Annotated in this window: 52 protein-coding genes (2 of these 52 running past the window's edge); 27 read left to right on the top strand and 25 right to left on the bottom strand. The window is 71.3% G+C overall.

The genetic code is table 11. The features are described 5' to 3' along the window. Positions 1-92, bottom strand: the 5' end (the start) of a protein-coding gene (locus M1105_RS11035; RefSeq protein ID WP_249580418.1) for an NUDIX hydrolase. It extends 361 nt beyond the left edge of the window; only the first 92 of its 453 coding nucleotides appear in the window; it begins with the start codon at positions 90-92; its stop codon lies off the left edge, out of view. Between the two features lie 170 nt (positions 93-262). Here M1105_RS11035 and M1105_RS11030 point away from each other — a divergent pair, with 170 nt between their 5' ends. The 8 genes from M1105_RS11030 (at position 263) to M1105_RS10995 (ending at position 9,746) form a co-directional block, all read left to right on the top strand. Further along, positions 263-1,720 carry a cytochrome P450 gene (locus M1105_RS11030; protein ID WP_249580417.1) on the top strand — a complete coding sequence of 486 codons (1,458 nt, stop codon included), beginning with the start codon at positions 263-265 and terminating at the stop codon, positions 1,718-1,720. A 96-nt stretch (positions 1,721-1,816) separates the two neighbouring features. Then, a complete protein-coding gene (locus M1105_RS11025; RefSeq protein WP_249580416.1) occupies positions 1,817-2,563 on the top strand; it encodes a CDP-alcohol phosphatidyltransferase family protein in 747 nt (248 codons plus the stop codon). 109 nt (positions 2,564-2,672) lie between these two features. Next, entirely contained in the window at positions 2,673-3,776 is a 1,104-nt protein-coding gene (locus M1105_RS11020; protein WP_249580415.1) for an ABC transporter ATP-binding protein, read from the top strand. A 1-nt stretch (position 3,777) separates the two neighbouring features. Next, on the top strand, positions 3,778-4,749 hold the full coding sequence (locus M1105_RS11015; RefSeq protein WP_249580414.1) for an ABC transporter permease: 972 nt from the start codon (positions 3,778-3,780) through the stop codon (positions 4,747-4,749). Between the two features lie 25 nt (positions 4,750-4,774). Then, the gene (locus M1105_RS11010) at positions 4,775-5,548 is read left to right on the top strand and encodes an ABC transporter permease (RefSeq protein ID WP_249580487.1); all 774 of its coding nucleotides are present in this window, start codon (positions 4,775-4,777) and stop codon (positions 5,546-5,548) included. Between the two features lie 46 nt (positions 5,549-5,594). Next, positions 5,595-6,629, top strand: a complete 1,035-nt coding sequence (locus tag M1105_RS11005) for an extracellular solute-binding protein (RefSeq protein WP_249580413.1) — start codon at positions 5,595-5,597, stop codon at positions 6,627-6,629. Positions 6,630-6,773: 144 nt separating this feature from the next. Next, a complete protein-coding gene (locus tag M1105_RS11000; RefSeq protein ID WP_249580412.1) occupies positions 6,774-8,402 on the top strand; it encodes a Na/Pi cotransporter family protein in 1,629 nt (542 codons plus the stop codon). A gap of 174 nt (positions 8,403-8,576) precedes the next feature. Beyond that, the gene (locus tag M1105_RS10995; RefSeq protein ID WP_249580411.1) at positions 8,577-9,746 is read left to right on the top strand and encodes a serine hydrolase domain-containing protein; all 1,170 of its coding nucleotides are present in this window, start codon (positions 8,577-8,579) and stop codon (positions 9,744-9,746) included. A gap of 3 nt (positions 9,747-9,749) precedes the next feature. Here M1105_RS10995 and M1105_RS10990 read toward each other — a convergent pair whose 3' ends face one another. The 9 genes from M1105_RS10990 to M1105_RS10950 form a co-directional block, all read right to left on the bottom strand. Then, complete coding sequence (locus M1105_RS10990; protein WP_249580410.1) at positions 9,750-10,838, bottom strand: AbrB family transcriptional regulator; 1,089 nt, start codon at positions 10,836-10,838, stop codon at positions 9,750-9,752. A 198-nt stretch (positions 10,839-11,036) separates the two neighbouring features. Further along, a complete protein-coding gene (locus M1105_RS10985; RefSeq protein WP_249580409.1) occupies positions 11,037-11,618 on the bottom strand; it encodes a cell wall hydrolase in 582 nt (193 codons plus the stop codon). Beyond that, positions 11,615-12,742 carry an acyl-CoA dehydrogenase family protein gene (locus M1105_RS10980; RefSeq protein WP_249580408.1) on the bottom strand — a complete coding sequence of 376 codons (1,128 nt, stop codon included), beginning with the start codon at positions 12,740-12,742 and terminating at the stop codon, positions 11,615-11,617. Before M1105_RS10980 ends, M1105_RS10985 begins: the two co-directional genes overlap by 4 nt. 34 nt (positions 12,743-12,776) lie before the next feature. Beyond that, complete coding sequence (locus M1105_RS10975) at positions 12,777-13,178, bottom strand: DoxX family protein (protein ID WP_249580407.1); 402 nt, start codon at positions 13,176-13,178, stop codon at positions 12,777-12,779. A gap of 29 nt (positions 13,179-13,207) precedes the next feature. Then, positions 13,208-13,606, bottom strand: coding sequence for a rhodanese-like domain-containing protein (locus tag M1105_RS10970; protein ID WP_249580406.1), 399 nt, complete (start codon positions 13,604-13,606; stop codon positions 13,208-13,210). A 90-nt stretch (positions 13,607-13,696) separates the two neighbouring features. Further along, positions 13,697-14,350, bottom strand: a complete 654-nt coding sequence (locus M1105_RS10965) for a dimethylsulfonioproprionate lyase family protein (protein ID WP_249580405.1) — start codon at positions 14,348-14,350, stop codon at positions 13,697-13,699. 10 nt (positions 14,351-14,360) lie between these two features. Further along, on the bottom strand, positions 14,361-15,554 hold the full coding sequence (locus M1105_RS10960) for an acetyl-CoA C-acyltransferase (RefSeq protein ID WP_249580404.1): 1,194 nt from the start codon (positions 15,552-15,554) through the stop codon (positions 14,361-14,363). Positions 15,555-15,597: 43 nt separating this feature from the next. Beyond that, on the bottom strand, positions 15,598-16,494 hold the full coding sequence (locus M1105_RS10955; protein ID WP_249580403.1) for a heme-dependent oxidative N-demethylase family protein: 897 nt from the start codon (positions 16,492-16,494) through the stop codon (positions 15,598-15,600). Beyond that, positions 16,491-17,711, bottom strand: a complete 1,221-nt coding sequence (locus M1105_RS10950; protein WP_249580402.1) for a class I SAM-dependent methyltransferase — start codon at positions 17,709-17,711, stop codon at positions 16,491-16,493. Before M1105_RS10950 ends, M1105_RS10955 begins: the two co-directional genes overlap by 4 nt. 105 nt (positions 17,712-17,816) lie before the next feature. Here M1105_RS10950 and dddP point away from each other — a divergent pair, with 105 nt between their 5' ends. Together dddP and M1105_RS10940 are read left to right on the top strand one after the other, a co-directional pair. Further along, positions 17,817-19,154: a dimethylsulfonioproprionate lyase DddP gene (gene dddP, locus M1105_RS10945; protein ID WP_249580401.1), complete on the top strand. Its 1,338-nt coding sequence runs from the start codon at positions 17,817-17,819 to the stop codon at positions 19,152-19,154. Between the two features lie 121 nt (positions 19,155-19,275). Then, entirely contained in the window at positions 19,276-20,172 is an 897-nt protein-coding gene (locus tag M1105_RS10940; protein WP_249580400.1) for a hypothetical protein, read from the top strand. A 67-nt stretch (positions 20,173-20,239) separates the two neighbouring features. On the opposite strand, the gene M1105_RS20690 is transcribed toward M1105_RS10940, so the two are convergent. Further along, on the bottom strand, positions 20,240-20,365 hold the full coding sequence (locus tag M1105_RS20690) for a hypothetical protein (protein ID WP_264759586.1): 126 nt from the start codon (positions 20,363-20,365) through the stop codon (positions 20,240-20,242). Positions 20,366-20,463: 98 nt separating this feature from the next. On the opposite strand from M1105_RS20690, the gene M1105_RS10935 reads away from it, so the two are divergent. The 6 genes from M1105_RS10935 to M1105_RS10910 all read left to right on the top strand — a co-directional run bounded on the left by M1105_RS10935 (position 20,464) and on the right by M1105_RS10910 (position 27,076). Beyond that, complete coding sequence (locus M1105_RS10935; protein ID WP_249580399.1) at positions 20,464-21,693, top strand: bifunctional alpha/beta hydrolase/OsmC family protein; 1,230 nt, start codon at positions 20,464-20,466, stop codon at positions 21,691-21,693. After that, positions 21,693-23,003 (top strand): NAD(P)/FAD-dependent oxidoreductase, encoded by a 1,311-nt coding sequence (locus M1105_RS10930; RefSeq protein ID WP_249580398.1) that lies wholly within the window; start codon positions 21,693-21,695, stop codon positions 23,001-23,003. The genes M1105_RS10935 and M1105_RS10930 overlap by 1 nt, the downstream gene beginning before the upstream one ends. Positions 23,004-23,114: 111 nt before the next feature. Continuing rightward, the gene (parE, locus tag M1105_RS10925; RefSeq protein WP_249580397.1) at positions 23,115-25,091 is read left to right on the top strand and encodes a DNA topoisomerase IV subunit B; all 1,977 of its coding nucleotides are present in this window, start codon (positions 23,115-23,117) and stop codon (positions 25,089-25,091) included. An 86-nt stretch (positions 25,092-25,177) separates the two neighbouring features. Beyond that, on the top strand, positions 25,178-25,573 hold the full coding sequence (locus tag M1105_RS10920) for a RidA family protein (RefSeq protein ID WP_249580396.1): 396 nt from the start codon (positions 25,178-25,180) through the stop codon (positions 25,571-25,573). A gap of 82 nt (positions 25,574-25,655) precedes the next feature. Continuing rightward, the gene (locus M1105_RS10915) at positions 25,656-26,555 is read left to right on the top strand and encodes a DMT family transporter (protein ID WP_249580395.1); all 900 of its coding nucleotides are present in this window, start codon (positions 25,656-25,658) and stop codon (positions 26,553-26,555) included. Further along, positions 26,552-27,076: a hypothetical protein gene (locus M1105_RS10910; RefSeq protein ID WP_249580394.1), complete on the top strand. Its 525-nt coding sequence runs from the start codon at positions 26,552-26,554 to the stop codon at positions 27,074-27,076. Before M1105_RS10915 ends, M1105_RS10910 begins: the two co-directional genes overlap by 4 nt. Before the next feature lie 4 nt (positions 27,077-27,080). On the opposite strand, the gene M1105_RS10905 is transcribed toward M1105_RS10910, so the two are convergent. Then, a complete protein-coding gene (locus M1105_RS10905; protein ID WP_249580393.1) occupies positions 27,081-27,362 on the bottom strand; it encodes a hypothetical protein in 282 nt (93 codons plus the stop codon). Positions 27,363-27,374: 12 nt separating this feature from the next. Next, on the bottom strand, positions 27,375-29,192 hold the full coding sequence (locus M1105_RS10900) for an ABC-F family ATP-binding cassette domain-containing protein (RefSeq protein ID WP_249580392.1): 1,818 nt from the start codon (positions 29,190-29,192) through the stop codon (positions 27,375-27,377). Positions 29,193-29,305: 113 nt separating this feature from the next. Between M1105_RS10900 and M1105_RS10895 the strand changes: the two genes are divergently transcribed. The 3 genes from M1105_RS10895 (at position 29,306) to trpE (ending at position 34,090) form a co-directional block, all read left to right on the top strand. After that, a complete protein-coding gene (locus tag M1105_RS10895) occupies positions 29,306-30,493 on the top strand; it encodes an aminotransferase (RefSeq protein ID WP_249580391.1) in 1,188 nt (395 codons plus the stop codon). A gap of 140 nt (positions 30,494-30,633) precedes the next feature. Continuing rightward, positions 30,634-32,571 (top strand): peptidylprolyl isomerase, encoded by a 1,938-nt coding sequence (locus M1105_RS10890; protein WP_249580390.1) that lies wholly within the window; start codon positions 30,634-30,636, stop codon positions 32,569-32,571. Between the two features lie 16 nt (positions 32,572-32,587). Then, positions 32,588-34,090, top strand: coding sequence for an anthranilate synthase component I (gene trpE, locus M1105_RS10885; RefSeq protein WP_249580486.1), 1,503 nt, complete (start codon positions 32,588-32,590; stop codon positions 34,088-34,090). A 49-nt stretch (positions 34,091-34,139) separates the two neighbouring features. Here trpE and M1105_RS10880 read toward each other — a convergent pair whose 3' ends face one another. Next, complete coding sequence (locus tag M1105_RS10880) at positions 34,140-35,675, bottom strand: divergent polysaccharide deacetylase family protein (protein ID WP_249580389.1); 1,536 nt, start codon at positions 35,673-35,675, stop codon at positions 34,140-34,142. 156 nt (positions 35,676-35,831) lie between these two features. Here M1105_RS10880 and M1105_RS10875 point away from each other — a divergent pair, with 156 nt between their 5' ends. The 6 genes from M1105_RS10875 (at position 35,832) to lexA (ending at position 40,807) form a co-directional block, all read left to right on the top strand. Further along, entirely contained in the window at positions 35,832-36,428 is a 597-nt protein-coding gene (locus M1105_RS10875) for an anthranilate synthase component II (protein ID WP_249580388.1), read from the top strand. Next, complete coding sequence (trpD, locus tag M1105_RS10870) at positions 36,425-37,450, top strand: anthranilate phosphoribosyltransferase (protein ID WP_249580387.1); 1,026 nt, start codon at positions 36,425-36,427, stop codon at positions 37,448-37,450. The genes M1105_RS10875 and trpD overlap by 4 nt, the downstream gene beginning before the upstream one ends. After that, a complete protein-coding gene (gene trpC / locus M1105_RS10865) occupies positions 37,443-38,258 on the top strand; it encodes an indole-3-glycerol phosphate synthase TrpC (RefSeq protein ID WP_249580386.1) in 816 nt (271 codons plus the stop codon). The genes trpD and trpC overlap by 8 nt, the downstream gene beginning before the upstream one ends. After that, positions 38,255-38,728, top strand: coding sequence for a cyclic pyranopterin monophosphate synthase MoaC (gene moaC / locus M1105_RS10860; RefSeq protein ID WP_249580385.1), 474 nt, complete (start codon positions 38,255-38,257; stop codon positions 38,726-38,728). Before trpC ends, moaC begins: the two co-directional genes overlap by 4 nt. Positions 38,729-38,739: 11 nt before the next feature. After that, a complete protein-coding gene (locus tag M1105_RS10855) occupies positions 38,740-39,930 on the top strand; it encodes a molybdopterin molybdotransferase MoeA (RefSeq protein ID WP_249580384.1) in 1,191 nt (396 codons plus the stop codon). 142 nt (positions 39,931-40,072) lie between these two features. After that, positions 40,073-40,807 carry a transcriptional repressor LexA gene (gene lexA, locus M1105_RS10850; protein ID WP_249580383.1) on the top strand — a complete coding sequence of 245 codons (735 nt, stop codon included), beginning with the start codon at positions 40,073-40,075 and terminating at the stop codon, positions 40,805-40,807. Here the strand turns inward: lexA and M1105_RS10845 are convergent. Further along, the gene (locus tag M1105_RS10845; protein ID WP_249580382.1) at positions 40,761-43,340 is read right to left on the bottom strand and encodes a ComEC/Rec2 family competence protein; all 2,580 of its coding nucleotides are present in this window, start codon (positions 43,338-43,340) and stop codon (positions 40,761-40,763) included. The two genes, lexA and M1105_RS10845, sit on opposite strands and share 47 nt — an antisense overlap. Before the next feature lie 113 nt (positions 43,341-43,453). On the opposite strand from M1105_RS10845, the gene gltX reads away from it, so the two are divergent. Both gltX and gltA read left to right on the top strand, forming a co-directional pair. After that, a complete protein-coding gene (gltX, locus tag M1105_RS10840; RefSeq protein ID WP_249580381.1) occupies positions 43,454-44,881 on the top strand; it encodes a glutamate--tRNA ligase in 1,428 nt (475 codons plus the stop codon). Positions 44,882-44,967: 86 nt separating this feature from the next. Beyond that, positions 44,968-46,266: a citrate synthase gene (gene gltA, locus M1105_RS10835; protein WP_249580380.1), complete on the top strand. Its 1,299-nt coding sequence runs from the start codon at positions 44,968-44,970 to the stop codon at positions 46,264-46,266. A gap of 62 nt (positions 46,267-46,328) precedes the next feature. Here gltA and lpxB read toward each other — a convergent pair whose 3' ends face one another. The 10 genes from lpxB to M1105_RS10785 all read right to left on the bottom strand — a co-directional run. Further along, positions 46,329-47,507, bottom strand: a complete 1,179-nt coding sequence (gene lpxB / locus M1105_RS10830; RefSeq protein ID WP_249580379.1) for a lipid-A-disaccharide synthase — start codon at positions 47,505-47,507, stop codon at positions 46,329-46,331. Then, positions 47,504-48,397: an LpxI family protein gene (locus M1105_RS20840; RefSeq protein WP_249580378.1), complete on the bottom strand. Its 894-nt coding sequence runs from the start codon at positions 48,395-48,397 to the stop codon at positions 47,504-47,506. Before M1105_RS20840 ends, lpxB begins: the two co-directional genes overlap by 4 nt. A 1-nt stretch (position 48,398) precedes the next feature. Next, positions 48,399-49,187 carry an acyl-ACP--UDP-N-acetylglucosamine O-acyltransferase gene (gene lpxA, locus M1105_RS10820; RefSeq protein WP_249580377.1) on the bottom strand — a complete coding sequence of 263 codons (789 nt, stop codon included), beginning with the start codon at positions 49,185-49,187 and terminating at the stop codon, positions 48,399-48,401. Further along, a complete protein-coding gene (gene fabZ / locus M1105_RS10815) occupies positions 49,184-49,681 on the bottom strand; it encodes a 3-hydroxyacyl-ACP dehydratase FabZ (protein ID WP_249580376.1) in 498 nt (165 codons plus the stop codon). Before fabZ ends, lpxA begins: the two co-directional genes overlap by 4 nt. A 123-nt stretch (positions 49,682-49,804) precedes the next feature. Continuing rightward, positions 49,805-50,542: an OmpH family outer membrane protein gene (locus M1105_RS10810; protein WP_249580375.1), complete on the bottom strand. Its 738-nt coding sequence runs from the start codon at positions 50,540-50,542 to the stop codon at positions 49,805-49,807. A gap of 1 nt (position 50,543) precedes the next feature. After that, positions 50,544-52,883, bottom strand: a complete 2,340-nt coding sequence (bamA, locus tag M1105_RS10805; protein ID WP_249580374.1) for an outer membrane protein assembly factor BamA — start codon at positions 52,881-52,883, stop codon at positions 50,544-50,546. A 79-nt stretch (positions 52,884-52,962) separates the two neighbouring features. After that, positions 52,963-54,306 carry an RIP metalloprotease RseP gene (gene rseP / locus M1105_RS10800; protein ID WP_249580373.1) on the bottom strand — a complete coding sequence of 448 codons (1,344 nt, stop codon included), beginning with the start codon at positions 54,304-54,306 and terminating at the stop codon, positions 52,963-52,965. Between the two features lie 21 nt (positions 54,307-54,327). Next, positions 54,328-55,500, bottom strand: coding sequence for a 1-deoxy-D-xylulose-5-phosphate reductoisomerase (dxr, locus tag M1105_RS10795; protein ID WP_249580372.1), 1,173 nt, complete (start codon positions 55,498-55,500; stop codon positions 54,328-54,330). A 57-nt stretch (positions 55,501-55,557) separates the two neighbouring features. Beyond that, positions 55,558-56,403 (bottom strand): phosphatidate cytidylyltransferase, encoded by an 846-nt coding sequence (locus M1105_RS10790; protein ID WP_249580371.1) that lies wholly within the window; start codon positions 56,401-56,403, stop codon positions 55,558-55,560. A gap of 15 nt (positions 56,404-56,418) precedes the next feature. Further along, positions 56,419-56,446 carry the 3' portion of an isoprenyl transferase gene (locus M1105_RS10785; RefSeq protein ID WP_249580370.1) on the bottom strand. It continues 716 nt past the right edge of the window, so 28 of the gene's 744 nt are visible here — the last part of the coding sequence; its start codon lies beyond the right edge, outside the window; its stop codon occupies positions 56,419-56,421.

Raw genomic sequence — 56,446 nt, 5'->3', positions numbered from 1 at the left:
AGCACATAGGCGAGCCCTTCGGGGCGCTCGACATAGCCGAGCGCCGCAGATTGCGGCCGGGGCATTGCGCCATCGGTCTCATTCGCGCCCATCGGCGATCGCCTGCTCTGTGCCTCTCGGGGGCATTGCCCCGACGTCGTCCCCGCGGGATCTCCATGCCGGATAGGCCTTGCGCCCCGGCGGGTCAAGCGGCGCGAAGGGTTGCAAAGCCGTGCATCCCGCCATCTGGACAACGCCGGCCGGCGCGCACAGGCTTGTCGGCATGGACAGCAGCGCGACCCCGCCCGCCGCGGCCGCTCGCGGCGCCACGGCGCGCGCGGCGAGGGCCGCGGCGCTTCGCGTGGCGGAGGGCCCGGCGCAGCTCTATCGCCCGCCCGCGCCCTGGCCGGTGGGCCCGCAGCGCGCCCTTCTGCGGGCGCTCCTGTCGGGCGAGCGGGACCTGATCACGCTGCTGCCGGGCGCGGCCTATCGCAGCCTGACGGCGCCGCTGGGGGTTTCGCGCCGGGGGATCTTCCTCGTCTCGGACCCCGCCGACATCCGCGACGTGCTGGTGGGGCGCAGCGCGCTCTTTCCCAAGAACGACCTGATGGTGGGCGCGCTCGAACCACTCGTCGGACATGGCGTCTTCGTCGCCGACGGCGCCGACTGGGAGCGGCAGCGCCGGATGATCGACCCGGCCTTCGGCCACATGCACATCCACCGCGCCTTCGGCAAGATGGCGGAGGCGGTGAGCGGGGGCGAGGCCATGCTCGACGCCGCGAGCGCCGCCGGCCACCCCGTGCCGCTCGAGCAGACCATGAGCCGGATCACCGCCGACATAGTGTTTCGCACGATCTTCTCGCAGGACCTGGCGGGCGAGACCGCGCATCGCGTCTTCGACGCCTTCGCGCGCTTCCAGAAAACCGTGGCGAATGTGGAACTGCGCCGGCTGCTCTGGTCGCGCCCCTTCGCCCGGATCCCGCAGCCGCGTCCGGCGCTTGCCGCGGCGGGCGAGATCCGGGCGCTGCTGGCGGACATGATCGCCACGCACCGCGCCGCGGGCCGCTCGGGCGACATCGCCGCCGACCTGATCGCCGCGCGCGACCCCGAGACCGGCACAGGCTTTACCGACACGGAACTCGTCGACCAGATCGGCGTGTTCTTTCTCGCCGGGCACGAGACGACCGCGAGCGTGCTGACCTGGTGCTTCTTCATTCTCGGCGAGCAGCCCGAGGCCGTCGCCCGGATGCGGGCCGAGATCGAGGCGGTGACCTACGGGGGGCCGGTCGAGTTCGCGCATGTCAAGCGCCTCGGCTTCGTGCGGTCGGTGTTCCGCGAGGCGCTGCGGCTTTATCCGCCCATCACCTTCTATGCACGTGTCGCGCGCGAGGCGAGCCGGATCGGCCCCTGCGCCGTGCCGCGCGGCGCGATGATCCTGGTGTCGCCCTGGGTGATCCACCGGCACGAGCGACTGTGGCGCGACGCCGACCGCTTCGATCCCGACCGCTTCTCGGCCGAGCGCGAGGGCGAGATCCCGGCCGGCGCCTACCTCCCCTTCGGGATGGGGCCGCGGATCTGCTCGGGCGCGGCCTTCGCCACCGTCGAGAGCATCCTGATCCTTGCGCGGCTGACCCGGCGCTATGACATCCGGGCGCTCGAGCCGGGAACGGTGCGGCCCGTCGCGCGCCTGACCACCCGCCCGGCGTGCGAGATCGCCTGCCGCGTCGCGCGGCTGGCGTGACGCAAGGCCCCCCGCCGCCGCTCCCTCGCTCGCATAGGCCCTTGCGCTCGCCCCCCATGCTTGCAATCAAGGCACATGGGACGATACGACGAGAACATGACCCGCGACCCGAGGCTGGGCCCGAAGAAGGCCGAGGTGGCCGCCGCCTGGGCGGTCCATGCCTTCACGACGTCGGGCATCGTGCTGGGCTTCCTCGCGCTGCTCGCGATCCTCGAGGGCGACCGCATCGCGGTGTTCATCTGGCTGGGGCTCGCGCTGTTCGTGGACGGCATCGACGGCACGCTCGCGCGCCGGGTCAAGGTGACCGAGATGACGCCCAAATTCGACGGCGCGGTGCTCGACAACGTCATCGACTTCTTCAACTACGTCGCGGTCCCCGCGATGATGGTCTACTGGTTCGACTTCGTGCCGGAGGGATGGGCGACGGTCTCGGCCGCGGCCATCATGGCGGTGAGCTGCTACACCTTCGCCAATCTCGACCTCAAGACATCGGACTACTATTTCGCGGGCTTCCCGGCGGTGTGGAACGTGGTGGTGCTGTATTTCCACATCCTGCAGACCGATCCGTGGCTGAACCTTGCGGTGATCGCGCTTTGCTGCGTGCTGACCTTCGTGCCGTGGAAATATGTCCACCCCTTCCGGGTGCGGGACTGGCGCAACGTCACCGTGCCGATGACGGTCCTGTGGGCCGCGACCTCGTTCCGGCTGGTGCTGATCGACACCGAGGGGCAGAGCATCAGCGACGCCTCGCCGCTGGTGTTCTGGCTGTGGGTGGGGGCATCGCTCTATTTCGTCGCGCTGTCGGGCTGGCGCTCGATCCGGCCCGAGCCCGACGCCGACTGAGCGCGGGCGCCCGCGCGAAATCGGCCCGCCCTGCCCTGCAACCCCTTGCAAATCCGGACCTGACGCGCCGTAATCCCCCGATGGCGGGCGACCAGCGGGCGGGGGCCGAATGACCGAGAGCGAGATCGCGATCCGCGTGCGCGGGGTGACGAAGACCTTCGGCGAGGGTGCCTCGGCGTTCCACGCGCTCGACAACGTGTCGGTCGATATCCGCAAGAACGAGTTCTTCACCCTGCTTGGCCCCTCCGGCTGCGGCAAGACCACGCTCTTGCGGCTGATCGCGGGCTTCGACCAGCCGACAGCGGGGCGGATCGAGCTTGAGGGCCAGGACATCTCGCATCTCGCGCCCTTCCGCCGCCCGGTGAATACGGTGTTCCAGTCCTATGCACTGTTTCCGCACATGACGGTGGCACAGAACATAGGCTTCGGGCTCGAGATGCAGGACCGCCCGAAGGACGAGGTGCGCGAGACCGTGGCCCGGATGCTGCGCCTCGTGCGGATGGAGGCGCTTGCAGACCGGCGCACCGACCAGATCTCGGGCGGCCAGCAGCAGCGGGTGGCGCTGGCCCGCGCGCTCGCCCCCCATCCCAAGGTCCTGCTGCTGGACGAGCCGCTGTCGGCGCTCGACTACAAGCTGCGCAAGGACATGCAGATCGAGCTCAAGCGCCTGCAGGCCGAGACCGGCATCACCTTCGTCTTCGTCACCCACGACCAGGAGGAGGCGCTGACCATGTCCGACCGCGTCGCGGTGATGAACCAGGGCGCGATCCTGCAGGTCGGCAGCCCGCGCGAGATCTACGACCACCCGGTCGAGCGCTTCGTGGCGGATTTCATCGGCGACACCAATTTCATCGAGGCCGAATTGGTGGCAGACGAGAGCGACGGGGCCGGGACGGCGAGGCTGAGGCTTGCCACCGGCCACGAGATCGCGACAGCATTGCCCGAGGGCATGCGCGCGCCGCGGCACGTGACCGTCGCGGTGCGCCCCGAGCACGCGGCCTTCGCGGCACCGGGCGAGCCCGCGGCGCTTGCGGGCCGGGTCGAGAGCATCGTCTATTTCGGTACCGACACCCATTACCATGTCGAACTGTCCGGCGGCGGGCGCTTCGTGCTGCGCCGGCAGAACAGCCGCGACGCGGCCGAGATTCTGGCGACGGGTGTCGACGTCGCGATCCGCCTGCCCCGCGGATCGGTACAGGTGCTGAGGGACTGACATGCAGGGACAGGGCGACAGCGCGGCAGCACCGGCGCGCGCGATCACGGCGCGCGAGGGAAAGGGAGCGCTCGTCTCGGCCGCTCGGCGGCGCGAGGTTCGTGTCTCGTGGCTGCTGTCGGCGCCAGCGCTCCTGGTCCTGCTGTGCGCGGCCTCGGGGCCGCTGCTGATCGTCCTCGTCTATTCCTTCCTCACGGCGGGGGATTACGGCGGCATCGTGTGGTCCTTCTCGGGCGAGGGCTGGTTCAAGGTGTTCCTTGCGCGGGACATCTTCGACGACACCGTCAGCATCGCGGATGCGCATCTGACGATCTTCTGGCGCTCAGTCAGGCTGTCGCTGCTTACGACCCTGATCTGCATCGCTCTGGGTTTTCCCACCGCATGGTTCATCGCGACCCGCAGCCGCGAGAGCCGGAACATCTGGCTCTTTCTCATCACCATTCCTTTTTGGACGAACCTCCTCATCCGTACCTTCGCGATCATGGAGGTGATCCGCAGCGAGGGGATCGTGAACTCGGTACTGTTGGCGGCGGGGGTGATCCGGCAGCCGATCCAGATCATGTACACCGACTTCGCGATCCTGCTGGGGATGGCCTATGTCTATCTGCCACTGATGGTCCTGCCGCTATACGCGGCGATGGAGCGGCTCGACTTCCGGCTGATCGAGGCGGCCTACGACCTCTACGCCAGCCGCCGGCGGGTGCTGCGCCGCATCGTCGTGCCGCTGGTCAGGCCCGGGCTGATCGCGGGCTCCATCCTGGTCTTCATCCCGTCGCTTGGCGCCTATGTCACGCCGCGCGTGCTGGGCGGGGGCAAGAACATGATGCTGGGCAACCTGATCGAGCTGCAGTTCGGCCAGGGCCGGAACTGGCCGTTGGGTGCCGCGCTGTCGCTCACGCTCCTGCTGATCGTGATGGTCGCGCTGATCTTCTATGTCCGCATCGTCCAGAAGGAGGCGGCCAGTCGTGAGTGAGCGCGCGAGCTTCGATGTCCGCAAGATGCCGGGATTCGTCGCGATCGCGATCGCGACCTTCCTCGTGCTCTACGCACCGATCGTGACGCTCGTGATCTATTCCTTCAACTCGGGCATGTCGGTTGCGATGTGGGAAGGCTTCTCGTGGCGCTGGTACCAGGCCGCGATGCAGAACCAGCAGATCCAGGACGCGGCGCTCAGATCGGTGATCGTCGCGACCTTCGCGTCCGTCTTCGCAACCGTGCTTGCGACGATGGCGGCACTTGGCACCACGCGGGTCAGGCCGTTCCGGGGCCAGACCGCGATCTACGCGCTGATCAACCAGCCGCTCATGGTGCCCGAGATCGTGACCGGCGTGGCGCTTCTGATCGTGTTCGCGACCGTCAAGCAGGCAACGGGGTATTCGGGCCTCGGCTACCTGGTCCTCGCGCACACCGCCTTCTGCATTCCCTTCGCCTATCTGCCGATCCGCGCGCGGCTGGAGGGGCTGGACCGCAGCCTCGAGACCGCGGCGGCCGATCTCTACGCGACGCCGTGGCGTGCGTTTCGGCGCGTGACGCTGCCCTTGATGATGCCGGGCATCGTTGCCGGCGCGATGCTGGCCTTCGTCATCTCGCTCGACGACGTGGTGATCACCGAATTCGTGAAATCGGCGGGGCAGGATACACTGCCGACCTACATGCTGGGCCAGCTGCGCCGCGCCGTGACGCCCGAGATCAACGCGATCTCGACCGTGCTGTTGTTCATCTCGGTCGCGATCGTTTCGGCCTTCTTCGTCGTCAACCGGAAGAAGGCCTGACTGCCCGAGAGAGCCGACGACGAGAAACATCACAGGGAGAACGGACATGAAGACGGGACTGATGCTCACCGCAACGGCGATTGCGGCGTTCCTGGCCGCCGGGCCTGCGGCGGCGGCCGGCAAGCTCAACATCTTCAACTGGGGCAACTACACCAGCCCCGAGCTGATCGAGAAGTTCTCGAAGACATACGATGTCGAGGTGACGGTCACCGACTACGACTCGAACGCGACCGCGCTCGCCAAGGTCAAGGCGGGCGGCCATGGCTTCGACATCGTCGTGCCGTCGCATTCCTACATCCCGATCTTCGTCGCCGAGGGGCTGCTCATGGAGAGCCGCCCCGACCAGATGGAGAACTTCAAGCACATGGACCCGCAGTGGGTCGATGTCGACTGGGATCCGGGCCGGCATTACAGCGTGCCTTGGCAGTGGGGCTCGACCGGCGTGGCGGTGAACCGCGAGGACTACAAGGGCGACATCAACACCTCGAAGATCTTCCTCGACCCGCCCGAGGAACTGGTCGGCAAGGTCAATGTCGTGCCCGAGATGGCCGACGTCATGGCGCTCGCGCTGATGTATGTGGGCGGAGAATCCTGCTCGACCGACAAGGATAAGCTCAAGGCCGCGCGCGACGCCCTGATGGCCGCGAAGCCGAAGTGGCTGTCGATGGACTACGGCACCACGGACAAGCTGGGCTCGGGCGAATGGCGTGCGAGCGTAAACTGGAACGGCTCGACATTCCGCGCGCGGCTCGCCAACCCGAATGTCGAGTATGGCTATCCGCAGGAAGGCTTCCCGCTCTGGATGGACTCGGCCGCCATCCTCAAGGACGCCGTGAATGTCGAGAACGCCAAGCTGTTCCTGAACTTTATCATGGATCCCGAGAACGCCGCGATGATCTCGGCCTTCGCGCGCTATGCGAACGGCATCAAGGGATCGGAGGCGTTCATGCCTGACGACATGAAGACCGCGCCGGAGATCAACATGCCCGCGGAACTGGCCGGCGCCGGCAAGTTCAACAAGACCTGCTCGAAGGAGGCGCAGGACTACTACACGGCGATCTGGACCGAACTTACGAAGTGACGCCCGCAAGTGGCGCCGAGGCACGGGCGCGGGCCACTGGGCCCGCGCCCTTCTTCATGACGCCGGCGGGCGTGGCGGCCGCCCTGCCCGGCGCGGCATGACGGGCGCTTGCGGGGCACGGCCGCGCCCTCACATGATGCGTCGATGATGCGCGATCTCTTCTTCGCCGCCGGCGGTGTGGGCCTGTTCCTGCTGGGCATGCTCCTCCTCACCGAGGGGTTGCGGGCACTGGCCGGCGACGCGCTGCGCCGCTGGCTCGCGCGCTTCACGCGCACGCCGCTGTCGGGGGCGGCGACGGGGGCGGCGGTGACGGCGGTCGTGCAGTCGTCCTCGGCCACCACGGTGATGGCGGTGGGCTTCGTGGGCGCGGGGCTCCTGAGCTTTCCACAGGCGCTGGGGGTGATCTTCGGCGCCAATATCGGCACCACGCTCAAGGGCTGGATCGTCGCCATCATCGGCTTCCAGTTCGACCTTGGCGCAGTGGCGATGCCGCTTCTTTTCGTCGGCGTCCTGTTGCGGATGTTCGCGGGCGGGCGCTGGGCACAGGCAGGATGGGCGCTCGCGGGTTTCAGCCTGCTGTTCGTCGGGATCGAGACGATGACAATCGGGCTCTCGGCCTTCGAGGGCGTGGTCACGCCCGACGATTTCCCGCCCGACACGCTGTTCGGGCGGCTGCAGCTGGTGCTGATAGGCGTCGCGATCACGCTGGTCACCCAGTCGTCGAGCGCGGGCGTGGCGACCGCGCTTGTGGCGCTGGGGACGGGCACGATCTCGTTCCCGCAGGCCGCGGCGATGGTGATCGGGATGGACATGGGCACGACGGCGACCGCGGTGCTGGCGGCGCTGGGCGGCTCGACCTCGGCCCGCCGGACGGGGTGGGCGCATTGCGTCTACAACCTGCTGACCGGGGCGATGGCGTTCCTGCTGCTGGGACCCTACACCGGCTTCGTCGCGCCGCTGCTGACGGATGGTGGGCGGGGCGACGCGCAGCTTGCGCTCGTCGCTTTCCATACCGGGTTCAACGTGCTCGGCGTCCTCCTGGTGATCCCGTTCGCCGGGGCCTTCGCGCGACTGATCGTCCGCCTCGTTCCCGAGCGCGGGCCCGCGCTCACACGCCGGCTCGACGACCAGCTGCTGAAGGACCCCGGCACCGCGGTGGACGCGCTGGGCGCCACGCTGGGGGACATTGCCAACGCGCTGCGGCGCGAGCTTGCCCGCGCGCTGCGGCGGGAAGGTGGCCGGGCGGGGCGCGAGCGCCGGCTCGGCGAGATCGCCGGCGCGCTGGAGGAGGCCCGGCGCTTCGCCGCCAGCATCCGCACCGGGCGCGACGGCCCCGACCGGCACGGGCGCCACCAGACGGCGATCCACACACTCGACCACCTGTTGCGCCTCTCGCACCGGGCGGGCCAGTCGGACCGGATCGCGACGCTGGAGACCGAGCCACGCCTCGCCCGCTTCGCGCGTCTGATGGCGCGCGGCATCGACGCCGGCCTCGGCGCCGTGCCACGCGCGGTGGCCGAGGGGCAGGCCAACCGCCTGCGCCGCATCCTGCGCGACGAGCGCGACCGCTTCCGCGACGCCACCATCGACGCGGTGACCGAACAGGCGATCAGCGGGCAGGAGGGGCTCGGCCGGCTCGACGCGGTGCGCTGGCTGCACCGCGTCGCCTACCACCTGTGGCGCATCGAGCATCACCTGCGCATCATCGCGGAAACATCTCCGGCGGTCCGGGAAGCCCCGCCACAGCATGCGCCAGGGGCCGCCGCGGCCTGAGCGCGGCGCGCTTCCCGGTGGGTGTGGCCTCGGCCGCGTGAGCCATCCGGCCCCGGGGCCCGCGGCACCCCGCTGGCGCGATGCCGGCGGAGTCAAGGTATCTGGCGCCGCCCGACGCCCCCTCGACAACTGCCGCGCTGACGGAGAAAGTCGGCCGCGAAGGGAGAGCCTGCCATGACCGACCGCCCCACCCTCGCCAACTGGCGCGAGGCACCGATGAACCGCACCTCCTTCCAGCGGGTGCGCGAGATCGTCCCCACCGCCGCGATCCGCACCGGGCGCGCGCAGCCCCTGCCGCGCGGGCGGACGGTCGAGACGCTGGGCGCGCTCGCCGTGCCTGCGCCGGGCGGCGGCGAGACGACATGGGCGGGGCTCGTGGTCGCGGGAGAGACGGACGCCTGCATGGTGCTGCACCGCGGCTCCGTCGTCTGGGAGTGGCACGCGGCCCATTTCGACCGGGGGCTGCCGCATCTGGTCTTTTCCGTCACGAAATCGGTCACGGGTGTGCTCGCAGGCTGCCTCGCGGCCGAGGGGCGGCTCGACCCCGAGGCACCGGTGACCGCGCTCGTCCCCGAGGTGACCGGCTCGGCCTATGACGGCGCCCGGGTGCGGGATCTTCTCGACATGACGGTCGCGACCGGCTTCGATGAGGTCTATGACGATCCGCAGAGCGACTACATGCGCTACCGGGTCGCCACCGGCTGGAACCCGCCGCGGCGCGCGGGCGAGACGGGCGACCTGCTCTCGTTCCTCGCCACCATGCCGAAGCGAGAGGGGCCGCATGGCGAGCGCTTCCACTACGTCTCGCCGAACAGCGACCTTCTGGGGATCGTGCTCGAGCGCGCCTCGGGCGAGCGGTGGAGCGACATGGTCTCGCGCCGCCTCTGGCTGCCGCTGGGCGCCGAGGGGCCGGCGGACGTGACGCTCGACCGGCTGGGCGCGCCGCGCGCGGCGGGGGGCTTCTCGGCCACGCTCGACGACCTCGCCCGTTTCGCCGAGATGATGCGCCACGGCGGGCGGGCCGCGGACGGCACGCAGGTGGTGCCGGCGGACTGGGTGGCGGACATCCATGGCGGCGGCAACCCGGAAGCCTGGGCGCGCGGCGAGATGCCCTATCTCTATCCGGGCGGGAGCTACCGCTCGCAGTGGTATCGCACGCCCGAGCCCTCGACCGCCATCGCCGCCATGGGCATCCACGGCCAGTGGCTCTGGGTCGATCCGGCGGCCGAGGTCACCATCGTGCGCCTCTCGTCGCAGGCGAAACCCGCCGACGACACCTTCGATCTTGCCTTCATCCCGGCGCTGGGCCGGGTGTGTGCGGCGCTGGCGTCGGACGAAGCCTGACGGCTAGAGCCGCTCGACCCAGCGCCAGGCAAGGCGGGCGAGGAAGACCGTGTAGAGGATGCGCGCGACGTGGTGCGCCGCCACGAAGACCACGCTGATCCGCAGCGAGAGCGCGATCAGCGACATCTCGGTGACGCCCCCGGGCGCGAAGGCGAGTACCACCGCCTCGACCGACTCGCCGACGACGCCATGCAGCAGCGCCCCCGCCGCGACGGCGAGCCCGAGCACCGAGGCCACGCTGAGGAACGCCATCGCGAGCCCCCGGCCGGCCTGCCGCCGCCCAAGCCCCACGAAGCGCACGCCGAGCCCGCAGCCGACCACCAGTTGGGTGAACTGGATCAGGAAGGCGGGCGGGTCGGCCTGCGTGAGCCCGGCCAGATGCGCCGCGCCACTGAACACGATCGGCCCGGTGATGATCGCGGCCGGCATGCCCACGCGGTGGGCCGCGAAGAACCCCAGCGCCCCCGACGCGGTCAGCACCGCGACGTCCCAGAGGCCGATCGGGTTCATCGCGCCCCGCAGCATCACGCCCGCGGCGCTGCCGACCGCGAAGCCCTCGTAGGCGGTGATCGCGAGCGGCACGATCAGGATGCACATGATGAGGCGCGAGAACTGCATGAGGTTCAGCATCCGACGGTCGGCGCCCGCCGCCTCGCCCATCGCGATCGCCTCGATCAGGCCGCCCGGCATGGCCGAGAAATAGGCCGTCGCGCGGTCGTAGCGCCCGAGATGCCGGTAGATCACGTATCCCACGACATGCGCGAGCGGCACATAGAGCATCAACCCGATCAGGGTCGGCCACCAGCCCGCCGCCGCCGCGATCAGATCGGGCGTGAATGCCCCGCCAATGGCGACGCCGATGATCGGCACGAAGAGGATGCGGACCTTCACGGGGAAGGTCACCGGACGGCCGCCGATGCTCAGCCCCGCCAGGGCCGCGCCGCCCACAGCCACCACGGCACCCAGGAGCCAGGGCAGCGGCGTTCCGATCCGCGAGGCGACCCAACCCCCGGCCGTGCCGAGCGCGACCGTGACGACCAGCGGCAGCAGGGCTAAGCGGTCGCCCGCGATGGGGATCTCCCAGTGCGTCATGCGGTGGCGCCCGCCCGCGTGGCGCAGCCAGCCATGGCGCCCGGGGTCGCGCCCCTCGTCCCGTTCATGCTGACCCCGTGCCTGACCCGACGCGGATGCGGCCGGGCGCGCGGATGGCGCCCGCCGTGCTGCCGTTCTACGGGGCTCCGCGCGCTCGCGTAAAGGGCCGCGTGCTTGTGCCCGCCCCGGCGCCGCCGGTCAGCGGTAGAAGAAGTGGTCGCCGATCGTCGCCGTCCGCCGCTTGGCGCGCGCCCAGGAGGGCCGCACGGTGCCGTTGTGGAACATGACCGCACCTCGCGTCGGATCGGCGCTCGCGCCTGCAAGCGCCTCCCAGGCGACGCGGTGGGCGGTCTCGTAGGCCTCGGGCTCGCGCGGCGTGTCGTCGCGGCCATCGCAGTAGAAGCTGAACTGGCAGGGGCGCGACGGGCCGCCCTGCGTCACCACCTCGCAGACGCGATCGGGGTAGCCTGAGGCGCGGGCGCGGTTGAGCACCACATGGGCGACGGCGCGCTGGCCCTCGACGGGCTGGCCCTTCGACTCCCAGTAGACGGTGCGCGCGAGGCAGGTGAGCGGATCGGCCATCGGCGCCGTAGGATCGGGCGGCGGCATCTCGGCGCGGGCCCTTGGGGCGGCGGCAAGAACGTCGCGCAGCGCGGCCTCGGCCCTCAGCGCCTCGACCGCGGCGCCGGCGGGCGCTGCAGACGTGCCCTGCCCGCCATCCGTCACGCAGCCGGCGAGGGCGAGGCACAGTGCCGCCATGGTCGCAAGAGGCCCCCTCACGCGATCTGCCGCGCGATGATGAGCTTCTGGATGTCGTTGGTGCCCTCGTAGATCTGGCACACCTTCTGGTCGCGATACATCCGCTCGACCTCGTAATCCGCGAGATAGCCATAGCCGCCGAGGACCTGGATCGCCTCGGACGTGATCCGCTCGGCCGCCTGCGCGCAATAGAGCTTGGCCATGCACGCCTCCTTCAGGCAGGGCAGCCCTTGGTCCTTCATCCGCGCGGCGTTCATGACCAGCGCCCTCGCGGCCTCGAGGTCGGTGGCCATCTCGGCCAGCCGGAACTGCACGGCCTGCAGATCGAAGATCGGCCCGCCAAAGGCGGTGCGCTCCTTGGCATAGGCCAGCGCGCGTTCATAGGCCGCCTGCGCGAGCCCGGTGGCCTGCGCGGCGATGCCGATGCGCCCCGCCTCGAGCGACGAGAGCGCGATGGCGTAGCCCTGCCCTTCCTCGCCGATCATGTCCTCGAACGGCACGTCCATGTCCTCGAAGGCCAGCGCGCAGCTGTCCGATGCCTTCTGGCCCAGCTTCTCCTCGACCCGGACAATGCTGAAGCCGGGGCGGTCGTTCCCGGTCACGAAGCAGGAAATCCCCTTCTTGCCCTTCGCGGGATCGGTCACCGCGAACAGCACGGTCGTCTTGCCGATCCGGGCCGAGGAAATGAACTGCTTGGTGCCGTTGATCCGCCAGCCCTCGTTCATGCGGGTCGCGCGGGTCTTGAGGTTCGAGGCGTCCGAGCCTGCCTGCGGCTCGGTCAGCGCGAACGAGCCGATGTGGCGGCCTTCCGCCAAGGGGCGCAGCCAGCGCTCCTTCTGCTCGGGCGAGGCAAAGCGGTCCAGCACGGCACAGACCGGCGCGTTGTGGACCGAGACCATGGTCGAGACCGACCCGTCGCCCGCCGCGATCTCGATCAGCGCCAACGCGTAGGAGACGTAATCGGCCCCCGCGCCACCCCAATCGGGCGAGATGGTCATGCCGAGGAACCCAAGCTCGCCAAGCTCGGCGATCACCTCGGGCTCGATGGCGCCGGCCTTCTCACGCTTCGCCGCCGTGGGCGCGAGCTTCGACTGCGCGAAGTCGCGGGCCATGTCGCGGATCATAACCTGCTCGTCGGTCAGCATGGCGTCCCTCTCCTTTAAGTCTCGTCGGCGCTCCCTATGCCGCGCGGCCGCGCCGCAGCGCATCGACGCTGAGCGGCCCCGGCCCGGCAAAGACGATGTAGAGGAACAGGAAGCAATAGAGGATCGCGGCATCGCCCCCGTTGTTCACCGGATAGAAGTCGCGGGGCGCGTGGGCGATCCAGTAGGCGAAGGCCATCGTGCCCGAGGCGAGGAAAGCCGCGGGCCGCGTGAACAGGCCGACCGCGATCAGGAGCCCCGCGGCCAGCTCGATCACCCCGGCGAACCACGGCAGCGAGAACGCCGACACCACCTTCTCGGTCGCGGGGAAGCCGACCAGCTTCTGCGTGCCGTGCGCGAGGAAGATCAGCCCCGCCATGCAGCGCAGAACGCTGAGGAACATGGGGGCGAGGCGGTTCAGGCTGGTCTCGATGGACATGGACGCCTCCTGTCGGCGCGTGGCCGGGTTCAGTCGTGCTTCTTCTCGGGCCGCGGTCCCACGGGGCCGCCGGCGGCCTGCCAGCCCTTGAATCCGTCCTCGATGTGGCTGACCTTCGCAAGCCCCATGTCCTGCGCCACGCGCGCCGAGAGGGCCGAGCGCCAGCCCGAGGCGCAGTAGAACACGAAGCGGTTGCCGGTCTGGAACTGGGGCTTCGCATAGGGACTTTCCGGGTCGATCCAGAATTCCAGCATGCCGCGCGGGCAGTGGAAGGCGCCGGGGATCATCCCGTCACGTTCCAGTTCGCGCACGTCGCGCAGGTCGACGAAGGTGACGCCCTCGGCGTCGTGGAGGCCGAGCAGGTCCTTCGCAGGCGCGTGCTCGACCACGGCGTTGGCCTCGGCCACCATGTCCTTGACGTGTTTCATCTCGTCCTCCCCGATCGGTATTTCACGCGAGAAAGCATATATAAGCCTTTGTCACGAAATTGAATCCGAAATAATGAACGCTCTTTCGGCTCACGCCTTCGGCTTGGAGAAGGTCATCTTCTGGCCGGCCAGCTTCTCGCGCGGCCCGTGCCACGCATAGCTCAGCAGCGCCGGCTCGGTATCCCCGACCGTGATCCGGTGCATCCGGCCGGGCGGATTGAAGATCAGCGAGCCCGGCGCGTAGACGCCCTCGTCGTTCTCAGACACCGCGCCCGAGAGGGTGTAGTAGCTCTCGGTCAGCCCGTCATGGGCATGAGCGGGATAGGTGCATTTCGGCGCAAAGAGCACGATGCCAAGGATCACCTCGTCGGTCACAACCGGGCCGTGGGGGCCGGCGAACTCGGCATAGGCATATTTCGCGCTCAGCCCCTTCGGCACCTTCTCGTAGCCGTAGAGCCAACAGAGGTCGGGCAGCACGCTCTCGATCGCGCGGATGACCGACTGGGTCGACTCGCGCCGCCCCTGATCCAGCGCGCGCTTGAGATGCGCGGTCACGGGCTTCGTCTCGGGCGTGCGGTCGATGACGGGCGGGTTGGCGGCTATGGTGCGCGACACCGCCTCGCGCACCGCCCGCTGATGCGCCCGGATGCGCGCCGAGCCGCCCGCCTTGCCGCGCCGGTAGAGCTCGGCGAACTCGGTCAGCAGGTAGCCCCAGTCTGGGCGGTCGGCGAGGCGGGCCGTCACCCCCTGTCCCTCACACCCGCTCGACCGCCACCGCCGTGCCTTCGCCGCCGCCGATGCACAGGCTGGCGATGCCGCGCTTCAGGTTCTGGCGCTCCATCTCGTGCAGCAGCGTGACGATGATCCGCGCGCCCGAGGCGCCGATGGGGTGGCCCAGCGCGCAGGCCCCGCCGTTGACGTTGAGGCGCTCGCGGGGCATGCCAAGCTCGGCCATCGCGGCCATCGGCACCACGGCGAAGGCCTCGTTGACTTCCCAGAGGTCCACGTCGTCCACCTTCCACCCGAGGCGGTCCATCAGCTTCTTCATCGCGGGCACCGGCGCCGTGGTGAACCAGCCGGGTTCCTGCGCATGGCTGGCATGGCCCAAAAGGCGCGCGCGGATGGGCAGGCCCTTCGCGTCGGCCTCGCTCTCGCGCATCAGCACCAGCGCCGCCGCGCCGTCCGAGATCGACGAGGAATTCGCGGGAGTCACCGTCCCGTCCTTGCGGAAGGCGGGCTTCAGCGTCGGGATCTTCTCGGGGCGGGCCTTCTTCGGCTGCTCGTCGCCCGCGACCTCGACCTCGCCCGCGCGGGTGGCGACCTTCACGGCGGCGATCTCGCGCGCGAAGCGCCCTTCGGCCTCGGCCCTCAGCGCGCCGTTGAGCGAGGCCAGCGCATAGTCATCCTGCGCCTCGCGGGTGAACTGGTATTTCTCGGCGCAGTCCTCGGCGAAGGTGCCCATCAGGCGGCCCTTGTCGTAGGCGTCCTCGAGCCCGTCGAGGAACATGTGGTCCATCGCCTGCGCATGGCCCAGCCGCGCGCCGCCGCGCATCTTGGGCAGCAGGTAGGGGGCGTTGGTCATACTCTCCATGCCGCCCGCGACGATGATGCTGCCATTGCCCGCCCTCAGCTGGTCATGCGCGATCATCGCGGCCTTCATGCCCGAGCCGCACATCTTGTTGAGCGTGGTGCAGGGCACCTCCTTGCCCAGCCCCGCCGAAAACGCCGCCTGCCGCGCGGGGGCCTGCCCCTGCCCGGCCGGCAGGACGCAGCCCATCAGCACCTCGTCCACCTCCGCCGCCGCGACGCCCGCGCGCGCCAAAGCCGCGCGGATCGCCGTGCCGCCGAGGTCCGAGGCGGTGGCGCCCGAAAGCTCGCCCTGGAAGCCGCCCATGGGAGTGCGGGCGAGGCCGACGATGACGATGGGGTCCGAGGCGGGAGAGGGCATGGGGTCATTCCTCCGAATTTAGTGAACGGGCGTTCAATTCCAGTCAGGATGCGGAAGCCTCCGCTCCCTGTCCAGCGATTTCGCGAAGCTGCGCGCAGGCCGCGGCCAGCATCTCGGGGCCGCCCTTGTAGCCGACCATGCCGCCGGTAATGGTCTGCATCGCGGCCTCAAGCGCCGCCGCCTCGGGGGAAGCGAGGTTCGCCACGGGGGTGAGCGAGGTCTTGATGCCGAAGCAGACGGCGCCGGTCTGCGGCAGGCGGACAAGGGTCTGGCGCTCGGTCCGCAGATAGAACGGCCCGCCGATCCCTGTCTCGGCCACCAGCCGGTCGGAAAGGCCGCGCGGCAGGTGCAGCTCGGGCACCGCGTGGACGGTCCAGTTGACGCGCATCAGCGGGCGGCCTGGGCGGATCGCCTCGAACATCCGGTTCACGCGGCGAGCGAGATCGGCGTCGTATTCCGGCACCGGGTCGTGGATCGCCGTGAGCGGGCGGCCGAGTTTCTCCGCGAGAAGCCAGCGCGAGGGGAAGCAGAGCACGGCGGCCACGAGGCGGTATTCGCCGGCGGCGGCGTCGGGAAGCATCAGGCAAAGGTCCTCGGCCACCAGCCGCCCCATCGTCTCCAGGGGACGGGCGGGGTCGATGCGAACCTCGGCACCGTCCGGGCGGCGGACGGTGTCGCCCGCGACCTGCCAGCGGGGGTGAGCGGAGAGCGCGGCGAGGAGCGTGGCAAGCAATTCACCCGCCGCAGCCTCGCCCTCGGGCAGCAGGCCCAGCACCACCTCGGGCCGCTCGGCCATCAGGCGCTCGCGATAGGCCATCTGGAGCGCGTAATCGTCATGGACGGTGAGCCAGTCGGCGGGGTCGAGCGGCATGATCCCCGGCGCGTGGATGGTGCGGGGGTCCATGAAGGGCAGATAGGGCGGGCGGGACATCAGGATCATCGAGCGGCACCCTCGCTGTAATGCAACAGGTTGAAGCCCGCGAGGGCCCGGTGCACCGGCGCCCAGCGCGCAGCGAAGGCGAGCCAGTCGAGGCTCGCCGCCTCGGCCACCGCCCGCAGGTTGCGCCGCCCGTCGATGGCGGCGATCAGGGGCGCAGTCTCGCGCGGGATGGCGAGGCGGTATTCCAGGCCGTCAAGCGTCAGCCGCAACCCGCCCGCCTTGGCGACATGGGCGGCGAGCGCCCGGGGTTCGGCGCGCGCGAGGCGGGGCACCGCGCCGGCGCGCTGAGGCGTGGCCATCGCCTGCCCCTCGCGCCCGGCGAGGGTCGCGTAGGCGACATGGGTCTTGATGTTGCCCACGAGGTTCTCGGCCACCGCCGCCGCTTGTGGGGGCGAAAGGCGCGCCACGCGCTCGCGCATGTCGGGCGTGTCGGGCAGGTAACGCATCGGCTCGTAGCGGGCGGGCTCCAGCAGGCTCACGAGGCCAAGCCCCGCGCGGTCAAGCGCCGCCATCAGCTCGTCCGCGCGGTAGGCCCGGTCGCGGCTGTGCAAGAGCAGGTCGTAGAGCCCGGCATCCGACACCTTGTGATCGCCCACGAACGGGTTGCGGGCGAGCCAGTTGGTGGGCGGCAGCGCCCCGAGCGCCGATTTCGCCAGCGCCACCTGCTCCGCGGGCGCGTCGTCCCCGAACAGCGCGCCAAAGGCCGATTGCAGCGGATAGACCCCGGTGCGGCCCAGCGGCGCGTAGACCATCAGCCCGATGCCGCCCTCGGGCGCCAGCGCCGCGGCGAGCGCGGCAAAGCCCGCGTCGGGGTCGGGCAGGTGGTGCAGCACGCCGCAGCAGTCGATGTAGTCGAAGGGGCCGAGGTCGGGCGCGCTCAGAAGATCGCCGCTGACGAAACGGATCGAGCCGAGCCCCCGGGCCGCCGCGCGCGCCTCGGCCACCGCGCGGGCGGCCTGCGACATGTCCAGATAGATGATCTCGGCCGGGCAGCCGATGTCGGCCAGCTTCTGCGCCAGCATGATCAGCCCGTCGCCGGTGCCGCCCCCCGCCACCAGCGCGCGGAAGGGCGCGCGCCAGTCGCGCCTGCCGCCGAACAGGAAGTGGTCGATCTCGACCGGATGCGACGGCGAGCCCTCGATCAGCCGCCGCGCTTCCTCGGCGGGATCGCGCTCGGGATAGGGGTAGCTCTCGTATTGCCGCCTGACCGCGTCCATCGGGCCTGTCCGAGTTCTGTCCGAAACCGACGCCTTCCCGGCGTTCCCGGCGAGACGGCCGGGATCAACATCGCGAGAGTGCAGATAGCACCATGGAGCGCGCGCATGAACCCGGAAATCCACCACGCCGACCGCCGCAGGATCGACCCCAGCCGCAAGCGGCGCATGAAGCCCGACAACACCCCCGACGACAACGACCGGGTCGAGACCGGGCCGACGGCGCTCGCCTTTCAGGAATGGGCGGCGGCGGGGCTGGAATGTCCCGACCTGCAGGCGATGCGCGCCCACCGCCACGCGCGGCTGACGAAGGCGGTGGCGGATGCGGGGCTTGGCGGCCTTCTGATGTTCGACCCGCTCAACATCCGCTACGCGACGGATGCGCCGAACATGCAGCTCTGGAATACGCACAACCCCTTTCGCGCGGTGCTGCTGACCGCCGACGGGCATATGGTGCTGTGGGAATACAAGGGGGCGTCCTTCGCGTTCCTGTCGGACTTCAACCCGCTGGTGAGGGAGGTGCGGGGCGGCGCGAGCATGTTCTACTTCTCGACCGGCGACCGGGGCGGCGACTATGCCCGCGAGTTCGTGGCGCAGGTGGACGAGGTGATGCGCGCGCGGGTCGGCACCAACCGCCGGCTCGCGGTCGACAAGATCATGCTGGGGGGCTACCACGCGCTGCTGCAGGCGGGCTTCGAGGTGCTTGAGGGCGAGCCGGTCACCGAGCGGACCCGCGCCGTCAAGGGCCCCGACGAGATCAAGGCGATGCGCTGCGCCATCCATGCCTGCGAGGCGGCGGTGGCCGAGATGGAGGCCGCCTGCCGCCCCGGCATGTCCGAAGACGAGGTGTGGTCCCACCTGCACGCCGGCAACATCAGGCGCGGCGGCGAGTGGATCGAGACCCGGCTGCTGGCGTCCGGGCCCCGCACCAACCCGTGGTTCCAGGAATGCGGGCCACGGATCATCCAGCCGAACGAGATCGTGGCCTTCGACACGGACCTGATCGGCTGCTACGGGATGTGCACCGACATCTCGCGGACATGGTTCGTGGGCGATGGCGAGCCAACGGCCGAGATGAAGCGGCTCTACCGCGTCGCGCATGAGCACATAATGGGGAACATCGAGCTCCTGAAGCCCGGCACGAGCTTCCGCGAGCTGGTGTTCGGCGGGCACCGGCTGCCGGACGAGTTCGTGCCCGGCCGATACGGCTGCAGGATGCACGGCGTGGGCCTGTGCGACGAGTGGCCGATCATCGCCTACCCCGAGGACTACCGCGAGGGCGCCTTCGAGGGGGTGCTCGAGCCCGGCATGATGCTGTGCGTCGAGGCCTGCGTACAGACGCAAGGCGGCGAGTTCGCCATCAAGCTCGAGGACCAGGTGCTGATCACCGAGACTGGGCACGAAAACCTGACGCGATATCCGTTCGATGCGCGCCTGATGGGCTGAGGGCGGCGCGGTATTCCATCAGGTGGAAATTCGTGGCCGAAGGAGCGGCCTCGCCGTTGACTTGCGCGCCCGACCCGCGCCCTTCGTGCATCTGGCCCGGTGGGACGGGGTGGAGAACATCATGAGCCGGATCCTGCGCCGACCTCGGATCGGGGGCGCCATCGCCATTGCGCTCGCGGCGCTGGCGGGCGTGAACGCACCGGACGCCGCGCGCGCCCAGGCGACGGCCCCCGAGGCAGCACTGCCCGCCTTCGCGACAGCCGAGCCGGTCACCGCGCTCGGCATCCTGCACTGGCAGCAGATCCAGGCGACCCGGATCGGGCTGGGCGCCTGCCTCGCAGCCGGCGGCGCGGCGACCGAGCAGAACCGCGCCCGCGCCGAAGCTGCGCGGAGCCGCTTCGAAGCCACGCACGCCGAGCTCCGCGCCCACTACGCCGCCTTCGTGGGCGACGCTCGCATCGCGAAGCAGGGCGAGCGCAGCATCGAGGACATCAACGGCCAGTGGTGGCGCTATGGCGCCGCGCTCGACGCAGCCCTCACCGGGCGCGACATCTCGGGCGAGGCGATGGCGGGCATACATGCGGTGAATCTCGGCCTCGGTGGCGCGGTCGAGAAGCTGCATGCCGGCGCGCGCCGCGCGCTGACCCGCGCCGGCAAGGCAGATCTGGGCCAGACGGCCGCCGAATTCGCGGCCTTCAGCCATGTCTGGAAGGCCGAGACCGCCGCGCTGATGGCCTGCCTTGCCAGTCTCGGCACCCTGCCCGAGGTCTTCGCGGCCGAGGCGGCCACGGCCCTCGCGGGCTTCGAGGCGGAGCTCGCGCAGGCCGAGGCGAGCCCCTTCGCGCCACCCGCCCAGAAGGCGCTGATCCCGGCCTGGCGCGAGACGCTGGCGCGGCTGGCCGAGGCCGCCGGCGGCAAGCCGCTCGCGCCCGCCGAGGCGGACGCGACGCTGCGAATCCTCGACGACTGGGCCGCGGCCTCGGACCGGCTGGGGATCGAGCCCAAGGGCGGCCTCTGAGCGCGGCGGGCCGCGTCACAGGCGCCACCGATGCGCGCTCCATGCCGGCCCGCCCACGGGCGCCGTGTCACTTCGACGGCACGCGCCGCTTGATCTGCACCTGGTCCGAGCGGTCCTCGAAGACCGACTGTCCCGGCGCGCAGCCCGCGGCGAGCGCGAGGCAAAGAACCATCAATATCGCCTGAAACTGCATTGTTCCCGGCCCTCCCGGGGCCGACACTCGGGCGATGCGGGAATCACACCGCCTGCCTTGACGATTGTGCGACAGGGAGCCACCGGGAGCGGAACACGATGCGGGGCGAGAAATTCACGTTCGCGGGACATTCGGGCGAGCCGCTGGCCGCGCGCTTCGACCGACCCGAGGGGCGGGTGAAGGCAGTCGCGCTGTTCGCCCACTGCTTCACCTGCGGCAAGGACATCGCGGCGGCACGGCGGATCGCGGGCCGGCTTTCTGCACTGGGCATCGGCGTCCTGCGCTTCGATTTCACCGGGCTCGGCCATTCGGGTGGCGAGTTCGCGAACACCGGGTTCTGCTCGAACGTCGCGGACATCGTGGCGGCGGCGCGGTATCTCGACAGCCGTAACCTTGCGCCGCAGATCCTGGTGGGACACTCGCTGGGCGGCGCGGCGGTGCTGGTTGCCGCCGACGCGCTCCCCTCGGTCGAAGCGGTGGCGGTGATCGGCGCCCCCTCCGACCCCGCCCATGTGCTGGAGCATTTCGGGCCGGGCCTCGCCGAGATCGAGGCCGAAGGCGCGGCCGAGGTGATGCTAGCGGGCCGCCCCGTCACCATCGGGCGCGGGCTGGTCGAGGAACTGCGCGGGACCGACCTGCTTGACAAGGTCGCGAAGCTGCGGCGCGCGCTCCTGATCCTGCACGCGCCGCGCGACATGGTCGTGGGCATCGAGAACGCGGGCCGCATCTTCGGCGCGGCCATGCATCCGAAAAGCTTCGTCAGCCTCGACGACGCCGACCACCTGCTGAGCCGGGCCGAGGATGCCGACTACGCCGCCGGCGTCATCGCCGCCTGGGCCGCGCGCTACCTGCATCTGGGCGAGGCGCTGGACGCGGGCGCGCCGCCCGAGGGCGTGGTCCGCACGGTCGAGAGCGACCCCTCCGGCTTCCTGCAGGACATCGCCGTCGCGCCGGGGCTGGCGATCCGCGCCGACGAGCCGGCGTCGGTGGGGGGCAGCGGGCTCGGCGCCTCGCCCTACCAGCTTCTGGCCGCGGGGCTGGGGGCCTGCACCTCGATGACCATCCGCATGTATGCCCGGCGCAAGGGCTGGCCGCTCGAGGGCGTCACGGTCGATGTCAGCCACGGCAAGACCCATGCCGAGGACAGCGCCGGCGCCGAGGAGGGCAGGAAGCGGATCGACCTGTTTCGCCGGGTAATCCGCCTCGACGGCCCGCTGGACGACGAGCAGCGCGCGCGGCTGATGGAGATCGCGGACCGCTGCCCGGTCCATCGCACGCTGGAGAGCGGCGCCCGGATCGAGACCGTGGAAGCGCGGTACGGCGCGTGATGGCGCTGGGCGGCCCGCTCGCGCCGGAAGTCTATGACGCCACCCGCCCGGTGCCGAGCTGGTGGGAGGCCTCGGCGCCCCCGGACCGCGCCCGACCGGCGCTGGACGGCGACCAGGAGGCCGATGTCGCCATCATCGGCGGCGGCTACGCGGGGCTGTCGGCCGCGCGGGTGCTGGCGGGGCTTGGGATCGGCGCTGCGGTGCTGGAGGCGGGCGCGATCGGCTGGGGCGCCTCGGGGCGCAATGGCGGCATCGCGGGCCTGGGCGGGCACAAGCTGTCCGATGCGGCGCTTGTCCGGCGCTTTGGTGCGGCCGAGGTCGCGCGGTATCATGCGCGGCTGGCCGAGCACCTGCGCGACCTGCGGGCCTTCTGCCTCGCGGCGGGGCTGAGCGATCAGGTGCAGGGTAGCGGCGAGTTGGTGCTGGCGCATTCGCCGCGCGCGGCACGAGGGCTCGACGCGGTGCCGGAGGGGTTCGCGGCGCGGCGGGTCGCGCCCTCGGGGCTGCACGACGTCGCGCGCTTCGGCGGCGCGGTCGTCAGCCCCGCCTTCGGCATCCACCCCCTGTGGCTGGTGCGCGCCATCGCCGACGCGGCCGAGGATGCGGGGGCGCGGGTGTTCGCGCGCTCACCCGTGACCGAATGGCGACGCGAGGGGCGGACTCATCGGCTGGTCACACCCGGGGGCAGCCTGCGCGCGCACACCGTGCTGGTCGCGACCAACGGCTTCACCCCGGACGGGCTGCATCCCAGCCTGGACGGCCGCGCGATCCCGGTCATCTCGAACATCGCCGTGACGCGGGTGCTGAGCGCCGAGGAACGCGCACGCCACCCCTGGCTGGGCGCGGACCCGGCGGCGGACACGCGCAACATGCTGAGCTATTTCCGCCTGCTGCCCGAGGGGCGGCTCCTGTTCGGGATGCGCGGAGACATCACCGGGGCCGAGGCGAACGCGGGCGAGATGCGCGCGCGGGTGATCCGCCGCATCGGGCAGCAATTGCCGGGCTTCGCGGGGGCCGATGTGGAGTATTTCTGGCGCGGGCCGGTCTGCGCGACGGCCCGGCTCACGCCTGCGGTGGGCTGGCTCGACCGCGAGCGGCGGATCGCCTGCTGCTTCGGCTGGCATGGCAGCGGCATCGGCATGGGCACACTGGGGGGCGCGCTGGCGGCGGGGCTGATCGCCGGCGCGCCGGAGGAGGCGATCCCCGCGCCGATGCGCGGCCCCGCGCCCCGCCTGCCGCTGCCGGGCCTGCGGCCGCTCTATGTTGGCGCGGCGCTGGCGCTGCTGGCAGCGCAGGACCGCATCACCTGAGCCGCGAGGGGTTGCGGCCCGCGCCGCCACCTCCCGCGAGATGTTGATCCGCCCCCTGCCCGCCTGCTTTACTGGCGCCAACAGGCAAGAGATGATTCGGAGGCGGGGCGGATGGGCGACCTGTTCCAGACCGACGGCGCCGAGCGCGCCTACACGGCATCCTCGATCGAGGTGCTGGAGGGGCTCGAGCCCGTCCGCAAGCGCCCCGGCATGTATATCGGCGGCACCGACGAGCGCGCGCTGCACCACCTCGTGGCCGAGGTGCTGGACAACGCCATGGACGAGGCGGTGGCGGGCCACGCCAGCCGCATCGAGGTCGAGCTGCTGGCCGACGGCGCCTGCGTGATCACCGACAACGGCCGCGGCATCCCGGTGGACCCGCATCCGCGCTTTCCGGGCAAGTCGGCGCTCGAGGTCATCATGACCACGCTGCATTCGGGCGGAAAGTTCTCGGGCAAGGCCTACGAGACCAGCGGAGGCCTGCACGGCGTCGGCGTCTCGGTGGTCAACGCGCTGTCGGACCGGATGCGCGTCGAGGTGGCGCGCGGGCGGCAGTTGTGGGCGCAGGAGTTCTCGCGCGGCCACCCGCTCGGGCCCCTCCAAGCCTTGGGCGCGGCCCCGAACCGGCGGGGCACGACGGTGGTCTTTCACCCCGACCCCGAGATCTTCGGCTCGCGCGCGCATCTCAAGCCCGCGCGGCTCTACCGGATGGCGCGCTCGAAGGCGTATCTGTTCCGCGGCGTCGAGATCCGCTGGCGCTGTGCGCCGGAGTTGCTGGCCGAGAACGACGAAACCCCGGCCGAGGACAGCTTTCGCTTCCCCGGCGGGCTCGAGGACTACCTGCGCTCGACGCTCAACGGCACCGAGTTCTTCGGCGAGCGGCCCTTCGCGGGCAAGGTCGAGTTCGCCGAGAAGTTCGGCGCGGGCACGCCCGGCTCGGTCGAATGGGCGATCGTCTGGACGCCCGCGCGCGACGGCGCGGTGTCGAGCTACTGCAACACGATCCCCACCCCCGAGGGCGGGACGCACGAGGCCGGGTTCTGGTCGGCCATCGCCAAGGCCATTCGCGCGCATGGGGAACTCATCTCGAACCGCAAGGCCGCGCAGATCACCCGCGAGGACGTGATCGGCACCGCCGCCGCCATGATCTCGGTCTTCATCCGCGAGCCGGAATTCGTTGGCCAGACCAAGGACCGTCTCGCCACCACGGAAGCCGCGCGGCTGGTGGAGGGCGCGGTCCGGGACCGCTTCGACACCTGGCTTGCGGCCGATCCGAAAACCTCGGGCGCGATCCTCGACTACCTGGTCGAACGCGCCGAGGAGCGGATGAAGCGGCGCGCCGAGAAGGAGACCTCGCGCAAGACGGCGACCAAGAAGCTGCGGCTTCCGGGCAAGCTCGCGGACTGCTCGGACGCCACGCGCGAGGGGTCGGAGCTGTTCCTGGTCGAGGGCGACTCGGCCGGGGGGTCCGCCAAACAGGCGCGCGAGCGGGCGTTCCAGGCGGTTCTGCCGCTCAGGGGCAAGATCCTAAACGTGATGGGGGCCGCGGGCGCCAAGCTCGGCCAGAACCAGGAGCTGAACGACCTTTGCCAGGCACTGGGCACCGGCATGGGCTCGAAATACCGCGAGGAGGAGCTGCGCTACGACAAGGTCATCATCATGACCGACGCCGACGTGGACGGGGCGCATATCGCGTCGCTCCTGATGACCTTCTTTTTCACGCAGATGCGGCCGCTGATCGCGCATGGGCACCTGTATCTGGCGCAGCCGCCGCTCTATCGGCTCACGCAAGGCGCGGTGACGGCCTATGCGCGGGACGACGCCGAGCTGGAACGGATGAAGGCGGACGGGCTGGGCGGCAAGGGCCGGATCGAGATCGGACGCTTCAAGGGTCTCGGCGAGATGAACCCCGCGCAGCTCAAGGAGACCACGATGAACCCCCGCACGCGCACCCTGATCCGCGTCTCGATCGAGGACGACCTCGACGAGACCGAGGGGCTGGTCGAGCGCCTGATGGGCAAGAAGGCAGAGATGCGCTTCCAGTTCATCCAGGAGAACGCGAGGTTCGCGGAAGATCTGGATGTGTGACCCACAGGCCCTTGCGTGACACCGGCTCGCGATGAGGGCAGACTGACTCTCGGGGTATCGTCGATTTTTGTCCAGCGGAGGCGCGCATGGACCGTCAGCTCGTTCTCAATGGGAACCCCATGGAGGAGATCGTCGGCTTCGCGCGTGCCGTGAGGGTCGGCCCTTACATTTCGGTCGGCGGGACCGCCCCGGTCGGCGCCGATGGCAAGACCGTTGGAATTGGTGATCCGGCGGCACAGGCCGAGCGTTGCATCGAGATCATCGCGGATGCGCTGAAGCGCGCTGGTTCCGGCCTCGAGGACGTCGTGCGCACCCGCATCCTGCTGACCCGAATCGACGACTGGAAAGCCGTGATCGACGTGCGCGCGCGGTATTTTCGCGCCATCAAGCCGGTCGATACGATCATGCAGGTGAGCCGCTTCGTGAACCCGGAATGGCTGGTCGAGTTCGAGGCCGACGCGGTGATCTCCGGCCAGCGTTGAGGCCACGCACGAATTCCCGTCCCATCGCCATGCACGCCAGAGCGGGCCGGCCGCGCCGGTTCCACGGAAGAGCTTGAAATCGATGCGCGCCATCCCCGACACTCCCACCGCCGGCGTGACCCTGATGACGGTCGCGATGCTGATCGCGCCGTTCATGGACCTTTTCGCCAAGCTCCTGACCGAGACGGTGAGCCCCGGGCAGGCGACGCTGGGGCGCTTCGTGGCGCAATCCGTGGTGCTGCTGCCGATGGTGCTGGTGTTTGGCCAGTGGGGACGGCCGGGGCGGCTGCATGCGCTGGCGGGGGTGCTGCTGGCGATGGCCCTGCTGGCGATCAACTCGGCGCTCAAGGTGATGCCGATTGCGAACGCGCTGGCGATCTTCTTCGTCGAGCCGCTGATCCTGACGCTGCTCTCGGCCTACATTCTCGGCGAGGGGCTGGGATGGCGGCGCCTCTCGGCGGTGCTGGCGGGGCTGGTGGGGGTGCTGATCGTGCTGCGGCCGAACGTCGACGCCTTCGGCTGGGCGGCGGCCTGGCCGCTGGTCACGGCCGTCTGCTTCGCATGCTACCTGCTGATCACCCGGGTGATGACGCGGCGCGGCGGGCGGCTGGCGCTGCAGTTCTGGACCGGCATCTTCGCTCTCGTCACCATGGCAATGGCGGGGCTGATCGGCACGGCCCTGGGGATCGAGGGCATCACGCTGGGGCCGATGGGCTGGCGCGAGGCGGGGCTGATGGCCGCCATGGGGCTCACGGCGGCGGTGAGCCACCAGCTTCTGGTCCACGCCTTCGCACGGGCCGAGGCGGGCGCGCTTGCGCCGCTCCAATACCTCGAGATCCTGTCAGGGACGCTGATCGGGCTGTTCGTCTTCGGCGATTTCCCCGACGCGCTGACATGGGTCGGCACGGCGATCATCGTGGCGGCCGGAATTTACGTCTTCCAGCGCGAGCGCCGGCTCGCGCGTCAGGCGAGGATGGCATGAAACTCAAGACGCTGATCGCGGGCCTCGTGGCCGTGCTGACGGGCTGTGACCAGCCCACCATCATCACCCATGTCTTCCGCCTGCCGAACATCCACGAGCGCGACCTCATGGCGATGCAGGGGCCGCAGGGCATCCCCGTCGAGATGCACGGAGCACCCTGGGAGGGGGCGGACCGCGCGGCGCTCGCCGGCGCAATGAAGGGGCCCGCGGGGGCCGCGCAGATCCGCTTCGCGCTGCGCGACGTCACCGGCCCCGCCGCGCATGGCGCGCGCATGGTGCTGCACTTCAACCCGCAGGCCGCGCCGAACGGTCCCGCCGATTGCGCGCTGACGGCCGAGGCCGCGACCGGCGCGCCGGCGCCCGAGGGATTCTCGGTCAACGTGACCTTCTGCCGAGGGGCCGAGGTCGAGGCGCAGGGATTCCTGCGGGCGCTCGAGACCCGGCCCGGGGACTACGAGGCGTTCTCGACCGTAATGCGGCAGCTGCTGGTCGTGGTGTTCCGCGAGGAAAAGGACCGCTGACGGCTCACCACCGCCCGCGCAGACCACGCCATCCGGCGAGAAGCGTGAGCGCCGCGAGCGGCGGGTAGGCGAAGATCAGGTCGACCCGGATGTTGCAGTCCCCGGTGCAGAGGAGCCGCAGGTAGATCCCGCCCTCGTAGAGCCCGTAGAGCGCCCAGGCGAGCGCCGCGAGCGCGACCACGACCCCGCCATTGCGCCACCAGAGCAGCGCGAAGCCCAGCGCCGGGACCGCCGCGAGCCATGGCAGCGAGACGAAGACCGCCATCGAATCGTAGAACAGGTCCATCGCGTGCGCCCCTCACTCGGCCGCGAGGCTCTCGCGCAGTTCCTCGAGTTCGAGCCACTCGGTCTCGGCGGCGTCGAGGCGGGCGCGGCGATCGTCCAGCATCTCGGTGGCCTTCGCGAACTTCACCGGCTCGCGGCTGTAGAGATCGGGGTCGGAGAGCAGGTTTTCGAGCTTGCCTATCTCGGCGGTCAGGCGCTCGATCTCGGCGGGAAGGTCGGCAAGGCGGCGCTCCTGCTTGTAGCTGAGCTTCTTCGCGGCGCGGACGGGCTCGGGCGTGGCGGGCTTCCTAGCCGGCTCGGGCGCGGCGCGGACCGGCGCCGCCTCGCCCCGCTGGGCGCGGTAGTCGGACCAGCCGCCCGCGTAGATCGTGGCGCGCCCGTCGCCCTCCATGGCGATGGTCGTCGTGGCCACGCGGTCGAGGAAGTCGCGGTCGTGACTGACCAGCAGCACGGTGCCGTCGAAGTCCTCGATCAATTCCTGCAACAGGTCCAGCGTCTCGACGTCGAGATCGTTGGTGGGCTCGTCGAGCACCAAGAGGTTCGAGGGCCGCGCCATGATGCGCGCGAGCAGAAGACGCGCCTTCTCGCCCCCCGACAACGCGCCCACGGGGCCGCGGGCCTGGCGCTCGTCGAACAGGAAGTCCTTGAGGTAGGCCACGACATGTCGCGGCCGGCCGCGCACCATCACCTGATCGGAGGCGCCGCTCACGCGGGTGAGCTTGTCCTCGGTCAGTGTCTCCCACAGCGATTTTTCAGGGTCGAGTGCGGCGCGGTTCTGGTCGAACACCGCCATCTCGATGTTGGTGCCGAGCCGAACCGCGCCGGTGTCGGGCACGATCTGGCCGGTCAGCACCTTCAGCAGCGTCGTCTTGCCTGCGCCGTTGGGGCCCACGAGGGCCACGCGCTCGCCCCGCCCGATGCGGATCGAGAAGTCGCGGAAGATCGTGCGGCCGTCATAGGATTTCGCGACCCCCTCGGCCTCGATCACGCGCTTGCCGGAGGGTCCAGCGGCCTCGAGCGCCATCGCCGCGGGGCCCTGACGCGAGACCTGCGCGCGGCGCTCGGCGCGCAGGGCCTCAAGCCGCCTCAGCCGCCCCTGGTTGCGGGTGCGCCGGGCCGAGATGCCGTAGACGGACCAGTGGGCCTCCTGCGCGATCAGTCGGTCGAGCTTGTGGCGCGCGGCGTCCTCCTCGGCCCAGAGCTTCTCGCGCCAGTCCTCGAATGCGGCGAAGCCCTCGCCGTTGCGCCGCACCTCGCCGCGGTCGAGCCAGAGCGTCGAGCGGGTGAGGCGCGACAGGAACGCGCGGTCGTGGCTGATGACAGCATACCCCGCGCGGGTCTGCGACAGGTGCTCTTCGAGCCACTCGATCGCGGCGATGTCGAGATGGTTGGTGGGCTCGTCGAGCAGCATCAGGTCCGGCTCGCCCGCGATGAGCCGCGCGAGCGCCGCCCGCCTGCGCTCGCCGCCCGAGGCGGTGGCGGGGTCTGCGCCAGGCTCGACCTCGAGCCCGTCCATTGCGGCCTCGGCCCGCCAGCGCTCGGCCTCTGGCAGGTCGGCCGCCACGTAGTCGCCCAGCGTGGCGTAGCCCGTCGGGTCGGGGTCCTGCGGCAGGTAGGCCACGCGCGCGCCGGGCTGCACCCAGCGGCTGCCGCCGTCGGGCTCGACCAGCCCCGCCGCGATCTTCAGGAGCGTGGACTTGCCCGAGCCGTTGCGGCCCACCACGCAGGCCTTTTCGCCGGGGCCAAGCGCGAGGCTCACGCCCGCGAAGAGCGGCCGCCCCCCGAAGCCGAGGGTGATGTCGGTGAGCGTGAGGATCGGTGTGGGCGCCATGCCCGCCCATGTCGCGCGGGCCGGGCGCGGCGTCAAGGGCGGGCGGGGCCCTCTGGCCTTTCCGGCGCGGCGCCCCTAGTCTCGCGCCCGGACCCCTGACGCCCGAGAGACCGATGCCGCTCAACCCCAACCTCGCCGCCGTGTTCCCGCCCCCGGTGATGGAGGCCCGCCGCTGGGTCGCCGAGACCGCGTTCCCGCCTGACCGGCCGCTCCTGAACTTTTCCCAGGCGGCCCCCGTCGCCCCCCCGCCCGAGGCGCTGCGCCGGGCGATGGCCGAGGCCGTGGCCGACGACCCGGAGATGCATCTCTACGGCCCCGTGCTGGGCGACACGCCGCTGCGCGAGGCGATCGCCCAGCGCTGGTCGGTGCATTACGGTGGGCAGATCGACGCGGGTGAGGTCGCCATTACCTCGGGCTGCAACCAGGCGTTCTGCGCGGCGGTGACGGCGCTGTGCGGCCCGGGCGACGCGGTGATGGTGCCGGTGCCGTGGTACTTCAACCACAAGATGTGGCTCGACATGAGCGGGATCGGCTCGGTCCTGATCCCTTGCGACGCGGCGATGCTGCCCGACATCGAGGCCGCCCGCGCGGCGATGACGCCCGCAGTGAAGGCGATCCTTCTGATCACGCCCAACAACCCGACTGGCGCCGAATACCCTCCCGCGCTGATGGAGGCGTTCTACGACCTCGCGCGCGAGCATGGCGCCGGGCTGATCGTGGACGAGACCTATCGCGACTTCCACTCGGGCCAGGGCGCGCCGCACGCGCTGTTCGCGCGCGAGGACTGGCGCGAGCATCTGGTGCATCTCTACAGCTTCTCGAAGGTCTTTCGCCTGACCGGGCACCGGGTGGGGGCGATCGTGACCGGGGCCGGGCGGCTCGCGCAGATCGAGAAGTTCCTCGACACGGTAACCATCTGCCCGAGCCGGGTGGGCCAGTTCGGGGCGCTCTACGGACTGCGCAATCTCGGGCAATGGGTGGCGGAGGAGCGCGACGAGATACTTTCGCGCGGGCGCGCGCTGAGGGCCGCCTTCGCCGAACACCTGCCCGACTGGCGCATCCTGGGCGCGGGGGCCTATTTCGCCTGGGTCGAGCCACCCTTCCCCATCGCCTCCGACCGGCTTGCGCGGAGGCTGGTGGCCGAGCAGTCGGTGCTGACCCTGCCGGGCACGATGTTCGCCCCCACTGCCGCGGAGGGCCGCGACTGGGGCGGCGAGCGGGCGCTGCGGATTGCCTTCGCCAATGCAGACGCGGCGGGGCTGGAGACGCTCGCCACGCGACTCGCGGCGTTCCGGCCCTGAGGGACGCCCGTGCGCGCCGCGCGGGGGCTTTGCGCTCTTGTTCGCCGGGGGATGCCCGGATAACAACGCAGCCGGATTGCCGCGGTCCCGCGGCGTAATGGTTTGCCGCGGTCCCGCGGCGGGACGGAAGTGAGGCAGACATGCTCCATGCACTGCGGCGCGGCGCGAAGTCCTGGGTCGCCAAGACCCTGATCGCCCTTCTGGTGCTGAGCTTCGCGGTGTGGGGCATCGGGGACATCTTCTCGTTCCGCGGCGGCACGGCGGTTGCGACCGCGGGCGACGAGGAGGTCACGGCCGACGAGTTCGCCAACGCGCTGGCGCGCGCGCAGTCCCGGCTGAGCCGCGAGGCGGGCCGCGCCGTCACCTATTCCGACATGCGCGCCATGGGCCTCGACCGGCGGGTGCTGGCGGGGCTGGTGCGCGACGCCACCATGCGGGCCGAACTGGCGCGGCTGGGCATTTCCGCCCCCGACCGGGCGGTGGCCGAGGAGATCCGCAACACCCCCGCCTTCCAGGGTCCGGCGGGCAACTTCTCGGACACGGCCTACCGGCTCCTGCTGGCGCAGCAGGGCATGACGCCGGCCGAGTTCGAGCGCCTGACCCGCACCCTGATCGGGCAGGAACTGGTGACAGGCGCGGTGTCGGGCATCGAGGCGACCGCGCCGGGCCTTGCGGTGCGGATCACCGCCTGGCGCGGCGAGACGCGCAACCTGCGGCTGCTGACGCTTGGGACGCGGCTTGCGCCCGATCCGGGCGAGCCGGACGACGCGACGCTCGCCGCCTTCCACGAGGCCGAGGCCGAACGCTTCCGCGAGCCGGAGCGGCGCTTTGGGCGGTATCTGCATGTCGACATCGCCGCGCTGACGGCAGCCGAGACGGCGGCGTTGTCCGAGGACGACCTGCGCGCGGCCTACGAGGCCGAGCGGGACCTCAACGTGACCGAGCCCACGCGGACCGTCGACCAGATCAGCTATCCCTCGCTTGCGGAGGCCGAGGCCGCGGCGGCGAGGCTGGCCGCGGGCGAGGCCGATTTCGACGCGCTGGCAGCCGAGGCGGGTCAGGCGGGCGAGGGGCTCACGCTGGGCGTGGTGCAGCCCGGTGACCTGCCCGAGGGGCCGGACGAGGCGGTCTTCGCACTCGCCGAGCCGGGGGTCACCGGTGCGGTCGCGACGCCGCTGGGCGGCGCGATCCTGCGCGTGACCGGCGTCTCGGACGGCGGTGCCGTGCCCTTCGAGGACCTGCGTGACGAGATCGCCGCGCGGCTCGCCGCCGAGCGCGCCGAGGCGCGCGCGCCCGAGATCGCCAACGAGGTCGAGGAGCTGCGCGCCGCCGGCAAGGCCCTGCCCGAGATCGCGACCGAGCTGGGCGGCGCCGTGACCGCGGGCGAGATCGCGGGGCTCGCGGCCGACGGCACGCTGGCGGGCGGCACGGCGGCGTCGGGCGTGCTCGCCCTGCCCGAGGTGCGCGCCGAGGTGCTGGACGCGCTGGACGCCGAGGAGCGCGACATCATCGAGCTGGGCGACGGCGGCTATTTCGTCGCCATGATCGACCGTGTCGAGCCGAGCCACGTGCCGCCGCTGGCCGAGATCCGCGGCCGGGTCGAGGCGGCATGGCGCAGCGAACAGGTCCTCGCGGCGCTCGAGGCGCGCGCGGCGGGGATCGCCGCGGCGATCGCGCGCGGCACGGGGGCGACGCTCGCAACCACAGCCGCGGGGATGGGCCTCAGCGCGACGGAGACCGGCTTCTTCCTGCGCGACACGCCGCCCGAAAGCCTGCCCGATGCGCTGATCGTGCCGGTCTTCGAGGCGAAGCCGGGCACGGTCCTGACCGCCCGCCTGCCCGATGGCGAGGGGGTGGTGCTGGCCGAGCTGATCGCCATCGAGCCGATGGCGCCCGAAGCGATGGGCCAGATGTCGGCGCATGTCGAGCGGGCGCTCGCGCAGTCGCTGCAGGCCGACCGGGTCGAGTTCTTCGCCCGCGCTCTCGAGACGCGCCACGCGGTCGCCTACTACCCGCAAGCGATCGAGAGCACCTTCTCCGCGATCTCGGGCGGCGCGGGCAGCGGCGGGGGCATGTGAGCCGATGACCGCCGACATGCGCATCCGGCCCGACCGGGCCACGTTTGCCGCGGGCTGGGCGAGGGGCGAGAACCAGATCCTCTGGGCCGAGCTGGTGGCCGACCAGGACACGCCGGTCTCGCTGATGCTCAAGCTCACGGCGGCCCGGCCCATGAGTTTCATGCTGGAATCGGTCACCGGCGGCGAGGTGCGCGGGCGCTATTCGGTGATTGGCTGCGAGCCCGACCTGATCTGGCGCTGCCGGGGGGCGGGCGCCGAGATCAACCGCGATGCGGCGCGGCGCCCGGACGGCTTCGTCCCCGAGCCGCGGCCGACGCTCGCCAGCCTGCGCGCGCTGATCGCCGAAAGCCGGATCGACCTGCCGCGCGAACTGCCGCCGATGGCGGCGGGGCTGTTCGGCTATCTCGGCTACGACATGATCCGCCTCGTCGAGCGGCTGCCCGAGCCGAACCCCGACCCGCTGGGCCTGCCCGACGCGATGATGCTGCGGCCCCGGCTGATCGCGATCGTGGACAACGTCAAGGACATCGTGACGCTGTGCGCCCCGGCCTGGCATGACGAGCGCGATGCCGATGCCGCCTATGACGAGGCCGCGGCGCGGCTCCAGGCGGGGCGCGAGTCGCTGGACCGGCGCGATCTGGGCCACACGCCGGTCACGCCGCTCGAGGCCACGGCGGCGCGGGCGGTGGCGCCGGTTTCGAACACCACCCACGCCGAGTATCTCGAGATGGTCGAGCGCGCGAAGGACTACATCCGCGCGGGCGACATTTTCCAGGTGGTGCCGAGCCAGCGTTGGGCGCTGCCGCTCGAGGTCGAGCCGTTCTCGCTCTATCGCGCGCTGCGGCGGACCAATCCCAGCCCCTACATGTTCTTCTTCAACATGGGCGGCTTCCATATCGCCGGCGCATCGCCCGAGATCCTCGTGCGCGTGCGCGGCGGCAAGGTCACGATCCGCCCGATCGCCGGCACCCGCAAGCGCGGCCGCACGCCCGAGGAGGACGCGGCACTGGAGGCGGAGCTGCTGGCCGACCCCAAGGAGCGGGCCGAGCACCTGATGCTGCTGGACCTCGGCCGCAACGACGTGGGCCGGGTGGCGAAGATCGGCACGGTGGACCCCAACGAGCAGTTCACGGTCGAGCGCTATTCCCACGTCATGCACATCGTCTCGAACGTCGACGGCGACCTGCGCGAGGGGGTGGACGCGATCGACGCGTTGCTGGCGGGGCTGCCGGCGGGGACGGTGTCGGGCGCGCCCAAGATCCGGGCGATGGAGATCATCGACGAGCTCGAGAAGGAAAAGCGCGGCGTCTATGCCGGGGGCGTCGGCTACTTCTCGGCGGCGGGCGAGATGGACACCTGCATCGCGCTGAGGACCGGCGTCATCAAGGACGGCACGCTCTACGTCCAGGCGGGCGGCGGCGTCGTCTTCGACAGCGACCCCGAGGCCGAGTTCCAGGAGACCGTCTCGAAGTCGATGGCCCTGATGCACGCGGCCAGCGTCGCCCGCAGCTTCAACTGAACGCTGTGGAGGGGGCGAGGCGGTGATCGCCGCCGCCCCCGCCGCCGCGTCACCCCCGCGCCCGAAGAACCGCCGAGAGCGGCACGGCACGCACCGCGCCGCCGCGGGCGAGGCTCCATCCCACCAGCGCGCGCAATGCCTCGGCGCTCGCGGGGATCAACACCACCTGCGGGCCGGCGCGGGCGGCGTCCTCGGCCGCGGCGTCGATCTGCTGGGCGAACTGCGTGCGCGTCGCGCGGCGCGCGATGGTGCGATCGGCGGCGGCGAAGGGCACTCCCGCGCGCTTGGCGCCAAGCTCGGCCACCCCGCCCGCCGCGGTGCGGTTCTCGAGATAGCCGAAGCCGTGCTGCGCGAGCAGCGCCATCAGCGCTTCGGTGCCGGCCCCGGCCGAGCCCGATGCTGGGTAGGTCGATACCGCCACGCCCTGCGGCAGCGCGGCGATGAGCGTCAGCGCGCGGGCCGTCGCGGCCTCGGGCGTGAGGTCCGCCTCGAGAGTGGACGACGCCGGGACGCGCCCGCCGAGCGTCTCGGTCGGAAGCTGGACCAGCACCTCGTGGCCGGCGGCGCGCGCGGCCTCGGCAAGCGCGGTGGCGGCCTCGCCGCCCGGCACGATGCCGATCGTCACCTTGAAGGGCAGGCTCGCCAGCATCTCGGGCGTCAGCGCGCCGGGCTCGGCCGCATCGCTCACGACGAAGGCGATGGCGGGCGTGCCGGCGGGGACGACCGCCGCTTCCGCGTTCACGTCGAGCGCCGGTCCGGCGAGGGCAAGGATCGGGAGGTCCACCGCCTCGGCCGCCGCCTGCGTCGGCGCAGGCGCGGGTTCCGTGGCGGCGGGCTCGACCGTGGCGGCGGGCTCGACCGTGGCGGCGGGTTCGACCGTGGCGGCCGGCGCGGGGTCGGCACTCGTCGCGGGCGCGGGCTCGGCCGTGGCGGCCGGCGCGGGCGGAACCTCGGCGGGCGGGGCCGGGGCCCCGGCAGGCGGCGTGGCAGGGGCCTCGCCCAGCAGGGCCGCGAGCTGGTTGCGCGCGTCATCGACCGAAGCCGCCGGCGCCGCGTCGGACGGCGCGGCATCGGCGGGCGCTGCCGCGGGCGGCGCGGATGGAAGAGCACCGCCGGCGACCGAGAGCGGCGCGCCGAAGCCTCCGGCGGCGGCCCCGCCGCCGAGCGCCGGCGGCTGGGCAGGGCTGAGCGATGGCGGCTGGGCGGGCGAGAGGCCCGAACCCGCGCCGCCGATGCTCGCGCCAAGGCCCGAGGAATCGGTGCCGGCAAGGCTCGGCTGGCTCGCGCCCGGGGCGGCGCCACCCGCCGAGGGCCGCGGCACGGCGACGCCTCCCGCCGCGCCGGGCGCCGGCGCGGGCTGGGAGGCTGCGGGCTGGTCGAGCGACCCCGGCAGCGCGGCACCGAGCGTCGCCGGCACCTCGCGCGCGGGCGCGCCCTCGCGGGCCGCATAGGGCGTGCGCTCGGGAACGTCCGTGAGGCCCGAGAACACGATGAAGGCGACGGCGGCCAGCATCACCGCCACCGCGACACCGCCAAGGAACCTGACGATGGCGATCCCCATGCCGCCCCCGCGTCTCGAACCCATCGCTGCCCCCGCTCCACCTGTCTCCGGCGGTCCTGCCGCCATGGCCGCCGCCCGCTTCCCTTGACGCCGGCTTGCCTGTCACGGCATCTATACGCGCAACCCGGCCCGGCGGCCAACAGTGAACCCGGCGTGGCCCGGGCGGGAAGGATCTCCCCGATGCTCCTGCTGATCGACAACTACGACAGTTTCACCTGGAACCTCGTGCACTATTTCGGCGAGCTTGGCGCCGACATGCGGGTCGAACGCAACGACGCACTGAGCGTTCCCGAGGCGCTGGCGCTGAAGCCGCAGGCGATCGTGCTCTCGCCGGGCCCCTGCACGCCGCGCGAGGCGGGGATCTGCGTCGAGCTGATCCGCCACGCCCCGGCCAACCTGCCGATCCTGGGCGTCTGCCTGGGCCACCAGGCGATCGGCGAGGCGTTCGGCGGCGAGGTGGTGCGCTGTCACGAGATCATGCATGGCAAGCTCTCGACCATCACCCACGACGGCACGGGCCTGTTCGAGGGGCTGCCGCAGGGCTTCGAGGTCACGCGCTACCACTCGCTCACCGTGCGGCCGGAGACGCTGCCCGCCTGCCTGGGCGTCACCGCGCGCTCGCAATCGGGCGTCATCATGGGCCTCGCCCATCGCGAGCGGCCGGTGCATGGCGTGCAATTCCACCCCGAATCCATCGCCTCACAGCATGGCCACGCGATGATTGCGAATTTCCTGCGCCTCGCGGGCTTGCCGGTGCGGGAGCGCCGGGCGGCATGAGCGGCGATCTCAAGCCCTACATCGCCGCGGCGACGGGCCGCGCGCTGACCCGCGCCGAGGCCGAGGAGGCGTTCGGCATCATCATGGCGGGCGAGGCCACGCCCGCGCAGATCGCGGGCTTCCTGATGGCCTTGAGGATGCGCGGCGAGGCGGTGGACGAAATCGCGGGCGCCGCCAGCGCGATGCGCGCCCGGGCCGCGAAGGTGAAGGCGCCCGACGGCGCGGTCGATATCGTCGGCACCGGGGGCGACGGCAAGGGGACGCTCAACATCTCGACGGCCGCTGCCTTCGTGGTGGCGGGCGCGGGCGTGCCGGTGGCCAAGCACGGCAACAAGGCGCTGTCGTCGCGCTCGGGCGCCGCGGACGCGCTCACGCAGATGGGCGTCAACGTTATGGTGCCGGCGGCGGTGGCCGAGCGGGCGCTGGCGGCATGCGGCATCTGCTTCATGATGGCGCCGATGCACCACGCGGCGATGCGCCACGTCCAGCCGGTGCGGGTCGAAATGGGCGTGCGCACGATCTTCAACATCCTCGGGCCGCTCACGAACCCTGCGGGGGTTAGGCGCCAGTTGACGGGCGCCTTCTCGCCCGACTGGCTGCGGCCGATGGCCGAGACGCTGAAGGCGCTGGGGTCCGAGGCAGCGTGGCTGGTGCATGGCACCGACGGGACGGATGAGATCTCGATTGCCGGGGCCACGCAGGTGGTGGCGCTGGCGGCGGGAGAGATCACCGCGTTCGAGGTGCACCCGGAGGATGCGGGGCTCGCCCCCCACCCGTTCGAGGCGATCCTGGGAGGCACGCCCGAGGCGAATGCCGAGGCCTTCCGCGCCGTGCTTGGCGGCGTCCACGGCGCCTACCGCGACGCGGTGCTGCTGAATGCCGCTGCCGGACTGGTGGTTGCGGGCCGCGCCGCCAACCTGCGCGAGGGCGCGGGGCTCGCCCGCGAGAGCATCGATTCGGGCGCGGCGATGGCGCGGCTCGACGCGCTGGCCCGCTTCACGCGGGAGGCCACGGATGGCTGACATTCTCGACAGGATCAAGGCCTACAAGCTGGAGGAGGTCGCCGCGCGCAAGCGCGCCCGCCCGCTGGCCGCGGTCGAGGACGCCGCCCGCGCAGCCCCCGCGGTGCGCCCCTTCCGCGCTGCGCTGGCGGCGGCCGAGGCTTCGGGGCGTTACGGCCTGATTGCCGAGATCAAGAAGGCGAGCCCGTCCAAGGGCCTGATCCGCGCCGATTTCGACCCTCCCGCGCTTGCCCGAGCCTACGAGGCGGGGGGCGCCACCTGCCTCAGCGTGCTGACCGACGGGCCAAGCTTCCAGGGGGCGGATGCGTATCTGAGCGCCGCACGCGCTGCGACGAACCTGCCCGCGCTGCGCAAGGATTTCCTCTACGACCCGTGGCAGGTCGCCGAGGCCCGCGCGCTGGGCGCCGACTGCATCCTGATCATCATGGCAAGCGTGTCGGACGCGCAGGCCGCCGAACTCGAGGACGCGGCCTTCGCCTGGGGCATGGACGCGCTGATCGAGGTACACGACCGGTCGGAACTCGACCGCGCGCTGGGGCTGAAATCGGGGCTCGTGGGCGTCAACAACCGCAACCTCAAGACCTTCGAGACGCGGCTCGAGACGACCGAGGAACTGGCGCCGCATGTGCCCGCCGGCCGGCATCTGGTGGCCGAGAGCGGGCTGTTCACCCCCGCCGACCTCGCGCGGCTGGCGCGCGCGGGGGCGCGGAGCTTCCTGATCGGCGAGAGCCTGATGCGACAGGCCGATGTAACGACGGCGACGCGGGCGATCCTCGCCAACCCCCTGCCCCGGGCGGGCGCGGCATGAGCGGCTTCACCCATTTCGACGCCGAGGGCCGCGCGCAGATGGTGGACGTGAGCGAGAAGCCCGCGACCGAGCGTGTGGCGACCGCGAAGGGCCGCGTCGTGATGGCGCCCGAGACGCTCGCCATGATCGTCGAGGGACGGGCCAAGAAGGGCGACGTGCTCGCGGTGGCGCGGCTTGCCGGCATCATGGCGGCCAAGCGCACGGCTGACCTGATCCCGCTCTGCCACCCGCTGATGCTGTCGAAGGTCACGGTGGACCTCGTGCCCCACGCCCCCGACCGGGTCGAGATCGAGGCGACCGTCAAGCTCACCGGCCAGACCGGGGTCGAGATGGAGGCGCTGACCGCCGTCTCGGTCGCGGCGCTGACGGTCTACGACATGGTGAAGGCGGTCGACCGCGGCATGCGGATCGAGGACATCCGCCTCACCCACAAGTCGGGCGGCAAGTCCGGCTCCTTCGACGCATCGTGAGCGGGGGCGGCATGATCCCGGTGGCCGAGGCGCTGGCGCGTCTGCTGGCGCTGGTCGCGCCGCTGCCGGCCGAAGAGGTGGCGTTGGCGGACGCCGCCGGCCGGGTGATGCTGGCCGACGCGGTTGCGACGCGCGACCAGCCACCCTTCGACGCCTCGGCGATGGATGGCTACGCCGTGCGCGCGGCCGAGGCGCGGGCGGGCGCGACGCTGCGGGTGGTGGGCGAGGCTGCCGCGGGGCGCGGCTGGGCGGGCGTCCTGCCCGGGGGCGGTGCGGTGCGCATCTTCACCGGCGCCCCGGTGCCGGCGGGGGCCGACGCAATCCTGATCCAGGAGGACGCGGTGCGCGAGGGCGATCTTGTTCGCGTGGCAACCGCGCCCGGCCCCGGCGAATATGTCCGCCCGCGCGGCATGGACTTCCCGGCGGGATTCCGCCTGCCAGCGCCGCGCAGGCTGGCGCCCCGCGACATCGCGCTGATCGCCGCGATGAACGTGCCCCGCGTGACCGTCGCCCGCCGACCGGTGGTCGCTCTGATCCCGACGGGTGACGAGCTGGTCGAGCCGGGAGAGGTCCCGGGGCCCGACCAGATCGTGAGCTCGAACAATCACGGGCTGGCGGCGATGCTGACTGGCTTGAGCGCGGTGCCCCGGCTCTGCCCGATCGCGTGCGACAACCGCGCGAGCCTCGTGGCGGCGCTGGAAGCCGCGCGCGGGGCGGATTTCATCGTGACGCTCGGCGGGGCATCGGTTGGCGAGCACGATCTCGTGGCAGAGGTCTATGGTGCCGAGGGGCTGTCGCTCGACTTTCTCAAGGTCGCCATGCGGCCGGGCAAGCCCCTGATGGCGGGCCGGATCGGCGGCTCGGTGATGGTGGGGCTGCCGGGCAACCCCGTCTCGGCGATGATCTGCGGCGAGATCTTCCTGCGTCCGGCGCTCGAGAAGGCGATGGGGCTGCCAGGCGGCGCCCGCCCGCGCAGGCTGGGCGTGCTGGACGCGCCGATCGAAGCGAACGGGCCGCGCGAGCACTACATGCGCGCGGTGATGGCCGAAGGCGCGGACGGGGTCGCGCGGCTCTCGACGCTCTCGAGGCAGGATTCGAACCTGCTCGCCACGCTCTCGGAGGCCAACGCGCTGATCGTGCGCCCGCCGCATGTGCCGGCCGCGCAATCGGGCGAGGCGGTGGAGTTCGTCGCGCTCGACTGACCGCGCGGGAAGTTATCCACATATTATCCACAGAGCCGGCAGCATTGACACAAAACATGAACTTTTGTAGAACATAACCGGCGGGCGCTTGTGCAGGCAGGCGCGGCGCCAGATGGCGGGGGAAATTCCGGGGGTAAGGCTGATGCTGACACGAAAGCAGTACGACCTTCTGATGTTCATCCACAACCGGATCCAGCGCGACGGCGTCTCGCCCTCGTTCGACGAGATGAAGGAATCGCTGGACCTTCGATCCAAGTCCGGCATCCACCGGCTGATCACGGCGCTGGAGGAGCGCGGATTCATCCGCCGCCTAGCCCACCGCGCCCGCGCCATCGAGGTCGTGCGCCTGCCCGAGAACGTCGAGGGCCGGCCGGTGCGCGGGAACTTCCGCCCCGCCGTGATCGAGGGCGACCGCGGGCTGCGCGACGAGGCGGCGCGCTTCGAGCACAGCCTCTCGCGGATCGGCGAGACGCACGAGATCGACCCCGACACATCGACCGTGCCCCTGATCGGGCGGATCGCGGCGGGTGTGCCGATCGAGGCGCTGGAACAGGGCGGCACCCGCGTCGGCGTGCCCTCGATGATGCTGAGCCGGGAAGGCGAGCACTACGCGCTCGAGGTCAAGGGCGACTCGATGATCGAGGCGGGCATCCATGACGGCGACATCGTGGTGGTCCGCCGCCAGTCCACCGCCGAGAACGGCGACATCGTGGTGGCACTGATCGAGGACCACGAGGCGACGCTGAAGCGCCTGCGGCGCAAGGGCGGAGCCATCGCCCTCGAGGCCGCGAACCCGGCCTACGGGACGCGCGTCTACCGCACCGACCAGGTCAAGATCCAGGGCCGCATGGTCGGACTGATCCGCACCTATTCCTGACCAGCGAACGCCGGGGCCTGCTCGGGTTTCGGGCGGGCCGGGGACGATCTGCCGTCGCCGGCCCGCGGCATCGGGCACGCGCCGGGCAGGCTGATATCTTCGATTCATTGTGCCCAGCGGCCGGTAAGGACTGGCCAGCCGCCGTATCCCCTTCCGCCTCGGCATCCGAGGGAGCATCCGCGCCTCCCTCCTGTCCGGAGGACGCCCGTCGGCGGTGCCACAGACGCGAGGCGCGGGCCGCGCTTTCCTCGACGCGGATCCCCTCCCCGTCCGGCCAGACGGCAAGAGCCCCCGCGCGCGCAAGTTCGTTCCTGCCATAGAACATGCATCCCCCCACCGGACGGTCGCGCGCCCCGCGGGCAATCAGCACGGTGCGGGGCGCGCAAAGCCGGGCGATCTCGGCTGGCTCGGGCCGCGTGGCGTGCAGGACCTCGAGCCGCCAGCCATTGGTCAGACGGCCCGACGCCGTCCGGCGCGTGCGCCCGAGGCCGGGACGCGCGGCGGCGGTGGCCTGTTCGGCGGCGTCGCCGTCGCGCCGCAGCCAGGTTTCGGCGGCATAGGACTGCCGCTTTGGATGGTCGAGCGCCCGGCTCTCGGGACCGAGGAGCCCGACCAGCGCCCCCCCCGGCGCCACCAGCAGCGGCGGACGCGGCGGCGGGTCGGTGGCCCAGAGCGTGGTCCCGGCCACGAGCGGCGCGAGGCCGGCAAGCCGCCAGCCGCCGCGCCACAGCGCAAGCCAGAGCCCACCCAGAGCGATCAGCGCAAGATGTCCCGCCGCGCCGGCCTGAACGACGCGGTCGGCCCCCGGTTGCCCTGCGGTCCAGTGCGCCACGCGCAGAACCCACTCGATGCCCGCGCCCAGAACCGCGAGCGGCAGCGCCGCGAGGCCGAGCGGCGCGAGCAGCGCGGTCAGCACCGCCGCGGGCGCGATCACGAGCCCCATCGCCGGCACCGCCCCCAGATTGGCGACCAGCCCGTAGGGCGCGAGCCGGTTGAAATGATAGGTCGAGAACGGCGCCGTCGCGAGGCCCGCGACAAGGCTGGTGAAGACCAGCCCCGCAGCCCAGACCAGCGCGGCCCGCGCGAGGCGCCGGGCGCGGGGGACCGCCGCGACGCGGCCGAGGGCCGATTCCAGCGCGCGGGCAAAGTGCAACCGTGGGCCGCCGTCATCCTCCGCCGTCGGGCCCGGCACCCCGTCGTCCCCGGCCGCCGCCAAACGCGCCTCCCCCGACTCGCCGACCTCGGCGGACGGCGCCGAGGCCGCCTGCCCCCACGCCTCGGCCGCCACGGCGAGGCGCTCGCGGCGCGCGCGGACAAGGCGCGACAGCTCCTCGTAGCCCGCGACCAGCCCCAGCGTCGCGGCGAAGCTCATCTGGAAGCCCACGTCGAACAGGCTGACCGGCCGGACCGCCAGCACCACCGCCGCGGCGAGCGCGAGCCCCCGCAGCGAGATCGCCGGGCGGTCGAACAGGATGGCGAGGAAGGCCACCGCCACCATGACGAAGGCACGCTGCGTCGCCACGGTCGCGCCCGAGAGCATCAGATACCCCGCCCCCGCAGCCAGCGCCGCCACGGCGGCGAGCTTCTTGGTGGGCCATCGCAGCGCGACGCACGGCGGAATCGCGAGCGCGAGGCGCGCGGCGGCAAACACCAGCCCGGTCAGCAGCCCCATGTGGAGGCCCGAGATCGCCAGAAGATGCGCGAGGCTCGATATCCTCAGTGCCTCGGCATCGGCCTCGGCGATGCCGACGCGATCACCCAGCATGATCGCCGCGGCGAAGGCCCCGGGGGGACCCGGCAACGCGGCGCGCAGATGTTCCGAGAGGTCGAAACGAACCGCGGCGAGCCAGAGGCGGAGCCGATCGGCCACGCCGCCAGCGTCGCCGCGCACCGCCTCGTCCGGCGGCACGCACAGGACGGGGTTGCGGGTGTAGCCGACCGCGCCGATCCCCTCGAAGAAGGCCCGCTCGCCGAAGTCGAAGGCACCGGGCTCGACCGGATCGCCCGGGGGCAGCAGCGTCGCGTGGAGGCGCACGGTCTCGCCCGGCCGCGGGGCGGTCGCGAAATCGGTGCCCAGCAGTGCCACGCGCACCCGGCGCGGCGTCGCCTCGGGCTCGACGCCGAACAGCGTCACGCGGTCGACGAGGAGCCTCGGCGCCTCGGAGGCCGAGCGGTCGAGCGCGAGCACCCTGCCCTCGATGGTGAGCCCGGCGGGGCGCTCGACGACCGGCGCGGCGATCCGGTGGGCGGCGCCCAGCGCCAGCGCGTAGCCCGCGGCGAACGCGAGCGCGGCCAGCACCACCGCTCGGGGCAGAAGGCGGCCGCGGATCGCCGGCAGCGCCGCCGCTGCCGCGGGGAGGAGCGCCAGCGCCGCCGTCCACGCGGGCGGCTCGGAGGGCAAGGCGAAATAGACCCAGATGCCGCCACCCATAAGGACCGGGAACCACAGCCCGGCGCGGCGCATCTCGACCGCCAGCGCCGCGCCCCAATCGATGCGCCCGCCGATGCGGCGCCAGAGAGCGACCTTGCCCACGCGACCCGCCTGCCCCATAACACCCGCGCCAGCCGAGGCGGCCGCGCCCAGCGTCCATCTCGCACCGGCCGCGTTAACCGAACCTTAAGCACGCCCTGAGATCCGAGAGCCCCATGCCCGCCGAGACCGCATCCGCCGCCCCAGTCGTCACCCGCTTCGCGCCCTCGCCGACGGGGTTCCTGCACATCGGCGGCGCGCGCACGGCGCTGTTCAACTGGCTGTTCGCGCGCCACCATGGCGGGCGCTTCCTGCTGAGGATCGAGGACACCGACCGCGCCCGCTCGACGCCCGAGGCGACCGAGGCGATCTTCGAAGGGCTGCGCTGGCTGGGCCTCGACTGGGACGGCGAGGCACTGAGCCAGTTCAGCCGCGTCGCGCGCCACGCCGAGGTCGCGCACGAAATGCTGGCCCGGGGCGCCGCCTACAAGTGCTTCGCCACGAAGGAGGAGATCGACGCCTTCCGCGAGGCGGCGAAGGGGGCCGGGCGACCGCCGCTGTTCCTTTCGCCCTGGCGCGACGCCGACCCCGCGACCCACCCCGACGCCCCTTACGTGATCCGGCTGAAGGCGCCGCGCGAAGGGCAGGTAACCGTCGAGGACAAGGTTCAGGGCACGGTGACCTGGGCCGCCGACCAGATGGACGACCTGATCCTGCTGCGCTCGGACGGCACGCCTGTCTACATGCTGGCCGTCGTGGTCGACGACCACGACATGGGCGTCACCCACATCATCCGTGGCGACGACCACCTGACGAACGCCGCGCGCCAGAGCCTGATCTACCGCGCCATGGGCTGGGAGATTCCGGTCTTCGCCCACATCCCGCTGATCCACGGGCCGGACGGGGCGAAGTTGTCGAAGCGGCACGGCGCGTTGGGGGTCGAGGCCTATCGCGACATGGGCTACCTGCCCGAGGCGATGCGCAACTACCTCGCCCGGCTCGGCTGGAGCCATGGCGATGATGAGTTCTTCAGCACCGAGCAGGCGATCGAGTGGTTCAACCTCGAATCGATCGGCCGCAGCCCGGCGCGGTTCGACTTCGTAAAGCTCGAGAACCTCAACGGCCAGCACATCCGCGCGATGGAGGACGACGCGCTGATGGCCGAGCTGATCAATTATTGTGCGGCGCAAAACATCGTGATCGACGCGCAGCGGCGCGCGGCGCTGCGCCAAGCCCTGCCCGGTTTGAAGGAGCGAGCGCGGATGCTGCCGCAACTCCTTGACCTCGCATACTACATCCTCGCCGACCGCCCCCTTGCGCCGGACCCGAAGGCGGCCGCGCTGATGGACGCGGATGCCTGTGCGACACTCGCTCGTTTGACGCCGCACCTGCAAAATGCTAGCGACTGGACCGCAGGAAAACTGGAAGAAATCGTCCGCTCGTTTGCCGAGGGCGAAGGTCTCAAGCTCGGCAAGGTCGCGCAACCGCTGAGAGCCGCTCTCACTGGACGCGCGGTCAGTCCCGGGGTCTTCGACGTGATGGAGACGCTGGGCAAGGCCGAAAGTCTGGCGCGCCTGGGAGATGCAGCGCCTGCTCCGGCCTGACGGCCGTCTGCCCGCCTGCACGAGAAAACGCGGCACGGGGTCGACACGCAAGCGGCCCCGGCCCCCAGAAAAAGAGGGTCGATACCATGGCAGTCGCATCCAGCCGCACCGCAACGCTCACGCTCGATGGCAAGTCGATCGAGCTGCCGGTCTACGACGCGGTGCACGGGCCCTCGGTGATCGACATCCGAAAGCTCTACTCGGACATGGATGTCTTCACCTACGACCCCGGCTTCACCTCGACGGCGAGCTGCGAGTCGACCATCACCTTCATCGACGGCGACAAGGGCGAGCTGCTCTACCGCGGCTACCCGATCGACCAGCTGGCCGAGAAGAGCCACTTCCTCGAGGTCTGCTACCTGCTGATGTTCGGCGAGCTGCCGAATGCCGCGCAGCTCGAGGACTTCGAGGGGCGGGTGACCAAGCACACCATGCTGCACGAGCAGATGGTGAACTTCTTCCGCGGCTTCCGGCGTGACGCGCACCCGATGGCCGTGATGTGCGGCGTCGTCGGCGCGATGTCGGCCTTCTACCACGACTCGACCGACATCACCGACGCCTGGCAGCGCGAGGTTGCGCAGATCCGGCTGGTCGCCAAGATGCCGACGATCGCGGCCTGGGCCTACAAGTACTCGGTCGGTCAGCCCTTCATCTACCCGCGCAACGACCTCGATTACGCCTCGAACTTCCTGCACATGTGCTTCGCCACGCCCTGCGAGGAATACGTGGTCGACCCGATCCTCGCGCGCGCGATGGACCGGATCATGACGCTGCATGCCGACCACGAGCAGAACGCCTCGACATCGACGGTGCGGCTGGCGGGGTCGAGCCATGCGAACCCCTTCGCCTGCATCGCAGCGGGCGTCGCCAGCCTGTGGGGGCCGGCGCATGGCGGCGCGAACCAGGCCTGCCTCGAGATGCTGCGCGAGATCGGCTCGCCCGACCGCGTGGACGAGTATGTCGAGAAGGCGCAGGACAAGAACGACAGCTTCCGCCTGATGGGCTTCGGCCACCGCGTCTACAAGAACTACGATCCGCGCGCCAAGGTGATGCAGGAGACGGCGAAGGAGGTTCTCGACCTGCTCGGCGTCAAGGACAACCCGATCCTGCAGACCGCGCAGGCGCTGGAGAAGCGGGCGCTCGAGGACGACTACTTCATCTCGAAGAAGCTCTATCCGAACGTCGATTTCTACTCGGGCATCATCCTCGAGGCGATGGGCTTCCCGACCGCGATGTTCACGCCGATCTTCGCGCTCTCGCGCACCGTGGGCTGGATCGCGCAGTGGAAGGAGATGATCGAGGACCCGGTGCAGAAGATCGGCCGGCCGCGTCAGCTCTACACCGGCGCCGCGATGCGCGACTATATCGACATCGAGAAGCGCTGAGCGACCGGCGCGGTGAAACAGGGGCGCGGACAGCAAGGGCTGCCCGCGCCCTTTTGGCGTTCTCAGGCGGGCTGCGCCGCGCGACGGTCGAGCACGCGGAGCACCGAGCGCGCGGCGCGCCGCGAGGGCGCCTCGCCGCCCCGGCCGAGCGCCCCGAGCGCCGCGTCGGCCGCGGCAATCTGGGCCGCGCGCTCAGACGTGTCCGTCAGGAGCCGCGAGACGGCGCGGGCGAGGGCATCGGGCGTCGCCGCCTCCTGGTAGAACTCGGGCACCGCGCGGGTGCCCGAGGCAAGGTTGACGAGGTTCGCGGTCTGGACCCGCAGCAGCCGGCGCACGATCATCGCGGTCACGGGGGCAGCCCTGTAGGCCGCGACATGGGGCGTCCCGCCCGCCGCCATCTCGAGTGTCACCGTCCCCGAGGCCACGAGCCCCGCGTCCGCCGCGGCGAAGGCGAGGCGTTTCTCGGCCTCGCCCATCTCGGGCATCACGAACACGGGCGCGAGGGCCGCGAGGCCCCGCGTTACCGCGTCCGCCACCGTCTCGGCCACCGGGACGACGAGGCGCAGGCCGGCATGCAGCGGCGTCAGGCGCCGGGCGGTCTCGGCGAACACCGGCAGGATGCGCGAGACCTCGCCGCGCCGCGAGCCGGGGGCGATCAGCAGCAGAGGCGCCTCGGCCGCGATGCCGTGACGCGCGCGGAAGGCGGCGCGTTCGGCTTCGGTGACCGGCGGGCGCTCGGCGATCGGGTGCCCCACGAAGTCGCAGGTCATGCCCACGGCCTCCATGTAGGGCGGCTCGAAGGGCAAGAGCGCAAGGACATGGTCGACATATCGCGCCATCTTCGCCGCCCGCCCCGGCCGCCACGCCCAGACCGAGGGGGCGACGTAGTGGATGGTCGGGATCGCGGGGGCGGCAGCGCGCACGCGCCGGGCCACCCGCAGCCCGAAGCTTGGGCTGTCGATGGTGACCAGCGCATCGGGGCGCGTCGCCAGCACATCGCCCGTCACCTGGCCCAGGCGGCGCAGGATGGCGGGCAGGCGCGGCAGGACCTCGGTCAGGCCCATGACCGAGAGTTCGGCGATGTCGAAGAGCGGCACGAGCCCCGCGGCCTGCATCTCGCGCCCGCCCAGGCCCGCGAAGCGGATGCCGGGCCGCTCGGCCATCAGCGCCCGCATCAGCGCGGCCCCCAGCCGGTCGCCCGAGGGCTCACCGGCGACGAGGTAGATCAGCGGGCCGCTCATTGCCCGCGCTCCAGCTCGTCCGCCCGCGCGCCGTGGACGAACAGGCCCAGCCGGTCCGCGGCTTCGCGGGTGGTGGCGGCGTCGATGAGCTGCGTCTCGCCCGCCGCCGCGACGATGCCGCGCAGACCCGCGCGCGCCGCGGCCTCGACCGTCGCGGGGCCGATGGCGGGCAGGTCGAACCGGCGGTCCTGCCCCGGCTTCGGCCCCTTGTAGAGCACGCCCGACGGCGGCGGCGCGGCATTGCGGCGCTCGGGTGGCAGGGCGGCGACGCGGGCGAGCATGAGGTCCGTGCCCTCGATCGCTTCCACCGCGAGGCACAGGCCCCGCGCGACCACCGCCCCCTGCCCCACGTCGAGCGGGCCCAGCGCGCGGACGATGGCGGCGGCGCGCGCGGCGTCGGCAAGATCGTCGGGTGAAGGCGCATTCCGGCCGAGCGGGCCCGGGGGAAGCGTCAGCGCCTCGCCCAGTACCTCGGCGGGCGAGATCAGCCTGAGGCCGCGCGCCTCGAACACCGCCCCGAAGCCGCGCAGCATGGCGTCGTCGCCCTGCGCCATCAGCCGCAGCGCCCGGCCGAGGAGTCCGAGCGCCGTCCAATCCGCCCGCCACGGCCTGAGCCGCGGCCGGTTCATCGCGCCGGCGAAGACCACCGCCTCGACCCCCGCGCGCCGCAGCGCAGCAAACAGCCGCCCCGCGCGCTCGAATTCATGGCACTGGTGGGGGTGGTCGCGCATCCACGGCTCGTCGCAACCCGGAAAGACGACGAGGAAGTAGGGCAAGCCCGCCTCGGCGCGCGCCTCGGCCAGCCGGCGCGGCAGTTCGCCGCTGCCCGCAACGATGGCGAGGCAACCGGGCGGGCCGCCGCGCGCCCCTGCCCCGGCCGCGCCCGTCACCTCAGACCTCGCGCGGGGTGCAGAAGCTGCGGGCACTGTCGGCGAGGATGAAATCCGTGATCAGCCGCACCGGCGCGATATCGGCGAATTCCTCGGCCGCGCGGGTTGCACGCTCGGTGAGCGAGCCTTCGCCCGAGAAGATCACCCGATAGCCCGCGCGGATCGCGTGGATGGTCTCGCGGTCGAAGCCGCGGCGCTTGAGGCCCACGAGGTTGAGGCCGCCGAGTTCCGCCCGGTTGCCAATGACCGAACCGAAGGGGATCACGTCCTTCTCGACCCCCGACATGCCGCCGACCATCGCCTGCGTGCCGATCCGCACGAACTGGTGCACGGCGCAGAGCCCGCCCAGGAACGCGAAATCGCCGACCTCGACATGGCCCGCCAGCGTCGCGTTGTTCGCGAGGATCACGTTGTTGCCGATGCGGCAATCATGCCCGACATGGCTGCCCATCATGAAGAGGCAGCGGTCGCCCACCTGCGTGAGCATGCCGCCCCCGCTGGTGCCGGGATTGAGGGTTGCATGCTCGCGGATCATGCAGTCGCGGCCGATCTCGAGCCGGCTCGGCTCGCCCGCGTATTTCAGGTCCTGCGGCTGGTGGCCGACCGAGGCGAAGGGCCAGACCCGCGTGCCCGCCCCGATCCTGGTGCGCCCCGCCACCGCGACATGCGAGATCAGTTCGACGTCCGGCCCGAGCTCGACCTCGGCGCCGACCACGCAGTAGGGGCCGATGCGCACGTTTTCACCGAGGCGCGCGCCGTCCTCGACGATCGCGGTCGGATGGATCCTCACGCGCCACCGCCGCCGCGGCGGGCGTCGTTCTCGTCAATGATCATGGCCGAGAACTCGGCCTCGGCGCAGATCTCTCCATCGACCTTGGCCTCGCCCCAGAACTTCCAGATCTTGCCGCGCCCGCGCAGGATCGAGACATGCAGCTCGAGCACGTCGCCCGGCACAACCTTGCGGCGGAAACGGGTCTTGTCGAGGGTCATGAAATAGACCAGCAGGTTCTGGTCGATCTTGCCCAACGTCTCGACGACCAGGACGCCCGCGGTCTGGGCCATCGCCTCGACGATCAGCACGCCGGGCATGATCGGCTCGACCGGGAAATGCCCCTCGAAATGGGGCTCGTTGGCCGAGACGTTCTTGATGCCGGTGGCCCGCTCGCCGAGCCGGATGCCCACCACCTTTTCGATGAGGAGAAACGGATATCTGTGCGGGATCATGCGCTTGATCCGCGCCAGATCCGCCACGCCATCCGCCTGCGAACTGATATCCTTCTCCATGGCGCTCCTCGGCACGAACCCCCGCTCCGGCCTCTGGTGATGGCAAGGCGGGCTGACAAGGTCAAGGGTCAATGCCGCGCGCCCTGTGGCACGGCGCGGTGTCGGGCGCGGCGCAACGGCGCCTCAGTCGGCGACGGAGCCCTGCGGCCCCGGACCGGGCGCCGCGGGGATGTCACCGGCGCCGGCCCCGCTCGTCCCTTCGACGGCGTCGGGCTGCGACGGATCGGCGCCCCCGCGCGTGCCCGGCTCGTCCGGCATGACCACGACGGGGACGCTCACGCGCTGGTCGTAGAGTTCGATCACGCGCCCCGTGACGTCGATCGCGGGATCTGCGACGAGCACGCTCGCCGCGTCGAGGATGGCGATCGCGCCGCGCTCGGTCCGCACCTCGTCGAGGATTGGCGCGAGCGCATCGACAAGCTGGCGCCGGGCGTCGCGGTAGGCCCTCTGCAGCGAGGCCGCGAGGCTCTGGGCGCGGCGGCGCTCCTCGCGCACGCGCTGGTCGAAGGCGGCGACCCTCCGCTCGAACTCCTCGCGCGGAAGGGCGGCGCGCAGCCGGGTGAGCTCCTCCTCCTCGGCGGCGAGCTCGGCCTTGACCGCGTCGATGTCGCGCTGGAGCGCCTCGGTCGCGGCGACTTCGGACTCGGCGAGCCGCCGCGCGGCAGCGGCTTCCTCGAGCACGCGCCCGCGCGACACCACGAGAATCCTCGGCTCCTGCGCCCGCGCGGCTGGCGCGAGCGGCAGGCCGGCCGGCGGAGAGAGTTGCAGAATCAGCGCCGACAGGCCCGCGAGCGCGACGCGCCGAAGGCCGCGCCTCTGGCCGATCGACGCCGTGGAGCCGATCGTCGGCCCGCCCGCCACGTCAGAACCGGGTTCCGACCGAGAGCCGGAACAACTCGTCTTCGTCGAAGCTTTCGTCGATCACCGGCACGCCCAGGCTCAGTTCCAGCGGACCAAACGGCGTGTCGATGAACAGGAGCCCACCGGCCGCGACCCTGAGGTCGAGCCCGTCGTCGATCACCGTGGTGCCGTAGGTCGTGCGATCGAGTCCCCAGACCGTGCCGGCATCGACGAAGGCACCGCCAAAGATTCCCAGTTCCTCCGGCAGGCCGAGCGGGAATGACACCTGGAACCGCGCCGCAAGCAGGAAGTTACCGCCAAGCGCATCGTCGGTGTTGAGATCGCGGGGCCCGATGCCGCGCTGCGCGAAGCCGCGGAGGCTGTCGGAGCCAAGGAAATAGCGCTCGGTCACGCGGGTATCCGGCCCGAAGCTGTAGATCGCGGCGCCCTCGAGCTCGAGGCTCGCGACCACCGCGTTGTCGAAGAAGCCCTGCCAACCCTTTGCGGTCGCCCGCGTCCGCAGGAAGCGCGAGTCGCCGCCGAGGCCCGCGACCTCCTGGTCGAGCGTCAGCAGATACCCGTCGCTCGGCTCCAGCACGTCGTTGCGCTGGTCATAGGTCAGGCGATAGCCGACAAGCGAGGTCGTCCGGTCGCCTTCGTCCGCCTTGATTGCCGGCGAGGCGTCGATTCCCACCGTGATGTCGTCCCAGAGGAAGCTGTAGCGCAGCCCGATATTTGTCCGCTCGCCGAGCGGGAAGCCGACGCCGGGCGTGAAGCCGGCGCGCGCCTGCTCGAAGGACGACTCATCCGAGACGTCGTCGTCGAGGTAGAAGACGCGCATGCTCGCCGACAGGTCGCGGTCGAGGACCCGCGGCTCGACGAACAGGAGGTCATAGAGCTGGGTATCGCCTGCCGCCGTCACCGCCGCCTGCACCGTCTGGCCGCGACCGAGGAAGTTGCGTTCGGTGACCGCGACGTTGCCGATCGGCCCCACCGAGGTCGAGAAGCCGATGCCGAAGCTGATCGAGCCGGTCGAACGCTCGGTCACCTTGACCTTGAGGACCGCGCGATCTTCCGCCGAGCCCTGCACGGCCTCGATCTGCACGTCGCTGAAGAAGTTCAGCGCGCGGATCTCGCGCTGCGCGTCGCGCACGCGGCGGGCGTCGAAGGCATCGCCTTCCACGAGGTCGATCTCGCGCCGGATGACGCGGTCGAGCGTGGCGGTGTTGCCCTCGATGTCGATCCGCTCGATGAAGATGCGCGAGCCCTCGATAATCTCGAAGGTCACGTCGACCGTCAGCGCCTCGGCATTGCGGCTGGGTCGGGGGCGGACCTGCACGAAGGCGAAGCCCTTCTGGCCCGCGAGATCGGTCATCTCGTTGGCGATCTTCTCGACGCGCGTGGCGTTGTAGGTGTCGCCCGAGAGATCCGCCGGAATGAGCGCGCGGAAATCCTCGGGATCGAGGCCGCGGGCCGAGACGCTCACGTCAAGGTTGCCGAAGTTGTAGACCGGCCCCTCGCTCACCGTGAAGGTAATGAAGAAGCCGTCGCCGTCCGGCGCGAGCTCGGCGGTCGCAGAAAGCACCGTGAAGTCGGCGTGCCCGCGCTCGAGGTAGAACTGGCGCAGCAGTTCCTTGTCGAGCTCGAGCTTGTCCGGATCGTAGACATCGTCCGAGAGGAAGGCCGACAGGAAGCCCGATTCGGCGGTCTCGATCACGCCGCGAAGCCGGCGGTCCGAGAAGATCTCGTTGCCGACGAAGTCGATCGAGTTGACGCCGGTGAGATCGCCCTCGTCGATCTCGAAGACGAGGTCGACGCGGTTCTCGGGCCGCTCGATGATCACGGGCTCGACCTCGGCGCCATAGCGGCCGGTGCGGCGGTAGACCTCGATGATCGCCTGCGCGTCGGCCTCGGCGGTCGAGGGCGTGAATGGCAGGCGCGGGCGCAGGGCGATGATCTGCTGGAGATCCTCGTCCGAGAGCGCGTCGTTGCCCTCGAAGGCGATCTGGTTGATCGAGGGGTTCTCGACCACCTCGACCACGAGCGCCCCGTCCTCCTGCAACACCCGCACATCGCGGAACAAGCCGGTCTCGAACAGCCGGCGGACGCCGCGGTTGAGGGATTCGGCGGTAAGTTCCGAGTCCGGCGCGATCTGCATGTAGGCGAGGATCGTCTCGACCTCGATCCGCCGGTTGCCGCGCACGATCAGCGACCTGGACTGCGCCTGCGCCTGCGCGTGGGCCGGCGGCGCGCCGACGCCGCCGGGCAGGGGCGCGGCCGTCAGAACCACAAGGGGCAGCGCGGCACCCAAGACGGCCCGCAACACGGCGCGGGCGCGCAGGCCCAGTCTTGCTCGCGGCATTCTCACCCTCCCTGCCAGCGGCACCCCATGCGTGCGGGGAGCCTGCTGTCAGCGCCTGTCCCGATGGTCCGTTGCGGCCCTAGAGCCTCGCCAAGTCATTATACGTTGCAAACACCATGAGCAACAGCACGAGCGACAACCCGATCATCGTCCCCACGCGGATCGCCGCGTTCCCGACCGGCCGGCCGCGCAGGGCCTCGGCCGCGTAGAACATCAGGTGGCCGCCGTCGAGCACAGGGATCGGGAAGAGGTTCAGAAGGCCGATCGAGGTCGAGATGATCGCGATGAGATAGACGAAGGACATCAGCCCCTCCTCGGCCTTTTCGCCCGAGATCTGCGCGATGCGGATCGGGCCGCCAAGCTGGCCCGGGTCGGCGTTCGCGAAGATCAGGTCGCCGACATAATTGATCGTGCCCGTGACGATGCGGGTCGTCTGGGCGAAGCCCGACTCGAGCGCCTCGCCCAGGCCGCGCGGCTCGAGCGTCGGGTCGATGCCGCCAAGGCCGATCGCGCGGATGCCGATGGTGGGAAGTGGCTGGGTCTCGCCCGTCACGGGGTGCGGGCGCTCGACCATGTCGGGCATGAAGCGAAACGTCATCAGCTCGCCGTCCCGGGTGACGTCGATCACGATCTCCTGGCCCGCGGGCTTGGCGGCGGTCACGAGTTGCAGGTCGTAGAAGCTCGCCACCGGCTGGCCGTCGATGGCGACGATCACGTCGCCCGCGACCAGCCCCGCGCGCGAGGCAGGCATGCCGGGATTGACGTAGTCGATGCGCGACGCGAGCCGGTAGCTCACGGGCACGGCGAGCTTCTCGCCGTCGCGCTCGACCTCGACCTCGACCTCGGCGCCGTTCGCGCGGACGAAGGCTGCGATGATCTCGCCGAAGGTCTCGACCGGCTGGCCTGCGACAGCCAGAATCCGGTCGCCCGGCCGGAGATCGACCTGGCCCGCGAGTTCGGGGCGCAGCTCCCCGATCACCGGAGCGTTGCTGGCCCTGCCAACCGCCAGCGCGAGCGCAGCGAAGATGACGAAGGACAGGATGAAGTTGAACATCGGCCCCGCTGCGACCGTTGCCGCCCTGCGCCACAGTCGCGCGTTGTGGAACGCATGCTTGCGCTGCTCGGGCGTCAGGTCGCCGTCGTCGGCCTTGCCGGCGCTGGCGGGGTCCATGTCGCCCACGAAACGGACATACCCGCCCAGCGGCAGCGCCGCGATCTGCCAGTGCGTGCCGCGCCGGTCGGTCCAGCCGACCAGCTTCGGCCCGAAGCCGACCGAGAACACCTCGGCGTCGATGCCGCACCAGCGGCCGACGATGTAGTGGCCGTATTCGTGGACGAAGACGACGATGCCCAGCACGACCAGGAAGGGGACGATCGCGCCGAGCGCACCCCCGACGAACGGGACGGCGGACAGCAGCTCCATGCGATCACTCCCCAGGCTGCATCAGGCGGCGAAGCGCCCGACAAGCTCGCGCCCCACCCGGCGCGCCGCCGCATCCGCGGCAAAGACATCATCGAGATCGTGCGGTGCCGGCAGATCGTCAAGCCGGTCCATCGTATCGGCCACCAGCCCCGCCATGTCGAGGAACCCGACCTGGCCGCCGATGAAGGCGTCGAGCGCGACCTCGTGCGCGCCGTTGAGCACGCAGCCCGCTGCCGCGCCCCGGGCCATCGCCCGCCGCGCGAGGCCGAGCGAGGGGAAGCGCTCCTCGTCCGGGGCCTGAAAGTCGAGCCGCCCGAGGCGGGCGAAGTCGAGCCGCTCGACCGGCAGGGCCGCGCGCTCGGGCCAGGTCAGCGCGTGGCCGATGGCGACGCGCATGTCGGGCGGCCCCAGATGCGCGAGGATCGAGCCGTCGCGGAAGCCCACCATCGAATGGATGATCGACTGCGGATGCACGATCACCTCGATCTGGTCCGGCGCCACGTCGAAGAGATGCGAGGCCTCGATCATCTCGAGCGCCTTGTTGAACATCGACGCCGAGTCGATCGAGATGCGCGCGCCCATCGACCAGTTGGGATGCGCCACCGCCTCGGCAACGGTCACGGCGGCCATCTGCGCGCGGCTGTGGTTGCGGAACGGGCCGCCCGAGGCGGTGAGGATCAGCCGCTCGATGGGGCAGTCGCGATCGGCGGCGAGGCACTGGAAGATCGCATTGTGCTCGCTGTCGACCGGCAGCAGGCGCGCGCCGGAGCGGGCGATCTCGGCGAGGAAGACGGCGCCGGCGGCGACGAGGCATTCCTTGTTCGCGAGCGCGATGGTCGCGCCGGTGCGGGCGGCGGCAAGGGTCGGCGCAAGGCCGGCCGCCCCGACGATCGCCGACATCACCCAGTCGGCCGGGCGCGCCGCGGCCTCGGCAAGGGCCTCGGGCCCCGCCGCCGCCTCGATGCCCGACCCCGCGAGCGCGGCGCGCAGATCGTCGAGGCGGGTCGGGTCGGCGGTGACGGCGACCTCGGCGCCCAGCGTCCGGGCCGATGCTGCGAGCCCCGCGATGTTGCCATTGCCGGTGACTGCGACGGTGGCGAAGCGCTCGACCCCGAGGCTTTCGATCACCGCGACCGTGTTGCGCCCGATCGAGCCGGTGACGCCGAGGATGCTGACCCGTTTTCGCTCTGCCATCGTCGTTCCCGTCCGCGCCGCCGAAGCGGCATGCATCTTCATCGCATCCGGGCCGGCTCAGGACCAGATGAAAACCGTCTGCCCGCGCCACAGCGTGACCGCCGCAACCACCAGCGTCGCCGCCGTCAGCCCGTCGAGCCGGTCGAGCACCCCGCCATGGCCGGGCAGGATGCGGCCCGAATCCTTGACGCCGAAATGGCGCTTGACCGCCGACTCGGCCAGATCGCCCGCCTGCGCGAGCACTGAGCACGCGGCCGAGACGGCGCAGACCTCGCCATAATAGGTGCCGGTGGTCGCCCAGGAAAAGACGCCGCCCGAGAGAACCGCGAGCGCCACCGCGCCCGCCGCGCCCGACCATGTCTTGCCCGGGCTCACCCGCCGCCACAGCTTCGGCCCGCCGAACATCCGGCCCGCGAAATACCCGCCGATGTCTGACGAGGCAACGACCAGCACGATCCAGAGGCAGGCCAGCACGCCGAAGGGGTCGGTCAGCCGCAGCCACAGGAAGGCTAGGCAGGCAGCCCCGAGACAGGCCGGGCCAAGCGCCGCCCAGACCGCGGCCGTCCCCCGGCCGGCGACGATCTCTTGCCCGGCCGACGCGGCGGCCACGAGGCCGAGGACCCCGAGTCCCGCGCCCCACCCCCCGACATAGCCCGCCGCGACCGCGCCTGCGGCGCCGAGAGCCGGCAGGGCCGCGCCGAGGCCCGGCGGCGCCCCGCGATGTCGCGTGATCGCGTCCCATTCCCAGAGCATCAGCGCCGCGAGCCCGGAGGCCAGCGCCGCCGACCAGATGCCGCCGAGCGCGAGCAGCGCGAAAGCCCCCCCGCCCGCCACGGCGGCCGAGAGAACCCTTGCCCGGAGGTCCGCAAAGCGCGGTCCGGGGCCGGTCGCGGCGGCGGACATCGGCCGCGCGCCCCGTCAGACCGCGGCGCTGACCGCGCCGAAG

It is taken from the genome of Thermohalobaculum sediminis, assembly GCF_023487995.1.
GTDB lineage: Bacteria > Pseudomonadota > Alphaproteobacteria > Rhodobacterales > Rhodobacteraceae > Thermohalobaculum > Thermohalobaculum sediminis.
Note: the sequence above shows the minus strand (reverse complement) of the source record. Positions and strands in the feature narration are given on the sequence as shown.

Excerpts from the sequence above, each read along its gene's own strand:
- M1105_RS11030 (WP_249580417.1), top strand. The coding sequence starts at position 263 with ATGGACAGCAGCGCGACCCCGCCCGCCGCGGCCGCTCGCGGCGCCACG.
- M1105_RS11025 (WP_249580416.1), top strand. The coding sequence starts at position 1,817 with ATGACCCGCGACCCGAGGCTGGGCCCGAAGAAGGCCGAGGTGGCCGCC.
- M1105_RS11020 (WP_249580415.1), top strand. The coding sequence starts at position 2,673 with ATGACCGAGAGCGAGATCGCGATCCGCGTGCGCGGGGTGACGAAGACC.
- M1105_RS11015 (WP_249580414.1), top strand. The coding sequence starts at position 3,778 with ATGCAGGGACAGGGCGACAGCGCGGCAGCACCGGCGCGCGCGATCACG.
- M1105_RS11010 (WP_249580487.1), top strand. The coding sequence starts at position 4,775 with ATGCCGGGATTCGTCGCGATCGCGATCGCGACCTTCCTCGTGCTCTAC.
- M1105_RS11005 (WP_249580413.1), top strand. The coding sequence starts at position 5,595 with ATGAAGACGGGACTGATGCTCACCGCAACGGCGATTGCGGCGTTCCTG.
- M1105_RS11000 (WP_249580412.1), top strand. The coding sequence starts at position 6,774 with ATGATGCGCGATCTCTTCTTCGCCGCCGGCGGTGTGGGCCTGTTCCTG.
- M1105_RS10995 (WP_249580411.1), top strand. The coding sequence starts at position 8,577 with ATGACCGACCGCCCCACCCTCGCCAACTGGCGCGAGGCACCGATGAAC.
- M1105_RS10990 (WP_249580410.1), bottom strand. The coding sequence starts at position 10,838 with ATGACGCACTGGGAGATCCCCATCGCGGGCGACCGCTTAGCCCTGCTG.
- M1105_RS10980 (WP_249580408.1), bottom strand. The coding sequence starts at position 12,742 with ATGCTGACCGACGAGCAGGTTATGATCCGCGACATGGCCCGCGACTTC.
- M1105_RS10975 (WP_249580407.1), bottom strand. The coding sequence starts at position 13,178 with ATGTCCATCGAGACCAGCCTGAACCGCCTCGCCCCCATGTTCCTCAGC.
- M1105_RS10970 (WP_249580406.1), bottom strand. The coding sequence starts at position 13,606 with ATGAAACACGTCAAGGACATGGTGGCCGAGGCCAACGCCGTGGTCGAG.
- M1105_RS10960 (WP_249580404.1), bottom strand. The coding sequence starts at position 15,554 with ATGCCCTCTCCCGCCTCGGACCCCATCGTCATCGTCGGCCTCGCCCGC.
- M1105_RS10955 (WP_249580403.1), bottom strand. The coding sequence starts at position 16,494 with ATGATCCTGATGTCCCGCCCGCCCTATCTGCCCTTCATGGACCCCCGC.
- M1105_RS10950 (WP_249580402.1), bottom strand. The coding sequence starts at position 17,711 with ATGGACGCGGTCAGGCGGCAATACGAGAGCTACCCCTATCCCGAGCGC.
- dddP (WP_249580401.1), top strand. The coding sequence starts at position 17,817 with ATGAACCCGGAAATCCACCACGCCGACCGCCGCAGGATCGACCCCAGC.
- M1105_RS10940 (WP_249580400.1), top strand. The coding sequence starts at position 19,276 with ATGAGCCGGATCCTGCGCCGACCTCGGATCGGGGGCGCCATCGCCATT.
- M1105_RS20690 (WP_264759586.1), bottom strand. The coding sequence starts at position 20,365 with ATGCAGTTTCAGGCGATATTGATGGTTCTTTGCCTCGCGCTCGCCGCG.
- M1105_RS10935 (WP_249580399.1), top strand. The coding sequence starts at position 20,464 with ATGCGGGGCGAGAAATTCACGTTCGCGGGACATTCGGGCGAGCCGCTG.
- M1105_RS10930 (WP_249580398.1), top strand. The coding sequence starts at position 21,693 with ATGGCGCTGGGCGGCCCGCTCGCGCCGGAAGTCTATGACGCCACCCGC.
- parE (WP_249580397.1), top strand. The coding sequence starts at position 23,115 with ATGGGCGACCTGTTCCAGACCGACGGCGCCGAGCGCGCCTACACGGCA.
- M1105_RS10920 (WP_249580396.1), top strand. The coding sequence starts at position 25,178 with ATGGACCGTCAGCTCGTTCTCAATGGGAACCCCATGGAGGAGATCGTC.
- M1105_RS10915 (WP_249580395.1), top strand. The coding sequence starts at position 25,656 with ATGCGCGCCATCCCCGACACTCCCACCGCCGGCGTGACCCTGATGACG.
- M1105_RS10910 (WP_249580394.1), top strand. The coding sequence starts at position 26,552 with ATGAAACTCAAGACGCTGATCGCGGGCCTCGTGGCCGTGCTGACGGGC.
- M1105_RS10905 (WP_249580393.1), bottom strand. The coding sequence starts at position 27,362 with ATGGACCTGTTCTACGATTCGATGGCGGTCTTCGTCTCGCTGCCATGG.
- M1105_RS10900 (WP_249580392.1), bottom strand. The coding sequence starts at position 29,192 with ATGGCGCCCACACCGATCCTCACGCTCACCGACATCACCCTCGGCTTC.
- M1105_RS10895 (WP_249580391.1), top strand. The coding sequence starts at position 29,306 with ATGCCGCTCAACCCCAACCTCGCCGCCGTGTTCCCGCCCCCGGTGATG.
- M1105_RS10890 (WP_249580390.1), top strand. The coding sequence starts at position 30,634 with ATGCTCCATGCACTGCGGCGCGGCGCGAAGTCCTGGGTCGCCAAGACC.
- trpE (WP_249580486.1), top strand. The coding sequence starts at position 32,588 with ATGCGCATCCGGCCCGACCGGGCCACGTTTGCCGCGGGCTGGGCGAGG.
- M1105_RS10880 (WP_249580389.1), bottom strand. The coding sequence starts at position 35,675 with ATGGGTTCGAGACGCGGGGGCGGCATGGGGATCGCCATCGTCAGGTTC.
- M1105_RS10875 (WP_249580388.1), top strand. The coding sequence starts at position 35,832 with ATGCTCCTGCTGATCGACAACTACGACAGTTTCACCTGGAACCTCGTG.
- trpD (WP_249580387.1), top strand. The coding sequence starts at position 36,425 with ATGAGCGGCGATCTCAAGCCCTACATCGCCGCGGCGACGGGCCGCGCG.
- trpC (WP_249580386.1), top strand. The coding sequence starts at position 37,443 with ATGGCTGACATTCTCGACAGGATCAAGGCCTACAAGCTGGAGGAGGTC.
- moaC (WP_249580385.1), top strand. The coding sequence starts at position 38,255 with ATGAGCGGCTTCACCCATTTCGACGCCGAGGGCCGCGCGCAGATGGTG.
- M1105_RS10855 (WP_249580384.1), top strand. The coding sequence starts at position 38,740 with ATGATCCCGGTGGCCGAGGCGCTGGCGCGTCTGCTGGCGCTGGTCGCG.
- lexA (WP_249580383.1), top strand. The coding sequence starts at position 40,073 with ATGCTGACACGAAAGCAGTACGACCTTCTGATGTTCATCCACAACCGG.
- gltX (WP_249580381.1), top strand. The coding sequence starts at position 43,454 with ATGCCCGCCGAGACCGCATCCGCCGCCCCAGTCGTCACCCGCTTCGCG.
- gltA (WP_249580380.1), top strand. The coding sequence starts at position 44,968 with ATGGCAGTCGCATCCAGCCGCACCGCAACGCTCACGCTCGATGGCAAG.
- lpxB (WP_249580379.1), bottom strand. The coding sequence starts at position 47,507 with ATGAGCGGCCCGCTGATCTACCTCGTCGCCGGTGAGCCCTCGGGCGAC.
- fabZ (WP_249580376.1), bottom strand. The coding sequence starts at position 49,681 with ATGGAGAAGGATATCAGTTCGCAGGCGGATGGCGTGGCGGATCTGGCG.
- bamA (WP_249580374.1), bottom strand. The coding sequence starts at position 52,883 with ATGCCGCGAGCAAGACTGGGCCTGCGCGCCCGCGCCGTGTTGCGGGCC.
- rseP (WP_249580373.1), bottom strand. The coding sequence starts at position 54,306 with ATGGAGCTGCTGTCCGCCGTCCCGTTCGTCGGGGGTGCGCTCGGCGCG.
- dxr (WP_249580372.1), bottom strand. The coding sequence starts at position 55,500 with ATGGCAGAGCGAAAACGGGTCAGCATCCTCGGCGTCACCGGCTCGATC.
- M1105_RS10790 (WP_249580371.1), bottom strand. The coding sequence starts at position 56,403 with ATGTCCGCCGCCGCGACCGGCCCCGGACCGCGCTTTGCGGACCTCCGG.